Here is a 57671-nt window from a genome sequence, read left to right on the forward strand (position 1 = left end):
TGATCCTTCAGCAACTTCTGATGCCATTTTTCAGTGGATGAACAGCATACCAGCCAATCAGATCGGGGTGAACCAAAGCGGCCAGTGGGGTGTGGGATGGAATGGATTCAATCCCATTTCAGCCGGTAAAGACGGGGGGACCAACCGCACCAATGCGCCTTTTGGCAGCATTAACGCAGCGCTGAATTATAAGCCTGTTGAATGGCTAGAAATGGAAGCCGTTTATTCGCCAAAATATGCCTTGTCTTCGTCTAAAAATTTCCGGAAAGCCATCCAGTCTTATTTACCCAATGGTGCTACCAGTTATCTAACGCCTGCACTCAGTTCATTAACGCAATACAACAGTCAGTCTTTTTTTAACAATATGCGTGCAACGGTAACGGCTTCCAAGACTTTTGGTGATCATAATCTTAAATTACTGGCCGGTGCATCAAGGGAAGACTATTTTAACCAATGGACCAACGCTTACCGCGATACCTACATTTTACCGGATTACCAAGTGTTAAATGCCGGTTCTGCCCAGAACCAGCAAGCTACAGGCAGTGAAGAAGAATGGGCGCTGCAATCGCTATTCAGCAGATTTAACTACGTATATAAAAATAAATATCTCCTGGAGCTGAATGCCCGTTACGATGGTTCTTCCCGTTTTTCGGCTGGTAATAAATACGGGTTTTTCCCTTCTGCTTCTGCAGGCTGGCGCATTTCAGAAGAAAATTTTATGGCCGGCTTAAAAAATGTAATCAGTGAGGCTAAACTTCGTGTGTCGTGGGGTAAACTGGGTAATCAAAACATCGGTACCTATCCATCCATTACCACTATTTTGCTGGAGTCTTATACGCTAGGAAAGCAGATTGTGAATACGGCGGCTTTGAATGCCCTTGCCAACAAGCTCATTTCATGGGAAAGCACTGAAGAAAAAAATATTGGTTTAGACCTTACCCTCTTTAAGAACCTGAACATCACTGCAGATTATTACCGGAGAAGAACGAGCGACATTCTGCTACCACTTGATATCCCCTTAATTGTGGGATTTGAAAAACCTTATCAAAATGCCGGTGTAGTGGATAATATTGGCTGGGAGCTGGGGCTTGCTTACCGGGGTAAACTGAATGAATTTAATTACAATGTGAGTTTTAATATCTCCGATGTAAAAAATAAGATCGTTGACATGCGCGGAATCAATCAGACAGGTTTAACTGTAAACCGAGAGGGTTATCCCATCGCCTCACTTTTTGGTTACCAGGCAGATGGATTGTTTGCTTCTGATGCGGAGGTGGCTGCACATGCCAAACAGTTTGGATCAGTTAAGGCAGGTGATATCCGCTATGTTGACCAAAACGGCGACAATATCATTAACGAATCGGATAAGATTGTGATGGGCAGCACCATTCCACGCTATACTTTTGCCACCAATCTTGGTGGTTCATACAAAGGTTTTGATTTTTCAGTGCTAATCCAGGGGGTGGGCAAGGCCAATGGTTACCTGGCTGGTCCTGGTATTTTACCTTTTAATGTGGGCGGAGTTGTCGGTGGAACCATCCGCGAAGACAATAAAGACCGCTGGACACCTGACAATCCAAATGCCGCTTACCCAAGGCTGGCCTTTGGCGAAACCAATAATGAACAGGTGTCTACCTATTTCCTGAAAGATGCATCCTATGTGAGGATAAAAAATGTTCAGGTAGGTTATACATTTCCGGTAAGCATTGCGCAGAAGGTCGCTTTGAAAAGGCTCAGAGTTTTTGCAAATGGCTCAAACCTGAGCTCATTCGATCGCTTTTGGCAGGGATATGATGTAGAAGCGCCCGTAGGAGCCGGAAACATCTATCCGCAGGTAAAGGTTTACAGTTTTGGTTTAGAAGCATCTTTTTAACTTGATACAAATGAAAAATAAAATATACTGTTCGATTATTGTTTTTTTATTAGTGGGATTATCCTCCTGTCAGAAAAATTATCTGGATAAAACGCCTTTAAGTGGCCCTACTGATGAAACCTATTTCAGCAACCAGGATGAGCTGGTGCTGGCGGTGAATGGTTTATACCGTTATGCCAATTACGCTCCGTTGGATAACATGCCGTTGAACCTGCTCCTGGATAACGGTACAGATATAGGCTGGGACCGCAATAATAGTCCGCTGCAGAGTTTAGGGAAAGGAAACCAAGACAGCAATAATGGCCTCGCGATCAGCGTATGGACAGAAGCCTATAGGGTAATTGCAAAATGTAATTTCATCCTTGATAATATTGATAAGGTTAAGGATAAATCTACTGTTGCCATCTATAACCGTTCAAAGGCTGAAGCACGTTTTGTAAGGGCCTATACGTACCAATATCTTATTGATTATTTTGGCAGTGTGCCGCTCATTACCAATGTGCTCACAATCGAAACTGCCCAGGTAGCCAAAACACCAAAGGCAGACATTGTTGAATTCGTACTAAAAGAGCTAACAGAATCGGCGGTTGATTTACCGGTGAGTTATGCCGCTGCCGATTCAGGGCGGGCCACAAAAGGTACTGCCTTGGCTTTTAAAGCCAGAACGGCATTAAATAACGCCAAATGGGCAGAGGCTGCAGAAGCTGCAAAGGCCGTGATGGATTTGAAAATATATAGTTTACACAACAACTACGGAACATTGTTTTCTTATGCCGGGCAAAATTCTCCTGAAATTATCTGGGCCTTTCAATTCCTGAAGGCATCCAGAACCAAAACACATTCAACTCCAAATAATCTGCTCTCCAGAAACGGACTGGGTTTTACCAACAAAGTTCCATCTCAATCGCTGGTAGATGTATACCCATGCACCGATGGACTCAACATTGATCAGTCGCCGCTTTATGATCCGAAATTACCTTATAAAAACAGAGACCCAAGGCTTACCTTTACCATTGCAGTGCCAGGTTCTATTTTTTATAATTACCAGTTTGAAACCCATCGCGACAGTGTAAAATGCTGGAATTATAATACCACTCCCGCCACGCGCGTTGATAACCAGGATGCCCTGAATGCCTTTGCCACTTTTACGGGCTATTGCTGGAAAAAATATGTGGATCTGGATGATAAGGCCGACCGTAGTAATTCGGAGATAAATATAATCCAGATCAGATATGCTGAAATACTGTTAATTTATGCCGAAGCCAAAAATGAACTCGGCCAGCTTGATCAGTCTGCCTATGATGCCATTAACCAGGTGAGAACCAGGGCCAGCGTAAATATGCCCGTGATTTCTACAGGACAAAGCACCATATCATTCAGGAGCCTGGTGCGTAAGGAACGTTTGTATGAACTTGCTATGGAAGGGCTCAGGTTGTCTGACCTGAGAAGATGGCGCATTGCAGATAAAGCCATGACAGGCAATTTTTATGGCAGGGTACAAAGAGGGTTATTGGCTGGTCCGCCACAGATCGATGAAAACGGCCTGGCCAATTATAACAATGTGGCCAACCGGGCAGATCTAAGGATTATCGAAACGCGGGTATTTGATACCGGCAGAGATTATCTTTGGCCAATTCCAAACATTGAAACCGTGACCAACCCGAAACTGATTCAAAACCCCAAATATTAATGATGAACAGAAAAATTGTATTCACCTTCTTCGTACTACTGATCAATTTGAACAGCCTGAAGGCGCAGCATAAATTATATAAAAGTTATGATGTTTGTGTTTACGGCGCTACTTCAGCAGGGGTGGTGGCCGCCTATACGGCTGCGCAATATGGTAAATCAGTCTTGCTGATTGAGCCTGGAAAACATGTGGGAGGAATGAGTTCCGGCGGATTGGGTTTAACCGATATCGGGAATAAATATGCCATCAGTGGCCTGGCGCTTGATTTTTACAGGCGGATCGGTCAGCATTACGGAAAATTTGAGCAATGGATTTTTGAACCCCATGTGGCTGAAGATATTTTTAATGCATACCTTAAAAAAGCAAAGGTGCCGGTGTTATATCAAAACCGTGTTACATCGGTTAAAAAGCAGGGAAATGTGATTACCGAAATTCTGCTGGAATCACCTGACCAGCATTCGGTTGGCAGTGTAAAAGCCAAAGTGTTTATCGATTGCTCCTATGAAGGCGATTTAATGGCCAGAGCGGGCGTTTCTTACATGGTAGGGAGAGAGGCCAATACCGAATATGGTGAAACTTTTAACGGGGTTCAGCTGACTAACGGTCATCAGCTTCCGGATGGGATTGATCCTTACAAAGTTAAAGGTGATGCGAAAAGCGGTTTGCTCTGGGGCATCTCCAATGGCCAGCTGGCAGCAAAAGGAAGTGGCGATAAGAAGGTTCAGGCATACAATTACAGGATCTGCCTCAGCAAAGATCCCAAGAACCGGATCCCGATCACCAAGCCTGCCAATTATCAGCCCGAGCACTACGAACTGCTGATTCGCCAGATGGAAAAAAGAACCTGGAAATCTTTGCAGGATGTTTTCATCTGGAGCAGGATGCCTAACCAGAAAACGGACATTAATAATAGGAACGGATTTTCAACAGATATGATCGGCATGAACTGGGATTATCCGGATGCAAATTACCGGAAGCGACAGGAAATATGGTCGGCCCACACCGATTATACCAAGGGTTTACTCTACTTTGTGGGCCATGACCCGCGCATTCCGGAACACATCCGGGCAGAGATGAATGAGTGGGGATATCCGAAGGATGAGTACAAGGATAATCAAAATTGGACACACCAGCTTTACATACGCGAAGCCAGAAGAATGAAGGGTGCGCTGGTGATGACCCAGCACCATTGCCAAGGCCAGGAGCTTGTTCAAGATGGCATCGGTATGGCGGCTTATACTATGGATTCTCATAACTGTGAACGGCTGGTGGTAAATGGAATGGTTAAAAATGAAGGCAACGTAGAAGAAGGTGGTTTTGACCCTTACCCGATTGCCTACCGTGCTATTACCCCGAAAGAAGCAGAGGCAGCCAACCTTTTAGTGCCCGTATGTCTTTCTGCCACACATATTGCCTATGGTTCCATTCGCATGGAGCCGGTATTTATGGTATTGGGGCAGTCAGCGGCCCTTGCTGCGGTAAAGGCAATAGATGGAAAATCATCAGTTCAGCAAATTGATGTAGTCAGCCTCCAGCGTCAGTTGAAGGAAAATCCGCTGGCTGATGGTAGTGCTGCAGATATATTGATCGATAACAGTGATTCATCCAGGGTGAAGATGGCTGGGAATTGGTTAGTGCAAAAGAGGGGTGGTTACGGGCCAGACTATTACTTGTCTGACGGAAAAACCGACAGTAGCAGTTTCATCCGCTATTATCCCGATCAGCATATTAAAGGCCGTTATGAAATCTATACCTATTATGCCAAGCTTCCAGAAAGAAATGCTGTGACCAATGTAAAAGTATTTGATGGGAAAAGGCTCCAGGAAGTTACCATAAAGGATAACGAAGTTAACGTAGTAGGGCAAACCTCCGGCGAATGGGTGAAGCTGGGCGATTACACTTTTTCAGGAACCGGAAAGCCATACATGGAGATTACCGGCAAGGGGAAAAAGGTAGCGGCAGATGCGGTGCTGCTTGTTGCGACTTCTAAATAAAGTCCGGTTAAATATGGATAGCAAAGGATGCATTCGTGCGGCTTTTGTTATTCACTATACTACATTATTCAAAAATACTTTATATTGATGGTTGAATGTGAATAAACTTCAAGCAGAAATTATAAACTTTTCTAAAAGCTTGCCATTATATTGGCAAGCCTTTAAGTTTGAAAATTAAAATGAACGCTGCTCACCCTGCCAGCCGGTCGTGCGTAAAAACTGCTCCCAGTTCATACTGTTTTTATTTACCCGTCGGCTCCATAGCCAGTCGCGGTCTTTTTGGAAATAACCATAGTCTACTGCATATTCTGCCATGCCCAGAATTTCCCTGACCAAAAGTTCATTATCGCCGAATTCTGGGAAATGATGCAACATTTCCATACGTGTAAATGCGGAGCGGTAAACCGCTTTCTTTCCTGTCACCCTGGTAAAAGTATCTACCATTTCCTGGGGAGAGAGGAAATCGCCGATCACAGGCAGGGACTTTCCGAAATATTGCTGTGGATGAGAAAAAATCTCCAATACAGCCGGCCCCGTGGCGGTTAGTGGATCTACAAATGGCGCACGGAAGTTTCCGGGCAGATAAATAGGAAACACTAAGGTATCGCCCTCTATACGGGGAAGGTAAAACTCCATCAGGTTGGTGTAGAAAAAGGCCATGTAGATAAAGGAGCTTTTAATAGGAAGCGTACGGATATAAGCTTCAATTTTTGCCTTGTTGGTAAAATGAGGCGCAAATTTCTGCCCTTCCGATATTTTTTCAACATTTTCCAGGCTACTAAAAATAAGGTGTTGCACGCCTGCAGCTACGGCCGCATCGGCAAGCTGTATGCCAAGTTCCATTTCGTGATTTTGCGGAGGAGCAATGCCCGGTGTCATCATGAAAACACCATGCGCCCCCTGGAAGGCTGCTTTAAAATCTTTTTGATGGCCCAGATCAAGGGGCAGTTTAATGAGTTCAGCCCCTAAAGCGGTCAAACGCTGTGCCTCCGGCGAATCCACCCTGCGGGTGATTCCACGCACACGATATTTTCCGCTTTCCAATAGCGTCCGCGCAGCACTCAGTCCTTGTTTCCCCAATACTCCAACGATGGTAATCAGGGGCTTATCCTGATGTTTCATTGCCTCGTTTACATTTAAATATGATTCCATGAGCTGTGATATGATTAACTATAAAAATTATAGTTGCAAAAGTATTTTGAGGAAGGTAGATTTGCAATAACTATCCAAAACGATAGGTTTAAAAATAATCCCATGAAAACAGAATGTATTGCTGATGTGATTAAATTAGAAGGAAAAATTTATCCCTGTACGGTAAGCCTGGCAATGGATTTAATAGGGGGTAAGTGGAAAGCAGTTATTCTTTATCACCTGAAAGATGGTGAAAAACGTTACCACGAACTTCGGAAAGCGGTACCCCACATTACTGAAATGACTTTAAGTTTGCAGTTAAAACAGCTGGAGAAAGATGGCCTGGTATCCAGGCAGGTATACGGCCAAAAACCACCCGTTAAGGTGATTTACAGCCTGACCGATTTTGGAAAAACATTTTTGCCGGTATTAGACAGCATTACAACATGGGGCAATCGGATTGCATCCGAAAAGGGTGAATTTGTTACTTCATTATAGATTTTTAGCGATGGAGTACATATCTAATTTCGGCTTAAGCCATTAGTTTTGCAAATTGGTGGTCAGAAGACTTCGAAAGAATACAAAAGATCCGGATAGCATCCGGGGAATTTATCCTTATGTTTTTTCAAATGGGATAATTTATAAGTATTTTTGCTTGTAGCAAAAAATATTTATGAGCACTCCGCAAAAACTAAAGCACCAGCAAATACAGTACATTGAATTTCTTTCCAGCGACCTTGAAAAAGTTAAAGCCTTTTATACAGCGGCTTTTGGATGGGTTTTTACTGATTACGGGCCTGAATACACCGCTTTTGAAGGTGATTTTGTGGATGGAGGTTTTACCATTGGAGCGCCATTGAAAGGAAGCATTCTTATTGTTCTTTATTCGCAGGATTTAGAAGGGACAAGAACAAATGTGATCAATGCAGGTGGCGTAATTTCAAAAGAAATCTTCGCTTTCCCGGGTGGGCGGAGGTTCCAGTTTCTTGATCCGGACGGTTATGAGCTTGCGGTGTGGTCGCTGTAAGGGTGGGCAGAAAGTTGAAAACCTTACATGGTGTATACCCTCATGCTATTGACCTTGAATAAAACAAAAGATAAAATTATCGTGAAAAAGACACTTTTAGTTATTGCCTTATGCCTGTTTTCAATACTTCTGAACGCACAGAGCCTTTACCCTGAAAAGTTTGAAGACTGCAAACTGTCCGAATTCTGCCTAGATTGCGGAAATCCACAGGCGCAACCTCCTAAGAATGTCTTTCAGAATATCCTGCGTGGTATCGGCGAAAAAAAACTTGCGACGCTTAAAGGTACGCTGGAAATGCAAATCCTGATCAATATGGAAGGCAAACCCTGCCTGTTAAGCATCGATAACAAGACCAACATGAGGTCAGCTGAACTCGGCATTAAGCAATCGGTCAATGCTACTGAAAACTGGACGCCTGCAATAGACGGTACGAAAAAGGAGAACAGCTCTGTATCCCTCATTATGGAATTCGAGGGTGGGAAATTTAGGGCAAAACGCAGGACATTTAACTTTACAAACCAATCCAATATGAAAGCCACCGGTACTCCCGACCGGAAGGGAAGTGAACGGGCAGCGCTTAGTGAGCGCTGGAAAGTGTTTACCCAAGGCAACTCAGAACTGCCCTGGGATATGAGCAGGGCTGTGGCAGCTGATTTAAAGGGCGATATCTGGATCGGAACGGATAACGGGATTGTGAAGATATCAGGTGGTAATTGGCAGCACTTTAATTCTGGAAATACCGTTATTTCTGCTACGCAGTACAATAAGGCTCAGACTGTGTCGGTTCGGAACATGGCGGTTGATCAAAAAGACAATAAGTGGTTTGTGATCGGCTATGATGTTTACCGCTATGATAACCAGGTTTGGACCAAATTCGATTCACTGAACTCACCCATTAACTGGGCAAGAAATATCGTAGTCGACCCTAAGGGAAATATCCTTTTCACCTCTTGGGATGGAGTAGCCAGGTTTGATGGCAGCAAATGGAGCGTGATGAACAAAAAGAACTCTAAGTTGCCATCTGATAGGGTTATGGGCGTGTTTGTGGACAGTAAAGACCGCACATGGATCGGTACTTTCGAGGGAAACGTCGTTATTGAAAAAGGTAAAACTACGGCCTTAAGCGATCAGTCATCACCGCTTTCTAAGGCTTACATTTCCAAGATGTGGGAAGATAAAAAAGGCAATCTCTGGTTTTCGCTATATAATGAAAAAGGCGTTGGAGCAGGAATGTACATCCTATCTCCCGAAGGAAAATGGCAGCGTTTATGGAGCGATGTCCCAACAATGTTTGCCGGAAACAGCATCAATGATTTCTTTTTGGACGAAGAAAAAAATACATTATGGCTCAGCCAGAACAATATAGGCATCATCAGATATGACATAGCAGGCAAAAAGACAGAAGTATATACCACCGAAAATTCTAATATTCCCAGTGTCAATATCGAGCAGATCACAAAGGGCGTAGATGGAACCATCTGGGCGGCAACCTTTGCCGGAATAATCAAAACAGAGTTAAAATAAGTACATTGTATACTGTCCAGATAAAGTTTATGCTTATATGTGGTAATGATTGTGCAAGCTATTAACACAATCATTATAAGTCAGTTAAATTAATGTGTTTTTTCACTAAAAGATTACCTGTCAAGCCATTTTTTAAATTCCGACACCTTGTTTTACTGATCAAGATCACCTCATCGGGCTCTGGCGAGACCACAATTTTCAGCTGGTTTTTGCCATCGTTATAAATGGTTTTGATAGCGTTATGGCTGATGATAAACTGCCTGTTTGCAAGGTAAAAGATCTTTCCGTCAAGATGTTTCATCAGTTCATTTTTCCGGAATATGTAGAAGGAAAAAGAAAAAACTTTAAATGCCCTGACAAACAGTTGTCATGAGCTCCTGATATCTTCGTTGCACATTTAAAATAACTAGCAATGAATTTAATATCCACCCGCATCATTACCACCCAGGTAGAAACACTCATCAATTTTTACGAACAGGTAACAGGTTTAAAGGCCACCAGGTACACGCCTGATTTTGCCGAGTTAAAAACCCCAGGCGCAACCCTGGCCATTGGGAGCATACGCACTTTACAATTTTTTGGTGGTGACAGTGTTGCCCAGCCTGCACAGAACCGTAGCATGATTATCGAATTCAGGGTTGATAATGTGCTGCAGCATTTCGAACAATTAGCAGTTTCTTTAAAAAGCGCAATCGTACAGGAACCTACTATCATGCCCTGGGGCAATCAATCTTTATTATTAAGAGATCCTGATGGTAATCTGGTGAATCTTTTTACTCCGGTAACGCCCGAAGCTATAGAAAAGTTTAAGGGTAATTAAACCCGATATGATCAGCCGACTATTTTCAGGTTAAATGATATGTTTCCAGGAAATAAAAAGGGCTGCCCGATCATTTTCGAACAGCCCTTTGTTTTTTTTAAATTCCTGGCCTTATAATATAATATTAAAACGGATACGAATAGAGTGTGGGGCTACTTTTAGTATCCTTTGCAACACTATAACTACCATATCCATAACCAAGATTGCGGTTTGTTAGGTTATAAACAATAAAATCGAAAGTCATATCCGAAGGCACTCTAAACGATACAAATCCATTAGCGTCTGTTATCCCTTTAAGTGTTGAGGAATTAATCACATCAAAAATATTACCCGAATTAAGTTTAATATCATTAACTGGATAAGCAACCACACCAACGTTTTTTAAGGGAGTTCTGTAATCGATATTGGATATCAGTGTAAGGTTTAGAAAGCCTGAAAAATCAGAAACTTTAGTGTTCTTTTTTTTATCTGTTTCAGCAACAACCTGAACAAATTCATTGGTACGATACCTCAAACTATTAACAATTACAGTATCTGCAGTTATAAGGTAATTTTTAGGTAAAAGGTCAGAGAAATAAGCTACGCCGTCCTGATCTGTAGTTATCGTACCAATTAATGCATTTGGAGCCGGGTAGCTTGTATTTAAACTCATTTGTGCATCATATAAGGAAACTTTAATACCAGCTAAACCTTTCCCTGCATCATCTACAAGTTTATAACTCAATTTGCCTGAGTTTACTCCATCAACTAATTTAACATTGGTAATCTTCTTACAGGAGAGTGCCAAAATAAACAGCCCGAAAAGGACCATAATTTTACATTTCATATGCTATAAAATAAGCGCGGTTAAGATCAAACTATTATTGATAGATAGTCATTAAATAGTTAACCGTAGCATCTTTTTGTACCGATACGCCATTATTATAATTGTAAGAAGCATTGGTAACCGTATTATAAAGGTACACTAAGTACTGCTTATTCGAAGGGATCTTGAAATTGATCAAACCAGCATCGTTGGTAACTCCCGAAAAATCGGCAACTTTTAAATTGGCAGCGGTAGTTGACGCATAATTGAATTTATTTGACGGAATCATAATCACCCCTATATTTTTTAAAGGCTGATTATTATTATAAGATCTAACCGAAAGCGCAAATGTTCCTGAATAGTCAGTTACCTTTGTTTCCTTAGCTTTAACAGCACCAGTACGCACCTGAACATACTCTTGAACCAGATAAGCTACATTGTTAACTTTCGCAGAATCGGCAACAAGCAAGTAATTGTTTGGATTAAGGTCCCCAAAGTCAGCCAAACCGTTTGGGTCTGTTAAACGGGTTTCTAACAGGATGTTGTAGTTTGAATAATAAGTATCCGTGCGGTCAAATAAAGATACTTTTACATTTGCCAATCCTTTTCCGGCATCGTCAGTTAGCCTATAGGTAAGTTTTCCGCTGGTTGAAAGTGTAACATCAACGTTAGTAGTTTTTTTGCAGGCGGCGAAAGCTGCAACAAGAAGAATTAAGAGGGTTAATTTTGATTTCATATACATATTTATTTTGGGCGCAAATATAGAATAATGATTCAGCACTCATTAACTATTTTTATTAAATTAACGACATCATCAATACTGATTTGATAATCAGTGGAGTTAGGAATTATGTATAAAATTAAATGCCTCAATTTAAATGAAATGTATCTCCATTCTTGGATGAAATATAAAATTATCAGTTAAATACTAGGCAATCTGCGGCAACCTTTGTCGGGTTAAATGTATTAATGGGCTTTTTATTTAGAAATTACCTGTCAAGCCATTTTTTAAATTCCGACACCTTGTTTTTACTGATCAATATTATTTCATCGGGCTCTGGCGAGGCCACAATTTTAAGTTGGTTTTTGCCATAGATATAAATGGTTTTGATAGCGTTAAGACTAATAATAAATTGCCTGTTTGCACGGTAAAAGGTATCTCCGTCAAGCTGTTTCATTAACTCATCAAGACTTAATGCGGTGGAGTACTTTTTACCATTGTGCGTAATGATATTAACAGCAGCACCATCGAAAAAGAAAAAGGCGATCTCAGTGATATCAAGGTGGATCAGCTCGTCTTTTAAATACGTAATCATCCTTTTACGGGCAGTTTCCTTATCTGGATTTAATGAAACTACAGCATTTTCCTGTTGCAGTTTGGCCAACTGTTCATTTAAGCTGCCCAAAGTGTTCACTTTTTCATTTAAGGTACTGATCTCTAAGGAAACCGATTTTTCATACCGTCCATAAATCTGCCTGATCAGCATTAAACAGCTGCCGATGATAATGACTGCAGTGGTAAAAAAACAAATGATAAACTGTGTGTAAAGGCTCGATAGTTCTGCCTGTAGTACTTCGATATTGGCATGTGCCGCCACGATCCAGTCGCTGCCCTTAACCGGATAAATATTTACGATCTCTGAGCTCCTGTTTTTCGCTTCGGGGAAACTCCGTGTACCACCCAGGCTTTTCTGTTGCGCAATGGCTTCATTAAAAGGTATTGCTCCATTTCGGGACTGAAGTATAGAATTGCCCTGCGCTATTTTCTGGCCGATGAGTGCCGGATTGGGGTGACAAAGTTCGATTCCGTTTTTATCATACATACAAATAAACTCACCTTGGGTATCGGTATTTTCTATGCTTTGCTGCAGGTTGCGGATCACCTTTTGCTGCGCAAGTCCGCTTTGCAACTGTTGTTCGAGCAAACGTCCGATTTCCCTGCTTTCCCTCGCACCCGATTCCAATTTGCTGGTCCATAACTTTTCGGCAGCACTGTTATAAAGGTAACGGAAAGAAAAGTAACTGATCAGTGTTACCATAATGCTTACGGTAAGAAAAAGTAGCAGGTGTAATCGTCCTTTTAACATAGGGTTGGTTAAAAATCGCCAGACTAATTTAGCTCGATTTTAGGGGTCAAGGTCTTAAAAAGATCGGACTATTCAAAGCGGTTTATTCGCCTTTAAGGCTAAAATTATCCCTCTCATAGGATTGTAATTGTATATTGAGTGCTTTGAAAGCTAATTTTGAGCAGATTAAAAAAATAATCCATGAAACTCAAATTCAAAATCATACTCGGCATCCTCAGCCTGGTATTGCTGGCGCAGCTGATCAGGCCAGAGGAATTATATTCAGCAAAAGCACAGCAAGTTAAAAGGCTGGCAGGTGTACCCGAAGAAGTAGCAAAAGTATTGGAAACTTCCTGTTTCGATTGCCACTCCTCCCAAACCAGCTGGCGTTGGTTTGACCGGCTCACGCCTGTTAATTTTTTGGTGGCGTCGCACATCCGTGATGGCAGGAAAGTGCTCGATTTTTCACAGTGGGATTCGCTCGCTACCCCGCAACGTAATGCCATGTTGTATTTCGCCTTAAACGGGATGCTTTCAAAAGAAATGCCTTTAAGCAGTTATACTGCACTGCATCCTGCGGCAAAGTTAGATCAGAAAGATATAGATCTGCTAAGGGCTTATCTGTTAAATAATGCCGTAAGTAAACCCGCCAGTATAGAAAGCAATTCGAAGGGAGCAGCGCAACCATCTGTTATGGAAGTGAAAAGATCGCCAAACGGCATAACTTACCTACCGAATTACCGAAACTGGAAAGCAATAAGCACTACGGAGCGTTTCGACAATGGCACCATCCGCATCATTTTTGGCAACCCTATAGCGGTTAAAGCCATACATGAGGGAAAAACCAACCCATGGCCGGATGGAACCATTTTTGCCAAAACCGCATGGAAACAGGAGCAAAGCAAGGATGGAAGCGTTTATGCAGGCCAATTTGTTCAGGTGGAGTTTATGATTAAAGATGTTAAGCAGTATGTCGGTACAAAAGGCTGGGGCTGGGCGCGGTGGAAAGGGGAAAACCTTTTGCCTTATGGTAAAACGGTGAAATTTGATTCAGAATGTATCAGTTGCCACAGGCCAGAACGTGATCACGATTATGTATTTACCACACCGCTTGATATCAGGGACTTAAACAAAAAAATAAGATGAGATTAACATTCACCGCAGGGCTATTTCCCCTTATGATATTATTGATGACGGGCTGTAAGCCAAACACAGTTGATCGGATCAATCATGGAGCTTCGATAACAAGTATTTCCAGACTTCCTGAAAATCCTTTAGAAATGATACCAATGGCTGTTAGCCTGCAGCTGCAAGCAAAAACAATGTCGACGCTTTATGGCAACGGCATTGCCGCAAAACGTTTAAAGGATGGTGCAGACTATGCTTCCGGTTCAGTACTTTATCTGGTTACCTGGAAAGGAAAAGCTGATCCGGATTGGTTTGGCGCCCGTATTCCGGATCGCGTAATGGCCATAGAACGTATTTCGTTTGATCAGAACGGACAAAAGAGCTATACTTTTTTTAAAGGACCGGCCTGGAATTCTGGTTTAGCCCTGAAAAAGGAGGATAGGCTGGCCATCATTCTTTCCATACCAGTTGCCAAATCGCCTTAATTATTAAGATTTTCATTGTTCATGTGATGTAATATCATAGTCCTTGTGAATATGATAGTAAAGGTAGAATAATGCACCTTTAACAAGCGATCTTTACTTTTTTAGTCTTTTCCTGATGCTAACCTAACCGACGAACTCCATTGCCAGGTGAAACCTGTTGTAATTGCCAAAACGATTGATTCCAAAGCGAATTGACCTTCACTTGCCAGGTTGGATACAAAAGGGCCTTTGTGCAATACTACATAAAACAAGGGCATTAACAATTGATAATTAACGGTTACTACAAGTAAAGCGAATAGTAATAATCTTAACCATTTAACAGGAGCAAGTTGATTCAATATTAACATTGCCATTGCTATAGAAGCCAAAACAGGCTCGATAAAACTAATGTATGCAGGTATTAAAACATCGGAGCCATAGGGTAATTTACACCATTCGCCAGTTGGTGTCAGGTATGAAATCTTTTCCATTACCGGTTTCCAGGCTGCCACCATGAGTGGATTAATTGCAAACATAAATACAGCTGCCAGGGCGATGGCTGCTAAAAATTTATAGAGCAGGTTATTTAGCTTTGGCGCAGTAAAGACAACCAATCCACATATTATGGCTATTGTGAGTAGTTTGGGGATGTTATTGATCAGCATAAAGCCCAGCGAGTTCGTGCAGTATCCGTCCATAAACGCCCCCCTAAAAAGAGATTCTGTCAACATCGCATCAATCAGAAACAGGATCGCCCATTTTTTCACAAAAGAACCATTAACTTTCTTATCCGCCAGGTGCCAGAAAAACAGTAGCCCAAACACCGAAAATATACGGATAACGAATTTGTATGGCGTGGTAATAACCGACAGTTCGGGAAAGGGAACATTCATCTCCTGAAGCATTATCACATGAACACTTAATGAAAGAATAGTGCTTAGGATTATTCCAATTGTTAACTTTAGCCAGTTAGCATTTGCCTGTGGTAGCATAAGATTTTGAGATATTTTTAAACCAGCCCGTCTATTGTAATTACTGCCTTCCCAATAAATTTACCGTCGGGTACCTCGGTATAAGCTTTTTTAAATGAATGGAAAGGGTATACCTTACTTGCTACAATGGCCATTCCGTTCTCTGCATAACCCGAAAGAGCAGCCAGATATTCGGGAGCTGGTTTAAGCATGAGTAGTTTATATTTCTTATTGGAAAATAAGTTGATAAAAAAGGAGCTGAGAATTTCTTTTGGCCCGGGGGCAGTATGTACATAAGCAGATGAATGCTTCATGATTTTCTTTGCTTTGGTATAAGGCATTTTACCTGAAAGGTCGATAACAACATCATATTGTTTGTTTCCATTCAAAACATCTTCGCTGCGGTAATTGATTACAAAATCCGAACTCCAGTCTTTAACCGCCTTAATCCCGCTATCACTGGCTACGGTGGTAACAATGGCACCCTTTATTTTTGCGATTTGAGTCGCGAACATGCCTATACCGCCTGAAGCGCCATTGATCAGAATTTCGCTGCCTTTTTTCACTTCCACCAAAGTGTTAAATATCTGCAACGCGGCAGAACCTACGACCGGCATGGCCGCAGCCTGTTCAAACGAAATATTTGAGGGCTTTATAGCTATATCTTTCTCGGAGGCAACAATATATTCAGCAAGGGCTTCACCTTTAAACACATCCAATATTCCAAACACTTCATTACCTTTTTGATATTGAGTTACCGATGAGCCAGTCTGTTCCACAATGCCCGAAAAATCAATACCGATGCCTCTTGGGAATTTACTGCCCGACATTAGTTTCATTTCCCCATTGCGTATTTTCCAGTCCAGCGGATTAATGGATACCGCTTTAACTTTGATCAAAACGGTATTTTCCTGCACAGCAGGGATAGGTAAGTCTGCTATTTGCAATACTTCCGGCCCTCCGAATTTCGAATAAATTATTTTTTTCATTTTGTTCTGTTGATGTTACCGCTAAACATCCCTTCTTTAAATACTACGGCATTACGACTTACCACATCTGCGAACTCATGAAACTGTACCCGGGGTTTCAGTCCACCAATTTAAGGGCGAATAAATAGCTGTAAAGCCCAAGCTAAATCTCAATTAAAAGTCGCCCTGAACTTAACCGGTGATTGCCTGGTTTTCGCTTTAAACAACTTACTAAAAGAGGGTGAATGTTCAAAGCCTAATTCATAAGCGATTTCGCTTACCGACAAATTTGTGGTCGACAGCTTCTCTTTGCCTTCCTGATCAGTTTATCATGAATATGTTGCTGCGTGCTCTGCCCGGTTAAAACCTTAAGCAGGCTGCTCAAATACTTCGGCGAAAGGTTAAGTTGTCCGGCAAGATAAGCCACCGTAGGTAAACCTTTTGAGATCAGATCTTCACCGTTAAAATAATCGGTCAGCAACTTCTCCACCCGTTCCAATACCTGGTGGTTCGTCTTTTCACGGGTGATAAACTGGCGGTGATAATACCGGTCCGCATAATTCAGCATAGCTTCGATATGGGAAACAATAATACGCTTGCTGAATTTATCAATATTCGCTTCATATTCCTGCAAAATGTTCTGTATGATTTTGTTGATGATGGTTTCCTCTTTTTCTGACAGAAACAGGGCTTCTTTTAAAGAATAGTCCCAGAAATCATATTGACTGATCGTTTTGGCCAAAGGTGTATTCCAAAAGAAATCAGGATGGACATAGATCACCCATCCTGATTTTTCAATTTTCTTCCCTACATCATAGGCACCAATACTAAACACCTGGTTAGGCGACATAAAAGACATGATGCCGTCATTAAAGTCAAACGGATGCTGCCCGTATTTCAAGGAGACATTACTCATTCTTTTAACGGAAATGGAATAAAAATCCATCACCATGTTTACCGGCTCATGTCGAGCCGATTGAGGAACAGCCCCCACATCAAGCACGCTGATCAGCGGATGATGCGGTGCCGGCAAATTCAAATACCTGTGAAATTCTCCTATCGCTTTAAAATGCTTCATACCAAATTTATTTCCTGATCTCCAATACCAGCTTACCACGCACATGCCAGGTTTCACTCTCCCGATGGGCCTCGGCTGCCTGTTCAAATGGGAATACCTTATCGATGAAAACCTGCACCTTAGCTTCATCGATCAGCGCAGCCATTTCTGTTAACCATTCCTGCCGTGCCTGGTTTGGAGCCAGTTCCGCTTTTACCTTTTTATTGTTAACCACTGCTATCATTTCGTTATTGAACTTAAAGTCGGTATTCACACTAACAAATATCCCCCCTTCACGCAATACGCTCAGCGCTTTGATCCGCTCCACGTTATCGCGGACAGGCGAAGCCTCCAAAACCACATCAATGTCCTGCAACAGCTCTTCAAACTTTTGGGTCTTGTAATCGATCACTTCATCCGCCCCAAGCTGCCTCACATAATCCAAGTTAGCGGTAGATGCCATCCCGATCACATAAGCCCCTTTGGCTTTCGCGAATTGTACAGCGAAACTTCCAACCCCACCTGATGCACCCTGGATTAAGACCCGTTGCCCGGGCTGCAATTTACCATGCTCAAACATCCCCGTCCATCCCGTAAGCGCCGCCAGAGGAACAGCCGATGCCTGGTTAAAGTTAAGGCTTTTAGGTTTAAGCGCGAACCGCGATGCTTTGGCAACACAATATTCCGCATAACTCCCATCTCCCGGAAAATCAGGCACACCATATACCTCGTCACCTTTACCAAAGACCATAACATCGCTACCCACATCCTCAACGATCCCTGCCGCATCCCAACCCAAAGTGATCGGTAATTTAAGGAACGACCGTAAACTCTGGTTCGTACCATTGCGGATCGCCCAATCAACCGGGTTCACACCACTGGCATATACTTTAATTAAAATTTCATCGGCTGCCGGAACCGGACGTTCTGTTTCCTCTATCTTCATGACCTCCGGTCCGCCAGATTCATTGATCCTTATCGCTTTCATTTTATCTGATATTTATACCAAAGTACCACAGAAAGTAACGTCATTATTTAGCCAAAGTACGCTTTGTCTTATCCAGAAGTCAGGATGCAACCGGGGATACCTTAATTTATACCATTTGATCAGCGTGCATTGATCAATGCGCACACGTATATTTTCAATGGCTCCTGCGTTCCCCTTACCAGGAAAATGTATCCCGATGACGAAGCCACCGTTTTTCTTTATAATCTTTGCTGATTTAAAATGGTTTGCAACATGGTTAACTGTTTAACTTATCAAATCCATGCGCTTCTGCATATGCAATTGTTTTCTTTACTTCTTCGGATAGTGCCATTGGATTATTTTCAATGTGTACTATTTAAACTGTCCGAAAGTAGGAATGATATCAGACAGCAGGATTTGCATAAGCTTTCCGCCATCTTCGCTTTCCCATCTGTCCGTCAATTCGGTAATTAACTGGTTGATCACGTTGGTGCGAACACCGTGCTTTTCCCAGGTCGCCCTGGCGACATCATCGGCGATCTCTGTTGGAGAACCTCCGGCGTCTATAACTACCTGCACATCAAAACCTTCTTCTACCATTGAAATCGATGGATACACGATGCAAACATCATTGGTCAGCCCGGCCATAATAACGTTCTTACGTCCATTCGCTGCTATTAAAACCGCGTCTTTGTAATTCTGATCATCCCAGGCATTGGTGATTCCGCTTCTTTTTACTCTGTTCGCATATTCTTCCGGCAATATTTCCTGTAATTCGGGTACTAATTGCCCCTGCATATGGTCTTCCATGCTCGTGGTTAGCACAATAGGCATACCAAGCGCCTTGCCGATCTTAGCCAATGCTTTAGCGCGGCTGATGATCATTTCCTTTGGCCGGTTGGTAGCCATGGTAATCGTTCCTACCTGGTGATCGATCAGTAAAATGATCGTGTCGTCTTTTTTAAAATGCTTCATGGTTCGTTTAGGTTTGAATGGGAAACAAATACGTTACTTTTTGTCGAGGTAGTCTGGCGGGTATACGATTTGCCCATGTTTTTCCGCAATGGCCTGCAATTTTTTTACAGCATCCGGTGTCATTGGCGGCGGTGGAAGAAATTCACCGGCAGCTACCGGTTCACCTATTTCTTCAAAAAACACCTCTAAACCGGCCGGGACAACTGTACAAAGCAGGTGCGCTAACCTATCACTTACGTTTTTAAAGTAGTGCACTACACCGCCTTCAGGTATGACCACAAATGAACCCTTTGTCGCGGTGTAAGATCCGGCTTCAGAATGAACTTCTACCTCGCCATCAACGATATAGAAAGATTCGTAAAAATTGGCATGAGAATGAGGTCCCGGTCCGCTTTGCGGAGGGATCAGCATGTCGATAGTAGCAAATGCACCATTGGTTTGCTTGCCCGAGACTAATACTCGATAGTTATCGCCTACGATCGATAATATTTCCCCACCTTTAGGATCAACGGTTATCGGCAAAGGATGTGAATTGTCCATAGTTATACTGTTTAAATATTCGTGATGTATCTATTTTCAAATTTAGCTAAAGCACAAAGCATAGCCTATAAAAAACAATAGTCGAAAAAGTCGCTATAGGCTGCATTTTTAAAAAAATAGTCCGATCAATCGCAAATCGATACTTTGATTTAGTATATTTAATGGAGTCATTTTTCCTGCTACCAAAACGACACTATTTATTTTATAATGGTAAAACCTGAAAGTTTTAAATCCGTAGAATTTGAATTTCAAGTCATAAAAAATTATCATTTTCTGACTGCTTTCGCCAAACATTTCGGTACGATTGTGGAAGGAGACAAAGTACATCTGCCCCAATGGTTGGGAGAGGGGTACATCCAACATATCAGCCTGGATGGCATGGCCCTGTTTATTCATAACTATAAATTAAATTATGATCTTGTACTCAAGCGGCAGGCTATTGCAAACACCGAAAGTATAACGCTAAAATTTGACCGGTCTAAATTCTTATCAAAATACAGTCAACAACAACACGATCCTTTCTTTCTTGAATTGACAGGATTTGAAGTGGAGATTGGAACGTGTAACTTCAATACTGAACTAAAGATGCCTGCAGACAAACAAATCAACTTTCTGATTATAGGCACTTCGCGTAGCTACCTGACTGGCTTACTCAACAGCGAAAGTCGCGCTACAATTTCGGATCTGGTTAAAACCCAACCGTCATTTGTTATTTATGATGTTATTCTTCCCGAAATGGATCATGTTATAAAGGAGATCATCAGGATCAATAGCGCTACGGAACTGCCGATGTTACTTTATAAGACAAGAGCACAGGAATTGATTTATCATCTCTTTAAAAACTTATCTAAACGCCCCGTCATGGCCCCGGTAAATGTTAAACAGGGAGACGCCGAAAAGATTTATCTAGTCCGTTTGGCAATACTTAAGAATTTGAATAGTTGTCCGCTGCTTCCCGAACTTGCTAATCTGTCAGGTTTAGGTTTAACAAAATTGCAAAAGCTTTTCGTGCAGATCTTTGGACAAAGCATTCATCAATACTATCAGGCCATGAGAATGATCCAGGCAGCGAGCCTTCTTAGCAGCCTGTCTGTATCTGAAACTGCTTATAAACTGGGTTTTACCAACCTTAGCCATTTTACCAGGGTATTTGAACATCATCATCAACTAAAGCCTAAACAGTTTAAAAGCCGTTTGCTAAGCGAATCTGTTTCATAATTGTAGTTCTTGTGATCTGTTCAATGGGCTTCATTTAATGGGCATGATGACATTGGGCAAAAAAAAGAATTGCTCTGATAGGTCATCAATATTTACCGACTGCGTAACCGCAGACAACAAGGGCAGGAGCAGGGAATTGGTGCACTCCACTACCAAAGTAGGGTAGAATCAATTCATTAAAATACATCATTCATGCACGCTACAATTTTGGAATTATTTGCTGAAAAATCCTTTTGCAAAAAACTGATTAACAAAATCATCAAATTGCTTTTTGTAACTCCTGCCTACGGGAACCATAAATTGACCCAGGAGTATTTCGTTGTGATTCGCAGCAGTGACAGCATTTGGGTTGATCAGGAAAGAACGGTGGATCCTAACAAATCCATTATGTCTTAAAGTTGTTTCCAGGTCAGAAATGGAGGTTTTCAAAACCGTCAGGTTGTCATTGGCAAGAATAACCTTCACATCATTTCCACTGCTCTCAAAATAAAGAATTTCATCTATTTTTATCTTCCTGTTAAATCCCTCTGTCTTGAAGACAATAAAATCTTCAGGGATTTTTTCCATACTTCTTAATATTCGTTGAACCGATCTAAAGAATCTTTCAAAAGTGATGGGCTTCAGTAAATAATCTACGGCTTCAAGTTCGAATCCGTCTATGGCATATTCGCGAAATGCGGTAGTAAATATTGTTGCGGGTCTTTTATGGAGGGATTTTAGAAATTCTATCCCGTTGAGGTCAGGCATCTGGATGTCAAGGAACATCAGGTCTACTTCGTGATTCTGTAACAGCTTATAGGCTTCAAGCGCATTTTTTCCCTTGGCAACAAGCTTCAGGTCCTCAATTTTAGAAATGTGATTTTCTAAAAGGTTAACGGCTAAAGGTTCATCGTCTATGATAATACAATTAATCATGATTTCCAGGGATTATTATTTCGATTGCAAACCAATTGCTTTTATCGGTTATTTTCATTGAATATTGATCAGGATAATAGGACTGGAGCTGTTTCTCTATGTTTTTCAGTCCTATGCCTGTTTTTTCTCTCTTACCAAAATCTTTTTTAAATGCTGAATTTTCAACTTTAAAAACAGAATGGTCGTGTCCGGTTACTACCGAAATACGAATATCGATATTTCCGCTTGTTTTTTCTGCCCCATGTTTAAAGGCGTTTTCAACTAGCGACAAATACAACAGGGGAGGAACGAAGTTAGGAAATTTAATATTTTCAAATTGGGTAATATGTAAACGTTCATCATATCGCAGCTTTTCCAGTTCAATGTAGGCATCAATTATGCTAAGTTCATCTGAGATCATCACCAGCCGCTGCTGTCCTTTGTACAAAACATAGTCCAGGATGTCGGAAAGCCGGCTGATCGATTCTGAAGTATAGCTGGAATTTACGATAGACAAGGAGTAAATGTTGTTCAGTGTGTTGAAGAGGACGTGGGGATTTAGCTGTGATTTCAAGGCTTTCAATTCGAGTTCAGCTTTCTCTTTTTGAAGTTGTACCGTATTTTGTTTCTCGCTGTTGTAACGTAAAATATACATCACCGAGATAAATATAAATGCGCCTGATAAGAACGGAATAATATAACAGATCAGGAGGTATTCTATGTCCGTCAGGATCTCTATGATACTATTCTTTGGATAATTGGCGAAAAAAGGTTCAGCTAAATGTACAATGAAGATGCGGTTTAATACCCCTAATACATAGGTAGCCGACAGTAGATAAACCGAAAACAGAATGTATTTTTTATGGTCGAAATATTTCCGTATCAGAACGTAATATATAAAATTGGAACCGGCTATTTGAAATATGAGGTGGCAAAGGCCGTAATAAAAAAACTCTCTAAATTCAGACTCTCCAGATTCACTGTAGTTCCTGGCGGTGCCAAATATGAATAAAGCCAACCAAAATATAGTTTGATAGCCTATTTCTTTTTCTATTCTCGCGTTCAGCAGCTTATTCACAATACCCCAAAAATAGAAATTAAGTAGTTCTTATCGGGAAACATATTTAAACTACAGGTATCGGGTGGCCAACACCATGTTCTGGTATTTAAATAACGATAGGAACAGTGTAAATGATAATCCCTGCATTCTGCATAACAGCCCGTAAAACAATTGAAAATAGAATGAATTTTACAGAAAAAAACAAATGAGTAAAGAAAGATTTAACGGACTGGACCACCTGCGGGCCATCGCAATTGTACTCGTACTTCTGTATCACTACAGGATGTTTGAGCATCCGAAATGGGTGGAAACGATCGGCTGGGTCGGTTGGACCGGGGTTGACCTTTTTTTCGTATTAAGTGGTTTTTTAATTTCCAGTCAACTGTTCAGGGAGATCAGAGTGCATCAAAAAATTCAATTGGGGATATTTATGACTAAACGGTTTTTCCGGATTATCCCACCTTATGCATTTACTTTATTCCTGTACTTCAGTATATCCTTTTTCAGGGAAAGAGAAAATTTACCACCATTGTGGAAGTTCATCTCATTTACTCAAAATTATGGCCTGGACGTTTTTAATTATGGTACTTTTTCTCACGCCTGGTCCCTGTGCATTGAAGAGCAATTCTATCTGTTTTTACCCTTGTTGCTGTTATTTCTGCTAAGAGTAAAGGCAATTAGCCATATCCAATTTATCATCCCGTTACTGATCCTAATTTCCATTACTTTGCGCTATTTCTCCTGGACCAAATATGTTTTTCCAGATATCAATACCGCGGATTTTTGGAGAACGTGGTATATGAAGATCTATTATCCGACCCATACCAGGCTTGATGGATTGGCAATTGGCGTATTGATTGGTTATCTGTTCAGTTTTTCCCAGAAGTTTAGGGCTGCGGTTGACAGTTACGGAAATCCCCTGCTACTCATCGGAATGTTGGCGGTAGGTTTGTCGCTGTGGTTTTGCAAAGACCAGGTCTCAGAAAATACCTCGTTTTTTGGTTTTACATTCGTAGCTATCAGCTATGGCATTCTGGTGCTGGGTTCAATTTCGAAATCATCTGTTTTAAGCAAGCGGAAATATCGTATCACTTCTCAACTGGCAGCACTTTCTTATTCCATTTATCTTTCACACAAGGGGATCATCCACATGGTACAGTGGTTACTTAAAAAAGGGGATATTTCTACATCAGGAAATGTTGCTCTTTTTATCTGTTTTACGGCATGTATCATCACAGGATTATTTTACCGTTTGGTCATCGAAAAACCATCTGATCAAGTTAAAAATCTAGTATTAAACAACAAAAAATAACTCCAATGAAAACAATTATGATCACTTTATTCATCATGTTATCCCATTTCGTAAATGCCCAGGATACAACCCGGGAAAAGGTAAGGATCGAAAAGGTCGTCCAACATTTCAGACAAAGCATCATCGAAAAAGATTCTGTACTATTTAATCAGTTGTTCCACGAGAATCCTGTGGTCTGAATAGGGTCAATGTCATTAAGTTAAGGGTTATTAGCCACAGATGAGCACAGATAAACACGGATTTTCATATCTGTGTGCATCCTTCCTATCTGTGGTTAAATTATTTTCTTATGCCTAATGGCTTAACTTAATAACATTGTGGATAGGGGAAAAGGGCAATGGAAGATCGTAGGCATCATTTATTCTTATGAGCTTACTGAATTTATCCTAAGCGTTAATTTTGATCATTCCATTCCGGACAGCCATAATTTTAGTATATTAGAATAATCAAAAAGTGATGATGACCCAAATCAATCCACCTGATTAAAAATCTCCAAAAAGAATATTCCAAAAGTCCACCTTCACGCCACATTTACCCCACCTTTAGGCCACCTTTAGGCCACCTTCCAGCCAGGTCAGCGTATGGCTTGCTTGCACACTACTTTACCCTTGCTTCGGTTGAGTTGTAGTCCTAGTGTAGGTCGGGTAGGTTAATTTGCGTCGTTTTAGATTGGTAGGTTAACAATAGCTAAATAACAGGTAAAGGGAAAGTTATCTCGGGGTATTGTTGGTGTATGGCTGTGTCGGAGCAGTCGGGGTTAAGCGGAAAATAAACTGCTGTTAGGATTTTAGCATAGCGGAATCATTTTTAAATGAAAAAAACCTCACATTTCTGTGAAGTTTTCTGTGGATCTCTTGGTACAAAATCCGAACCATTTTGATTTCGGTAATTTTCCTAGGTTCTTGCTTTCCATTTTTTGAGGATAGTCTTTTAAACACTTTTAAAGAATGTTTATAGCCATAAGAAAACAAAAAAAGCTATGGTGTTTATGAACCGTGAGAATGCGACTACAGACAATTCATTACACGTATTTGTGGAAAATCCCAATTTTGAATTGAGCAATGTCTTCATTGTTGGTTCTGACAATAACTGTTTCTTTGTGTAACGTCTGAGTAAAGCATCAGTATAAAAAGGTTGTTTTGAGTTACTAAAAATCTTACTGCTTCACCGCTGCAAGGTGGAAAGTCCCGTTATCCTAAACTTTAAAGCGAAATAGGGTGACAGCTTAAATAAGGAACGGGTGGCCATTTTCGCCGAAATGCGCACCTCACCCCTTAAAATCAGTTTGGGCCATATCGAACATGGAGCTGATACAGGAAAGCCGATGAACTCTATTTCATCATAGGGTGTTCTACAATAAAAATGCATGAATCAAGTCATAAGTTAGTTGTATTCTTTTCTAACATTTAGCTATGTTAACTGTTAGTAGGTAACATTCAATGTTACAGCTTCGATTTGCCGCCTTATGCAATAAAGTTGATCTAATATTTAGAACCAAGAATACAATGAAAAACTTCCACCTATTTACGAGTTGAAAAAAAGTATTAAAAATGAAAAATGTAATAACAATAACAATATCCTTATTGATGTTTATGAGTTGTCAAGGAAAACAAAATTCATCAAAAACGCATCAAAGCCCTTCATCCGAAACTGGAAAATTATCGCCAGAAACTAAAATTACGGATTCTGTTAATGCGATAGAAATTCTTCAAAAACCAACCTACAGGTATCAAACTTCCCTAAATGGTTATAACTTTAATTTGCCTTTTAATTACAGAATAAGATTCATTCCTACAGAAAAAAGCCCAGATAGTTATTACAAATTCCAATGGAAAATTAATGACAATTTTACGATAGACAGTGACGCTAAGGGATTTAAACGTTTTTCGGTATTTAATTTCATCAACTTTCTTCCTTCCGGAACCGGGGAAGGCGATTTTTTTATTGTAAAGAGTAATGGTTCACTTCGTTTAAAGATTTCTGATTTCCTGGAGACAGCTGATGAGGTTTTTTACAAAAATGAAAACAGTACCATTTTCAAACACAGAGGGAAAATAAGGGCTTTATATTTTGAGTATCTCCCAAAAACACAGGAATATTTGGTTTATCTGAGTGACACACCTTTTTGGAACAAAAGTCCAGAACCAAATATTAATGAAGAAATTAATCAATTGCTGAATCAAATCAGAATGGCTAAAAATATTTTTAAACCCATTAAAAATCAAGATAAAAGCTGGGATTCTTATAAGAATCAACTTTCAATTTTAGAAAAAGAGTTTTTTAAGGGCCTAAATATCCAAGTAAAAACCACTTTAGGTTCAAATATAAATACAGAATCTTACTCACCTTCCGATCAAGGAAACAACAAGTATTATACTGTTTTTAAAATAAATCCAGCAGCAGATGCGATATGGAAAAAATTACATTCTGTACAAAAGAACGGAGTATTAGCTATTACTGAAGTTGATAAAGTGTTTAAATATTTGTCTGAAAATAATTTCAGATTTTTTTATAATGCCAACTACAGGCAACTTGATAAAAGCAATCTAAGTATTGTTTACCAAAGAGGTTCCGAAGAATCCTTTTGTTTAATAACCAAAACAAAAAATAATAAGTTTATAATTTTTAAAGAATTTCCAGCTTTAACAACCGTGAGCAAAGACTATTATAAAAATGAAATTGAATTTTACAGGGAATTATTTGAAAATTATGATTGCTAACCTTAGTTTTAAATAACTTACACAGGAATTGCCCGAACCTTCAGGAGTTTTCAGACGCGGAGTTTGTGATAAAAAACATGGGACCTTCCATCTTAAGCCAAATGGAAAAGTTTTCTATTACAGAACCATGCAAATGGATAGATGACCAGGTTGGTTGCTGCCGTGAGCTTTCGATAATGCGTGCCTTCCTAAATAATAAAGGCCTATAAGCTATTTGATTATGGTTCATAAATAAAAGAAGCCCATAACAAATATGAACCTAACTATCAGCACTTTTGGTAAAGAAAACTGAAAGCAGCGTAAAGTTATATCAAATCTGAATAGGAGATCAGCAACGCAAGTTTACTTATGCAGATTACTTTATTCGGTAAACAAAACGCAAATAACTTTGTTTTGCGTATGTGAAATACGCTAACCTTTAATAAACCAACAAAAGCAATGCCCATCCACCACAAAAAAATATCCAGTTCAATCATCCTTATCTTACTAACTGCATTGCTGATATCGGCCTGCGGTAACCATTCCAATAGTAAAGATACTCAACCACCAGCGAAAGACATTTCAGCCCCCTGCCTTTCTTGCATAAAAGACATTTTAGCTATCCCCAATTTATACCACACCGTAAGTCTTGATGGTACCAAGCTAAATATTGACCTGCCTTATAATTATGAGCTGGAAAGTAATGGTGGTACCTACGAATTTAAGTGGAAGTTATGCGACCTAAATATCGACAGTAATGATCCAGGCTATTACTATGCGGGGTTCAAAGACATGTTACCGTATAAGCATTTTCAGGGCTTTGATGGGCGATTGCATATTGTAAAATCAAAAGACCCGAATGCTGTTACTACCGATAAGTTCAAAGCAATGCATAAGGATGGCGACGTTGAAATACTGTATTCAGATAGTAATAGCGTTGTTTATATAGAGGGTAATATGTATTACACGCTATATTTTCAATACCTGGAAGCGCAACATGCCTTCGCCATCTATCTGAACGAAGAAAAGACTGTTACCTATGAGGCTTCACCAAAACAACTGACAGATCTTGCAGCCGTGAAACTGCGGATGGCTAAAAACTTATTTGTCACCCACAAAAATCCGGAAGCATTTAGTTGGGCGGCCTATAAAAAAACACTTTCTCTGCTGGAATCTGGACTTTTTGATAGCATCAGCGACCAACTCTACCGCAATATTAATTTTCCAGCCAAAGAAGAAATGTTCTCTACAACCCTTGAAGGGAATTATCAATTGGTTAGCATGATCAAGAGCCCTGCAATATTAACCTCTTTACGGAGTGGTCTTGATAAAATCCCCCAAAACGGCTTTGTAACGACAAAGGCTACTTTTGATCAGGAGGCTGTTTCATCAATAGCCTTTCTACGTGGTGATGACGATAAGATACGGGTGGCCTATAAAGATAGCCAGGCTTATATATTGGAGTTCAAAGGTTACAATGGTTATATCAGTTACTTTGTCTGTTGTTTCACTTCTATACAGGCAAAGCCCGTGCTGCTACTAACAGGGAATTATGCCAATACCCAGGAATTACCCAACCTTGCAGCAGCTCGCTTATACTTAAATTTCTTTAAGGAAGGTATCCGTAAGTAAGCTCTTATAAATTGGATAACAGCCTAGGGAAAGGGGGATAAGGAATTGATTAAAGTCCCTGTTATGTAAAATAATATTTTATAAACATGGAAAAAAAACAACCTTTTTGCATTGCCTTAGGGCAAGGGTTTATCATAACAATTTTAAACGATGAAATTGCAGCTTTACAGGATTATGCCATGGATGCAGGCGATGCATTGTGGTATATTATGGGGACAGATGCCTGGCTGGAATTGCAAACAAAAGGTGCTAAGCCCGCAATGGTGCTTAGAAGCTACGATAAAATTTATTTCACTTGCTTTATAAATAATGATATCGCTGAAAAAATAGCTGGCTTCGAGGAGAGCGGTATTATTGTTCTTTCGTCAAATGAAGCATTGACATCGGAACAACTATTGAAAGATTTCGATGAAGATTCAAGTCTCGATGATATTGGTCATTGGATTGAGAATAAGAACAAAAAGGAAGGTGTAGTTATAGAAGGATTCCTAGTTTGTTATTATTCAAAAGAGACAAGAAAAAGGCTACATGGAGGCGATTATATTGACTGACCCAGCAATATAACAGATAGCTTAATTGATAAGTTATGCAGATATATTCCGTTTTGTCTTATAATTAATATTATGTTAAGTTTAGCTTTCTAATACCTCCCTAGCTCTTTATAATATAACAAATAAATTATAGTTCCTGAAGTTTGCGGCTAAGTTCCTGTACCTTGTTTGTTGCGCCTTTTTTGTTGTAGATATCAATCAGCAACTGTACAGTTTTCTTGTCGTTTGGATTAATTTCGTTGGCACGTTGTAAAGCAAATTGTGCGCGGTTAATTAGACCTTTATATTTTTCAGTTTTGTCTGCATCGCTTGCGCGTAAAGTTTCATTCGCGGTATTGATGTAAGCTAAACTCAATTGGTACAAGGCATCGAAATAATTCTGATCCGTGGTTAAAGCTTTATCGTAAGCTAAAATTGCGGTAGCATTATTTCCGCCAACCTGTTGCAGGTAACCGTATAGAAAATAAAGCAATTTATTTCCTTTTTCTACTTTTAAATTATTTTCGATTAATCCCTGTGCTTTACTGTAATTCTCTGTGTCAAGCAAAAGATTGATATAATCGTTCGTTAAAAAACGGTTAAATGGATTTAAAACCAATCCATCTTCTAAAGTTTTGATGGCTGTTTCGTTTTCTGATTTCACTACATACATCTGGGCCATTTTCTGAAAAACAGATGGATTTTTAATCCCATTTTCTTTTGCACGTTTAAAATACGCTAAAGATTCATCGTAAGATTGAATATTTAATGCGCAAATCGCGGTATTTAAGGCCAGAGTAGTATCTGCAGGAAAATTATCTGAAACTTCTTTCAGGTCAGCGAATGCCTCTTTAAATTCATTGTTAAAATAGGCTTCATTCCCTTTATCCTGCTTTTTGATCAAAATGTTGTGGTCAGATGCTTTAATAAGTCCCCCATTATCATTGTAACGGTCTAATGCTTTTGCTTTGGCAACCGCCTCTACTGCGCTGTCATAAAATTTATTCGCATTGTTAGGGTCGGTATCAATCAGCGATGCAAATGAGGTAAGGTAAGATTTTATAGACCAGGTTTCCGTCCAGTTTTTAGTTTTGATGTCTTTTTCGGCAGATTCTATCGATTTTAAACCCTCTGTAATAATGCTTAACTGCTTTTTCTCATCTTCTTTGTTGGCTATAGATGCCTGAAGTTTGCCGACTGAATTTCTGGCAATCAGGATTTGACTTTTTTGGGCTACAGCATTAAAAGAGACGAAAATTAAGGCGGTTAAAGATATTTTAAGGCAATTCTGCATAATGTATTGATGTGATAAAACCGTAATAAACCATAAAAATAAACATAAAAAAAAGAGCCCCGAAATTTCAGGGCTCTTTTTTTAAATCGTATCAGAATTATTGTTTAGGCAATGCGTCTAAACGTTTCTTGACATCTTCGTAATTTTTAGTGTCATTTCTGAAAGCATAGATCGTTTTCAATGTTTCTAATGCACCTTGGTTTTTGGCATCAACTTCTAAAGCTTTTTTGTAAAAAGGAAGCGATTTATCTAACAAAGCATTCATTTTACCGGTTACTTCGTTAAATTCTTTTACTTTTTTAGGATCTATTTTATTTCTGTCGGCCTGTAATTTTAAAGCCTGGCTGAAATAAATGTTGCCTAATAAAACCTGATAGCTAGGGTTATTTGGCTCTTTTGCAGCTAAAGCAACTAACATTTGCTCCGATTTTGCTGCATCACCCCTATCAATATAAATCTGGGTTTCAGTTTTAATCCAATCTGTATTTTCAGGGAATTTAGCAGAAGCTTCTTTAATAACGGCCAAAGCAGCTGTAGTATCTTTCTGCTTGCTTAAAACAGCATTGATAATTTCAGAATATAATTCTTTAGATTGTGGTGAGTTTAAAGAGATCACTTTTTTAAACTGAGTAATCATACCTGGATAGTCTTCAATATTTCTTGCTGCAATACCAGCATTTAAATACATCGCAGTATCTTGTGGATTAATTACCGTTGCAGCAACAAATTTCTCGTAAGCTGTTTTGTAATCTTTTTTGTTGTAAGCGATTACACCAGCGTTTCTAACGGCATTGCTTACATTCGTTTCAGCTGAACTGATGTTATCCTTTTCAGCACCTTTAGTATCCAGTTTTTTTGCTTCAGCAATAGCTTCCTGTGCAATTTTAAGATTAGCATCAGCGTTTGCAGTACTGGTTGAATCTAAAATCGCTGCAGAAGAGGCAAATAGCGCACGGTAAGACCATGCTTCAGGCATTACTTTAGATTTTTCATCAGCAATGGCTTTATCAGTATGGGCCAAGCCTTTAGCTAACGCTTCAAGTTTTTTTGCCAATGGAGTTGTGGCGCTCGAAGAGGTTAGCTGGAATAAACCCCAGTCGTTTTTTGCCGCGTTTACTTCACTTTTCTGAGCAAAAGCAGCGCTTACCGCACCTGCTAGAAATATACTTAGAAATACTCTTTTCATAATTTTTATTCTAATCTTAATTTAGTTAATTTTCTTTTTCCGTTTCGTTATCTGATTCGCCCTCTTCTTCTTCAGTATCATCCGCTTCCGGAGTAGTATCAGCTTCTATTTCTTCACCGTCTGTAACTACAACATCTGTTAAATCTACTGTTTCTTCTTCGTCTTCCTCGTGGTCAATTTTAGTAACCGATGCAATCTCGTCATCACCTTTTAACGATATTAAGCGAACCCCTTGTGTGGCACGTCCCATTACCCTTAATGCTGATACCGGAATTCTGATTACAATGCCTGAACGGTTAATGATCATCAAATCTTCGCTATCAGTAACGTCTTTTATAGAAACTAATTGCCCGGTTTTTTCAGTAACGTTTATTGTTTTTACACCTTTACCACCTCGGTTGGTTACACGGTAATCTTCAATATCGGTACGTTTACCGTAACCTTTTTCTGATACTACTAACACCGTAACTTCAGGATTGTTTACAGCAATCATGCCAACAACTTCATCCTGGTCATGCGCAAGCCTCACACCACGTACACCAGTAGCTGTTCTACCCATCGGACGAACGGTTTTTTCATTGAAACGGATGGCTCTTCCTGAGCGTAAAGCCATTACAATTTCGCTTTCTCCGTTGGTTAAACAAGCTTCTAATAAGATATCGCCTTCGTTAATGTTAATGGCATTGATACCATTTACACGTGGACGTGAATACGCTTCAAGAGAAGTTTTCTTAATGGTACCTTTTTTAGTACACATAATGATGAAATTGTTCTCTAAATATTCCTGGTCTTTAAGGTTTTTAACTTTGATATACGCCTTAATTTTCTCTTCTTTCGGAATGTTGATGATGTTCTGTATCGCTCTTCCTTTGCTGGTTCTTGAACCTTCCGGAATTTCGTACACCCTCAACCAGAAACACCTTCCGGCTTCGGTAAAGAATAACATGTAATTGTGGTTGGTGGCAACCAGCATGTGCTCAATAAAATCTTCATTCCTTGAGTTACTGCCTTTAGATCCTTTACCACCCCTTCCCTGTGCTTTAAATTCGCTTGCAGGAGTACGTTTAACATAACCTTCGTGAGAAATGGTGATCACAACTTCTTCATCGTCGATGAAATCTTCCATACTCATGTCTTCGGCTGAGTGAACGATTGTAGTTCTGCGTTCATCGCCAAATTTCTGTTTCACTTCTTCCAGTTCATCCTTGATAATCTGCATACGCAAACCTTCATCTGCTAAAATAGATTTCAAGTATTCGATGGTTTTCATTAATTCAGCATATTCTTCTTTGATCTTATCACGCTCTAGTCCTGTTAAACGACGCAATGTCATATCCAGGATCGCTCGTGCCTGAAGGTCGCTCAGCCCGAATTTTTCCATTAAGCCTAAACGGGCTTCCTCTGGCGTTTCTGATGCACGAATCAATTTAATTACTTCATCTAAATGATCTAAAGCAATTAAATAACCTTCTAAAATGTGTGCACGTTTTTCAGCCTCGGCCAATTCATATTTGGTACGGCGAACAATTACATCGTGACGGTGATCCACAAAGTGAACAATCAAATCTTTAAGATTCAACATCTGTGGACGGCCTTTTACCAATGCAATGTTATTTACACTGAAAGAGGTTTGTAAAGCTGTATACTTATATAGGTTGTTTAAAACGATAGAAGCATTTGCATCACGTTTGATTTCGTAAACGATGCGGATACCATCTTTGTTCGATTCATCTTTGATGTTCGATATACCTTCCAGTTTTTTCTCGCCAACCAATTCAGCAGTACGCTCAATCATTTGTGCTTTATTTACCTGGTACGGAATTTCGGTAACAATAATTACCTCACGGTCTTTAATGTTTTCGATTTCGGCTTTTGCACGCATTACAATACGTCCGCGGCCAGTTTCGAATGCTTCTTTTACACCGGTATAACCATAAATAATGCCACCTGTAGGGAAATCCGGAGCTTTTACAAACTTCATCAATTCCTCTATCGTAATATCTCTATTGTCGATATAGTTTATCACACCATCAATTGCTTCAGTTAAGTTGTGTGGTGCCATGTTGGTGGCCATACCTACCGCAATACCAGAAGAACCATTAACTAAAAGATTAGGTATCTTTGCAGGTAAAACCGTTGGCTCCTGCTCTGTATCATCAAAGTTTAATTGAAAATCTACTGTATCTTTATTGATATCGGCAACCATTTCTTCGGCAAGTTTGCTAAAACGAGCCTCAGTATAACGCATTGCAGCCGGAGAGTCACCATCAATGTGGCCAAAGTTACCCTGACCATCTACCATTGGATAACGTAAACTCCAATCCTGAGCCATACGAACCATGGTAAAATATACCGATGCATCACCGTGTGGGTGATACTTACCTAAAACCTCCCCCACAATACGGGCAGATTTTTTATAAGGTTTTCCACTAGTTACACCTAAACCCAACATGCCGTAGAGCACACGGCGGTGTACTGGTTTCAATCCATCGCGTACATCAGGCAAAGCCCTTGATACGATAACCGACATTGAATAATCAATGTAAGCCGATTTCATCTGCTCTTCTATGTTAATTTGAATGATTTTGTCGTTCTGCTGATTTTCTAAATCTTCTGCCATAAATTATTATTCTCGCTACTTAAAACGATATTAAAAAAGGGTATTACTATAACCTTGCGAATTTAACAAAATTATGCCGAATTAAGGCATTGTGGAAAATTTTTGACCTTTGTTATAGGTTTTTCACTCCCGATGTAATTTTAAGTTATTGAAGGCTAGTTTAAGAGTTTTTGATTTAGACCTGTTTAGCTTTTTGAAAACTGCAGGGTTTGTCAGATTGGATTGATATTTTTTTTGGAAATGTAGGGTACCGTGTAGGTGGCGGTTTGCAGTCCTGCTACCGCTGCAAGTCCTCGCTCGTACCTCGCTGTGGGCTTTTCGCTATATCAGGTTTATAAACGAGGGTTCTTTATCAAACATTTCGGCTAAACCTGATAGGTTTGTAGAACTAAAATTTACATTCTTAGGTAATTCTAATACTTTTGCTTTTAAACCTTTTATAAGATGGCAAACGAGAAAAAATCTGCAATGAGTTTTATTATGGTAACCCTCCTGATCGATTTTACAGGTTTTGGGATCATTATTCCGGTTTTACCTAAACTTATACAGGATTTTACCGGTGGCGGTTTTGGGTTGGCAGCAGAATATGGGGGCTGGCTTACGCTTGCTTATGCATCAGTACAATTCATTTTTTCGCCGATTATTGGCGCTTTAAGCGACCGTTACGGTCGGCGGCCGGTATTACTGAGTTCGTTATTCGGGTTGGGTATCGATTATATATTTCTGGCTTTCGCCCCTTCAATTGTTTGGTTATTTGTAGGAAGAATTATAGCTGGGATTACCGGAGCAAGTTTTACCACTGCCCAGGCCTATATTGCTGATGTTTCGCCTCCTGAGAAAAGAGCGCAGAATTTCGGTCTGGTTGGTGCTGCTTTTGGTGTAGGTTTTATTTTAGGTCCGGTTTTAGGTGGTGCATTCAGTCATTTTGGTACACGTGTTCCTTTCATGATTGCTGCAGGTTTGTCTTTGATTAACTGGCTTTATGGCTATTTTATATTACCGGAGTCATTACCGGTTGAAAAACGCAGGGCTTTTGAATGGAAAAGGGCAAACCCAATAGGCTCATTGGTTAGTATCGGTAAATACCCTGCCTTAATTGGGCTGATGATTACTTTATTCTTATTGTATTTCGCAAGTCACTCGGTTCAATCGAACTGGACGTTTTATACCATGGAAAAATTCGACTGGGATGCCGCATGGGTGGGTTACTCATTGGGTTTTGTGGGCTTGGTGATCGGAATTGTACAGGGAGGTTTAATTAGGGTAATCTTGCCAAAAATTGGAGAAAAGAAATCGGTTTACTTTGGCTTGATTTTATATGTAATCGGCTTTACAGCCTTTGCTTTTGCGTCAAAAGGCTGGATGATGTTTGCCTTTATGCTCCCTTACGGTTTGGCCGGAATCGGTGGCCCGCAATGCAGGGTTTAATCTCTAATCAGATTCCATCTAATGCACAAGGCGAGATGCAGGGTGTTTTAACAGGTTTGCAAAGTTTGGCAGCCATATTTGCGCCCTGGGCGATGACACATATTTTTGCTTATTTTATAGAAGGTAAGGCACCAGTTTATTTTCCGGGGGCACCGTTTATATTGAGTGCCGTGTTAACGTTAATTGGGTTGTTTATTTGTTTAAGGAGTTTGAAGAAATATCATTAATGAGTTCCCCGCAGATTTGAGAAGATAAAAAACGCAGATCATACAGATTTGGCAGCTAAAAGTTCCACACTAATATTTATAAAAATCCTCTTAAATCTGCGCACCTTTTCTGCGGAATTTGCGGAAAACAAATCACTATAAACAGTTCACTCGCTAAATTAGCCAATTGCTGCACTCCCCTTTTTGGAGCATAATATGAATACCGTTTATATTGAGTGCCATGTTAACGTTAATTGGGTTGTTTATTTGTTTAAGGAGTTTGAAGAAATATCATTAATTAGTTCCCCGCAGATTTGAGAAGATAAAAAACGCAGATCATACAGATTTGGTAGCTAAAAGGTCCACACTAACATTTATAAAAATCCTCTTAAATCTGCGAACCTTTTCTGGGGAATTTGCGGGAAACAAATCACTATAAACAGTTCATTCGTTAAATTAGCCAATTGCTGCACTCCCCTTTTTGGAGCATAATATGAATACCGTTTATATTGAGTGCCATGTTAACGTTAATTGGGTTGTTTATTTGTTTAAGGAGTTTGAAGAAATATCATTAATGAGTTCCCCGCAGATTTGAGAAGATAAAAAACGCAGATCATACAGATTTGGTAGCTAAAAGGTCCACACTAACATTTATAAAAATCCTCTTAAATCTGCGCACCTTTTCTGGGGAATTTGCGGGAAACAAATCACTATAAACAGGTCATTCGCTAAATTAGCCAATTGCTGCACTCCCCTTTTTGGAGCATAATATGAATACCGTTTATATTGAGTGCCGTGTTAACGTTGATTGGGTTGTTTATTTGTTTAAGGAGTTTGAAGAAATATCATTAATGAGTTCCCGCAGATTTGAGAAGATAAAAAACGCAGATCATACAGATTTGGCAGCTAAAAGTTCCACGTTACATTTATAAAAATCCTCTTAAATCTGCGCACCTGTTCTGGGGAATTTGCGGGAAACAAATCACTATTACAGTTCATTCGCTAAATTAGCAGAAGGCAAAACACCTGTTTACTTTCTTGCAGCACCGTTTATATTGAGTGCCGTGTTAACGTTGATTGGGTTGTTTATAGCACTTAGGTCGTTAAGAAAATACCATTAAGCTAAGCATTCAATACCCTGTATTCGTTATAAGCCATAACCACATTGTAAACCAAAAGAATAATCCCCTGGATATTTACCAGCTTATCAATATCTAATTTAAGGATTGTAGCAGCTAAAAAAATGACCAGGATTGATACTGCCGATATAAAAAAGGAAAGCTTAAATGAGCGATAAAGCATTGATAACCTGAACAGGGTTTTTCTTTTAAAAAGTACCGGATCTTTAATGAGTTGAATGAGATTTCCGAATACAAAAAACAAAATTAAAAAGATTGCAATTCCTGATAACACTCCTTGGTTCAGGTTTGGAATAACCAGATAACCTTTATAAATAAAATAAGCAACTATAACAATACAAAAAAATGCTTTCAATAACTGCCGGTTCTTATTTGCTAAAAGCCATTTCATCCATTCAAAATCAGCTTCAGATGCTTTCTGTTCGAGCTTTGATCTTGTTTCAGGTGAAAAAGATATAAAAGGGTTTATCAATCCAATGATCACAATCAGCATTGTACTTACAAACTGAAAAACACCATCAGCTATCAGGATTTTGATTCTTTCTGCATTTAAAATTCCTGGTGTAAAACATGAAATTAAAATCAATGCAATGATAACTAAATGAAAAACCAGAGGACTAAAATTCTCAATATTATTAGTTCCGTTATTTGGGTTATCCATTACAGTTAATTTACCAGAATCCTTATCCAGGTATTTATTCATTACCCGAATTGCAATAATGATGAAGAACAAAGAGAACATGGAGCCCAATAGAATAGAATTTTAGTGGTAAAGAAATATAAGTTTTGTATTCAGAAATAAACTAAAGTAAGGCATTTGCCAAATTGGCCAATTCACTCCTTTCGCCTTTTTGCAAAGTGATATGGGCATAAAGGGGATGATTTTTCGCGTTTTCGATTAAATAAGACAGGCCATTACTTTCTGAATCGAGGTATGGCGTATCAATCTGGTAAATATCGCCCGTAAAAACAATTTTAGTATGCTCGCCTGCCCTTGAAATGATTGTTTTAACCTCATGAGGGGTAAGATTCTGTGCTTCATCAATGATGAAGAAGATTTTGGTCAGGGTTCTGCCTCTTATAAATGCCAAAGGGGCTATGGCTATTTTCTCGGTCGTAATCAGCTCATCAATTTTTTCTGACATTTTATCATCGCCAATAAACTGTTCCTTAATAAAACGCAGGTTATCCCATATCGGTGCCATAAAAGGATCTGTTTTTGATTTTGCGTCGCCTGGCAAAAAGCCAATGTCCTTATTACTCAGGGAGACAATCGGCCGAGTAACATAAATTTGTCTGAAATTTTTACGCTGTTCTAAAGCGCTGGCCAGCGCCAATAAGGTTTTTCCGGTTCCTGCATTACCCTGAATACTCACCAGCCTGATTTCGGGATCTAAAAGGGCATGAATGGCAAATGCCTGCTCTATATTTTTTGGTTTGATCTTAAAAATGGCATCAGTAGAAACGGTCGAGATGGTTTTTAAGCTATTATTGTAAAATACGTTGGCTGTTTTTCTTTTATTTTTAAGGATATAAAAGTGATTGGCATTTTTTGGCGGTAATCCCAATTCAACTGCATCTATAAAAGCATGTTTTTTTACCTCTTCGATCACTTCGATCGGAAAATCAACCAGCTCTGTTTTACCCGCATAAAGCTCGTCTACATTTTTGATTTTACCCGTTTCGTAATCTTCTGCATTTAAATCCAAGGCTTTTGCTTTTAACCTCAGGCAGATATCTTTCGATACCAGGATTACTTTTTTATCAGGATGCTCCTCTTTTAAGCTTAATGCAGCATTTAAAATTTTATGGTCTGTTTTGCCTTTTCCATAAATGTTCTCTGCATCTACAATTAAAGGTTTCTCGTTCAGCACTACCCTAAATTTACCGGAACCGGGACTTTTTAACGAAATCCAGTCGCTGATCAGTTTTTGTTTTGAAGTTTCATCTATCAAACGGATAAAACTTCTGGCCTCGAAGTTCCGGGTGTCATTACCACTTTTGAAATTATCCAGCTCTTCTAAAACCTGGATGGGAATGGCTACATCATGCTCATGGAAGTTATTTATCGCATCGTGATCGTATAAAATAACCGAGGTATCTAAAACGAATATTTTTTTTGATGGATGGGAGATCGATTTACCTTTTTTGGCCATTTGGTAAATTTAATATTTTAAGGATAATTAGCAGAAAAATTGGCTATTCTTTTTTGGCCATTATCCAAAATCAGTGGCAAAATAAAAACGGGGAAGTCTTCTTTCGATTCATTTCCCCGTTTTAACTCTAAAAACAACCGTAGTCGCATTTTAAAGCATCTAATTCTTGTTACTTTGATTTTTCCGTTATCGTTAGGTTTTGCAACTTTTGCGATCCGTGAAAATTTATTTCCAACTCCTCTGTCCGTAAACTTTGTAGTCTTCCATAAGCTCTGTTTGGGCCTGTTCGATTTTCTCATTCTCTAACCTTGCGGTGGTCATGTATATTCTTACTCGGTTTAACCCTTTCTGAAATTAATCGTTTTCCCTGTAAACTATCCGAAACAATTCCCCTTTCGGTTCCTTATCTCTTTTGGATTGTTTTATCAGAATTCAAAGTACTTCGTATTTGATATGATCTAATTTAGTAGGAAAACACACTTTTGTCAAGAGAAAAATAAAGGTTTTTATAAACAAAGTTATTAACTTAAATATATTGGTTATCAACAGCTTAATTTTTAAAAATCTTTGTTTTTACCACGAAATCACAGTACCTTATAAGGTTATTAACAATGATAGCAATTGAACTTATAAACATTGCTTATCAATTTATCAATCAGACAGTTACTATTTTTCTGCTTAAAAATAAAAAAAAAGCAAGAAAAACTTAATTTTAATCACAACAAAAAACTTCGCTATTATGTTATTTTTGTAACATGCAGATTAGGCAACCCATTAGAAATATACAAGACTTTTTACTGAGTACATATTTTGCCGACGGTCTCCGAATTACCATTGGTGTTCTGCTTCCCTCTTTAATTTTTGCCCAGTTTGGCATGTTAAAGTACGGCATGACTTTATCTTTAGGAGCTTTGTGTGTAAGCGTAGTTGATAGTCCGGGGCCTATGGTACACCGAAGAAATGCCATGCTGATTACCACTGCACTCATTTTTACCTTCTCCATCATAACCGGGTTAACCAATAAGAACCATTATTTTATTGGCTTTTTACTGGCGGTATCGAGTTTTGTATTTTCAATGTTTTACATCTACGGCTTAAGGGCAGCAGCAGTGGGTACCGCGGTTTTACTGATTATGGTATTAAGCATTGATGACGTCCGCCCATGGCAAGAAGTATTGCTGCATGCTGTTTTGGTTCTGGCCGGTGGACTTTGGTATACCGGTTTAAGTTATTTTGTGTACCGCTTGCGCCCTTTCCGTTTGGTACAGCAATCGTTAAGTGATTCTATTTTAGAAGTTGCAGATTTTTTAAGGGAGAAGGCCAAGTTTTATCATCAGAACAATAATTACGATAAAACCTATTCAGACTTGTTACAACTTCAGGTTTCTGTTCATGAAAAACAAGATGCCGTAAGAGAATTACTATTTAGAACCCGCGAAATTGTAAGAGATTCTACTCCTGAGGGCAGATTTTTATTATTGGTATTTGTAGATATGGTCGATCTGTTCGAGCAGGTAATGTCTACCTATTATAATTACCAGCAGTTGCATGATCAGTTTGATAAAGCAGGTATATTATCAGATTACGAGATGGCCATTAAACGGATTTCGTATGCGCTTGATGATATTTCATTTGCACTAAAAAGTGGTGGAACACCTGTTGTCTCCAAACGTTTATTAATTGAGATTGAAAGGTTAAAGATCAAAATTAACGATCTGGAAAAGAACAATCAGAATCAGGAGTACAATACTTTGGGTATTATTGCCTTAAAAAATATTGAGGTGAACATTGAGAATATCCTTTCGAGGGTTAAAACTATTTTCAGCTATTTTAAAATCAGAAACAGTAAAGATATTCGGCAGGCTGATGTAGATACAGAGAAATTTATCACCAGACAAAAATTCGATTTTAAACTGTTTACAGAGAATCTAACCTATACTTCTTCTACTTTCAGGCATTCGCTACGGGTTACTGTAGTGATGCTTTTGGGTTTTATAGTAGCTCAAATTCTTGATTTCTCGCATAGCTACTGGATTCTGCTTACCATTCTGGTAATTTCTAAACCGGGTTTTAGCTTAACAAAAGAACGTAACTATCAACGTTTAATCGGCACCACCATTGGGGCTTTTATTGGCATGGCGGTAATAACTTACATCCACGATCGGAATACTTTATTCGTGATCCTGTTAATCTGCATGATTGGCTGTTATAGTTTCCAAAGGAAAAATTATGTAGTGAGTGTTCTCTTTATGACACCCTATATCTTAATCCTCTTTGATTTCCTGGGTATGGGATCGATAGCACTGGCTCGTGAACGGATTTATGATACTTTTATAGGCTCTGGTATTGCGTTATTGGCCAGTTATTCTTTATTTCCAACCTGGGAGTATGAAAAGCTCAAAGAGGCAATGATCAACATCTTAAAAGCAAATAAGGCTTATTATGAACAGGTAATTAAGTTGTATTTTGAGAAAAATTATAACAGAACGGAATATAAACTGGCACGGAAAGAAGTGTATGTAAGTACCGCAAATTTGGCTTCCCTTTTTCAAAGAATGTTTTCTGAACCCAAAAGCAAACAATTGTTTATAAAAGAGGTGCATCAGTTTACAGCATTAAGTCATTTATTGTCTTCTTATGTTGCCACACTTTCGCTCTACAATAAGGAGCATCAATTTATCTTCGAGAGTTTCGATAACCTAAAACCTCTTGCCAATAACACCAATTATTTATTGGATACATCTATAGATAATCTGGAAAAAGGTGCCGATACCATTGATAATGTACCATTAATCAGGTTAAACGAAAATGGTTTGGGGGTAAAAAAAGGTGAAGATTTAATTCCGGAGCAATTCGATCTGATCCAGAAGGTTGCTTACGACATCTACAAACTATCGGTAAAAATAAAACTTTAGTTAAAAAGAACTTCTCGCTAAGTGGTCACCCAGGCACCTGCTAAAATGGAAAGCTGCAAAACAAATTATTAAGATCTTACTAACATTCCTGATAGCCGCCCGAATCGGCTTACATTTAAATTTTAATACATCCCTCGGCGGTATGATTAGGCAATCTTTGCGGCTACTAAAAACAAAGACAGGTATAATTTGTTAAACTTAATCAATTAAGAAATTATTATGGAAAAGCTATATACAGCTGAAGTTACAGCTACTGGAGGAAGAGACGGACACATTAAATCAAGTGATGGAATTTTAGATTTAGAGCTAAGAAAACCAAAAGAACTTGGAGGGCAAGGAGGTGCTACAAACCCGGAAGAATTATTTGCAGCAGCTTGGGGACCTTGTTATTTGGGAGCATTAGGCTCAGTTGCGGAACGTGAAGGTGTTGATATTAGCGAAGCAAATGTGAAAGTATTAGTTTCTTTTAATAAAGACGGAAACTCTTTTGTACTTTCTGCTGATCTGGATGTGCATATTCCAGGGATTTCTCATGAGGAAGCACAAGCTTTAGCTGATAAGGCACATCGAGCCTGTCCATATTCGAAAGCAACTAAAGGAAATATTGAAGTAAGGGTAACTGCAGTCTAGTAAAGCATTTGGTTTGAAATTACCGATGACCCAGAAAACAAAAAAAAGTCCCGAGCAATCGGGACTTTTTTTGGATTATATTTTCTAGTTAAACAGCTTCTTGTTCAATCCTTATATTTGCAGGTCTGCCATTTTTAAAGGCATCACGGGTCTTTAGGCCTAACAATTCAAACATGGCCATGTCATCTACAAAAGCAGGATTTGGTGTAGTTAATAATTTATCGCCTGCAAAAATAGAACTTGCACCTGCCATAAAGCAGAAAGCCTGTTCCAGCGTACTCATTTCATTTCTACCAGCTGATAAGCGCACTACCGAATTTGGCATTACGATCCGTGCAGTAGCAATCATCCTCACCATATCCCAGATTGGAACACGCGGTTGATTTTCTAATGGCGTTCCTTTTACCGGAACCAAAGCATTAACGGGGACCGATTCAGGATGTTTTTCCATGTTGGATAAGGTCTGCAACATCGAAACACGGTCTTCTACCGTTTCACCTAAGCCGATAATACCTCCGCTACAAACTGTTAATTTCGCTTTACGTACGTTTTTGATAGTATTTAAACGGTCGTCGTAAGTTCTGGTTGAAATAATACGTTTATAATCATCTTCCGAAGTATCAATATTATGGTTATAAGCATACAAACCGGCATCTGCTAATCGCTGCGCCTGGTTTTCAGTAAGCATACCCAAGGTACAGCAAACTTCCATATCCATATCATTAACCGCTTTAACCATTTCAATTACGCGGTCGAAATCACGGTTATCGCGCACTTCGCGCCATGCAGCACCCATGCACAAACGTGATGCGCCACCTTCTTTAGCTTTAACAGCAGCGCTAACTACCTGTCCAACCTGCATTAAAGGTTGTACTTCTAACTCGGTGTGGTAACGGGCAGCTTGTGGGCAATATGAACAATCTTCGGCACAACCTCCGGTTTTGATCGAGATTAATGAACTTACCTGAACTTCATTGTAATCTTTATTCTCTCTATGGATACTTGCAGCTTCGTAAACCAGATCTAAAAATGGCCTGTTATAAATGTCGTATATTTCTTCTTTTGTCCAATCGTGTCTTGTTGTTTGCATGTGGATCAGATTTTACAGATTTAATTTTATTCGTCTTAGTTAATTAACAGGCAGCCAATTCAGTCTTTCGGATAAAGATACCGAACTCCTAAAATCAAGCATATCCTGCTTATAGTAAAAGTTTACTGGCCAATCCTAAAATTAACAGGAAGCCAAAAACATCGGTAAAAGTAGTAATAATTATAGATGATGCAATGGCAGGATCGATACCTACACGTTTTAAAATAAGTGGAATACCTGCACCAGTGATACCCGCAATAACCAAATTACCCGTCATAGCCAGGAAGATAACCAAACCGAGCATTGGGTTCCCATCAAAAAAGAATGCAAAAATAAATACAATTATTCCGTTTGATGCCCCATTGATCAAGCCTACGGTAAACTCTTTTAAAACGGTTCTATATGCTTGCTTATCTGTTAAATCATATAGCGAAATACGCCTCACCGTTACAGCAAGCGCTTGGGTGGCTGCATTTCCGCCCATCCCGGCAATAATGGTCATATAAGCTGCTAAGGAAGGGATCAATTTAATGGTTGGGTCGAAATATCGAACTACTGATGATGCCAGGAAGGCCGTGCCCAAGTTGATGATTAACCATGGCAAACGCGATTTCACCGCCTCTACCCAGTTACCACTTAATTCCTCATCTTCCGATACCCCTGAAATTTTTAAGATATCTTCTGTACTTTCCGCCTCCATTACATCGATCACGTCATCGAAAGTTACCCTTCCCAATAATTTCTGATGATCATCTATTACCGGGATACTGGTTAAATTATATTGAGAAATGAGGTTGGCTACTTCTTCCTGGTCGGTATCAGGATGTACATAAACCGCATCTATTTTAACCAATTCAGTTATTTTGGCATTATGTTTTGCCTTGATAATATCTTTTAACGAAACAATGCCTTTAAAAATCTCCTCGTCATCTACCACATATATGGTATAAAACTCCTCCATTTCTTCGCTCTGGCGGATAATCTCGTCAATTGCATCTTTTTTGGTAAGGTTAATGTTCACACAGATCAGTTCTGTGTTCATCAAACCACCAGCGGTTTTTTCGTCGTAAGTTAAAAGGTTCCTGATTTCTGAAGCATGATCTTCGGTAAGATCTTCCAGAATTTCTTTCTGCTCGTGGTCTTCCAGTTGCGAAATAATGTCCGTTGCATCATCATAATCAAGCTCCTCAACAATTTCGGTACGTTTATCGGGGTGAAGCTCAAAGAGTAAATCCTCCGGATGGGATTCTTCATCCATTTCCGAAATAATTTCAGAAGCGATCTCTGCTGGAAGGAGGTTTATAATATGCCGTTGTTCGGATTTATCCAAACGCTCGAATAAAATCGCAATTTCTGAGGCATGATATTCCTCTAAAACTACTTTTAAAGTTTCATCACCAGCTAAAATTGCATTTTTAACCTTGAGTACGTCGCTTTTATCTATCTCGAATGACTGCATCTATAACCTAACCAAAACGCCCTAAAGCTACAAATATTAAAAATTGATTTTTACAATAAGTGACTTTTAATGTTAGTCATTTGATGTAAAATCCTGATTATTTCCACTAAGCCATCCTTTCCCAGCTTATAGAATATTAGGTGAGATTTAACTGCCGAACATCTGTATCCCATTAATATATGATCCATTACTTTTCCATGTTCAAAATGATTTGATATATATTCACACTCACTAAGTAATAAACTATAATATCTATCTGCCTGATCTTTATACCAATTCTTAAATGTATATGACCAAATATCTTCAAGATCTATCTGTGCAGGCTTACTAATATGGTAGGTAACCATTATAAATGCTTGCGGTGTAACTCTTGCAAGTGTTTAACGGGGTCGAAATCTTTTACAAACCCACCTTCCTCGCCAACTTTTAAAGCTTCACGCAACAATTCGATCTGCTTTTCTTCTTCTTCTAAAAGTCTTAAGCTTGTTCTAATCACCTCGCTTGCAGAATTAAATTTACCAGAGGCAATTTTTTCGTTGATAAAATTATCGAAATGATCGCCTAGCAGGATTGATGTATTTCGTCCCATAATTATATTATTTAATTAAATATACCAATAATTGGTATTATTTAACAAAGTTTATTTAAACCAACCCTTACGCCAGAAATAAATCACCTGCAAAACTGCAATCACTGCCATCACAATCCAGGTGTACAAATAGCCATGCTCTGCATATAATTCAGGCATGTTATCTTTCAGTATTTTTCCTGTTGCCGGATCTTCCCTGCTGAAATTCATTCCATATATCCCTGCAATAAAGGTTAATGGAATAAATATGGACGAAATAATGGTCAATACCTTCATAATTTCGTTCATCCGGTTACTGATGATCGATAAATTCATATCAATATTGGCAGATGCAATCTCTTTTAAAGATTCAATAAAATCAATAATCTGGATGCAGTGATCGTAAGCATCTTTCATATAGGTTTTGGTCAGGTCGGATATCAACGGACTATCCGTACGGATAATATCATTCAATTTATCTCTTTCCGGCCAGGTTACTTTCCTAATGGTGATTAAAGATCTTTTAATGGCCTGTGTATCGTACATGATCCTTTTATCAGGATGATCGTACAGGCGGTCTTCAATTGCATCTAATTCTTCACCCCAAAAATTTAAAAGGCTAAAATAATTATCTACAATTACATCCATAATGGCGTACATTAAGTAGCTGCTGCCACCAATGCGGATGTTGCCCTTCCCTATTTCCAAACGTTTCCTTACCGGTTCAAAACAATCTGCATAAGTTTCCTGGAAGGTAATCAGTGTCCGTTCTGATAAAATAAAGGAAATCTGATCATTGCAGAGCACATTATCCTCGCCTAAATATAAATGCCTGCTTACCGAAAAAATATACTTATCATTATCATATTCATCCAGTTTAGGCCGCTGATAAGAGCTCGTGATATCTTCAAGCACGAGCCTGCTAATGTCTAGTTTATCGTAGAGGGTTTCAAATATATTGGGATCAGCCAAACCTTTGATATCAAACCAGTAATAAAAATCTTTGTTCTCGATTAGTTTATCAATGTTATTGATGTTTTCCAGTTCGGTTTTTTTATAACTTTTATCATTATAAGTATGCAATACAATGTGTGGTTTTAACGCCTCTTCGTCAATGGCGTACAAACCCGGACTGGTACCCGGAGTTGGAACTTTATAGTGTTTATGACGGTTACGTGGCTTGTTTTTTCCCATATATTACAAATATAGCCGGGCTTGGGGCCCCTGGTTAAATAACAGATCAACAATACTTAAGTTGGGTAAAAATTGATGTTTATCTTCAAAAACCTGATAATAGGACTTATTGTTTACAATATCTTCCTGTTTTTTAGGGTTCATGGCTGAACGGAAATCCAATTCTGGTTTAATATCATCAAAATATTCGCCCGTTACCCCAAAACTCTTATTCAATTTTAGCTTTTTGTTCAGCCACTCTAAAAGTTCGAAGTTATAATCAAACAAAAATTCAAATTTGTTGGTATAAAAACGCGAGAGTTCATCTTCATAAAACTCGAAATAAGCAGAACTCCGGTAGCAACTTTCTAAACTCAACCAATGCAAACGCTGCCAGTTAAAATCGTAACTGATCCGTACATCCTTCATTTTTGTGTGCGTTTTAGCACCTTTAACCACCGGAACGGTAATATCAAGTTTGCCATTTGGCGAATAAATACTGGCCCTGTTACGGTAAGTTTGCTTGGCTAAATGCTCATGTTTTTCAATTAAAAAATCCTCTCCCAGCTTTTGCAATAAACTAAAATAACCTACTGGCGGAAGATAAAATAATGGAAGTATAGCTGTATTCTGCATTTGAAAATTTATGTTTGTAGCTGAAACGTTTTAAAAATAATGATTAAAAGAGGGATTGCGCATATTGGCGTATTTTTTTTATACCTGTTATCACTGCTTCCCCTGCCTTTGCTGTTTTTTTTTGCAAGATTACTATATTATCTGCTTTATTACGTAATAGGCTATCGAAAAAAAGTTGTCAGACAGAATTTAACCCAATCTTTTCCCGAAAAATCTGCTGCTGAAATAAAGGTTATAGAGAAAAAATTTTTCCTGTACCTGGCCGAACTTATTTTTGAAATCATCAAAATGACCAGTATTTCTAAAGCAGAAACCTTAAAAAGGGTAAAGTTTACCGGTTTGGAGCAATTGGAGGTTCATTTTAAAGCAGGAGAAAGTGTATTGGCCTGTACCGGGCATTATGGCAACTGGGAATTAGGCACCTTAGCGCTTGGGTTGAGCATATCAGCCAAAACCATGGTTATTTTTAAACCCATCAAAAATAAAATTTTCGAAACCTGGTTTGATCGCATGCGCACCAAGTATGGCAATGTTTTCATTGCTATGCGACAAACGCTACGTGGCATGGCCGCCTATAAAAATGAGCCTACACTTTTGTGTTTTGCAAGCGATCAATCGCCTACCAGAGAAGAAACCAAATATTTTGTAGATTTTTTAAATCAGCCTACTGCTGCACTTTTAGGTGTAGAAAAAATTGCAAAATCGACCAAAAGACCGATATATTACTTTAAGGTAAGTGTGGTTAAAAAAGGTTATTACCATGTAGAAGTGTTGCCCATGTGCCTCGAACCTGAAAAAATGAAAGAATTTGAGATTACTGACCTGCACTTTAAATTTTTAGAGAACATTATAAAAGAACAGCCTCAATACTGGCTCTGGAGCCATAAGCGCTGGAAATTTAAACCCGAATAAAAAGAATGAACCCATCAGTAGCCGTTGTAATTTTAAACTGGAATGGAAAAGCATATTTAAAGCAGTTTTTACCAGGAATTTTGCTTTCCGAATATGATAACCTGCAAATTGTTGTGGGCGATAATGCCTCAACAGATGATTCAGTTTTATTTTTACAAGAAAACTTCCCAACTGTTAAAATTATCCAAAATGATCAGAACTATGGATTTGCAGGAGGCTACAATAAAGTTTTAGAACGTGTAGAAGCCGATTATTTTATTTTGCTCAATTCGGATGTAGAAGTTGTTCCAAACTGGATCAAACCTATCATCAGCCTAATGGAAAGTGATACTCAGATTGCAGCAGCACAGCCCAAAATTAAATGGCAGTTAAACAAGAAACAGTTTGAGTATGCAGGTGCTGCCGGAGGCTACCTGGATATTTATGCCTTTCCTTTCTGCCGCGGAAGGCTTTTTAATGTTTATGAGTTTGATAACGGTCAATATAACGAACAAAAAGAGGTTTTTTGGGCTAGTGGGGCAGCCTTTTTTATCAAAAGTAAATGCTGGATAGAGACTGGTGGATTGGACGCCGATCTTTTCGCCCACATGGAGGAAATAGATCTTTGCTGGCGCTTGAAAAACCTGAACTATAAAATTATGTATTGTCCGGATGCTGAAGTGTACCATGTTGGTGGCGGAACTTTACAGACAGAAAATCCATTTAAAACTTACCTCAATTTCAGGAATAACCTCATCATCATGCAGAAAAACCTTCCTGCAGGTGATGCCATTTTCAGGATTACTATCAGAATGTTTATTGATTTTATTGCATGGTGGCATTTTCTGCTAACGGGAAAACCTAAATTCACCATGGCAGTGACCAAAGGCCATTGGCATTTTCTTAAATCTTTATCAAAAACCAATAAAAAACGTAAAGCCGTTCAAAAAGAATACACAAAACATACTGGGGTGTACAATAACAGTATTGTTTGGGCATTTTTTATCAAAAAAATTAAATATTTCTCGAAGTTAAAATAGATCAATAATCATCATGTGGCTGTATCTCACTTGAATTTGTCACGTTGAGCTCAGCCTGTACTGAGCTTGACGAAGTATCGAAACGCCTTGTAAGACATTTGAAACAGGTCCTTCAACAAGATCAAGATGAAAATATTTATAAGACAGCCTGTGGAAAAATTAGGATCCTTTTAAGATTTCTTGACTACTTTATATACTGCTCGAATCAGGCCATTAGGGCAAACTACTTCAAAGATTCATTGATTGATTTTTCTACCCAGTATATGGTATTGGAAGCCAAACCCAATGTACTAAAGGCGATATAACCTTTTTTATCAACCACAACATGGGTTGGATAACCTTTTACACCATATTTATTGGCTATATAACTCCCACCATCCACAATGTTATAATCAAAGGCGGTCGATTTAAGAAAACTTTTCAGATCATATTTTTCATCCAAAGCAATGGCCAGGAAAACCACATCTTTATTGTCTTTATATTTAGCTACCAGTTCATTTAACTGTGGAATTTCTCTTTTACATGGAGGACAATTGATAAACCAGAAATTAAGCACGAAAATTTTTCCTGTACTATCTCTTAAATCGTATTTATTACCATTCATATCGGTAATTTTTAAGCCATTAAACAAATCGCCTTCCCTAAAAGAATCGCTAGCTCTTGGTTTTGGGATCTTATCCATATAAGCCGATTTCTGCTCAGCCGATAACTCATAAATCAAATATTCTGGCTGACCGCTCTCGGTAACAGTCTTCCGGTTTTTAATGCCATATTTACCCGTTTGCATCAATTTTTTCCAGGCATTAAACGGATACACCAGACCGTCTTCTCCCCTTACAACCGATTGTTCGTTCAATACATTTTTCTTGATGGGATTTTCTTGCGCATAACCAAAAAGAGCAGTAAATAAAAGAGCGATAAAGATTAGATTTTTGAACATTTTAAGATAATTTAAACCAACAAACTTTCGATCGCCAGACGGTAACCTTTCATTCCAAACCCGGTTAAAACACCCTGACAGTTTTTCCCAGTCAACGAAACATGGCGGTATTCTTCCCGGGCATATATATTTGAAATATGTACCTCAACAACTGGCGTTTTAATAGCAGCTATAGCATCTGCAATGGCTACAGAAGTATGCGTATAACCACCAGCATTAAGCACTACCCCATCATAACTGAAACCTACTTCATGCAATTTATTAATAATTTCACCTTCCACATTACTTTGGTAGTATTCAATTTCGATCTCCGGATAAACTGATTTTAATTCTTTAATGTAATCTTCAATGCTGGTATTTCCGTAGATAGATGGCTCACGAACGCCCAATAGATTTAAGTTTGGGCCATTAATAATTTGTATTTTCATAATATAATGTTGTAACGTTGCAATGTTATAAAAAATATCAAATAAAAGCATGCTTTGGTCATCATATATTAAAGGATTTAAGTCGTACCTGAAGTTAGAGCGGTCGCTATCTGGCAATTCTATAGCAGCTTACCTCAATGATATTGATAAGTTGATCCAGTATTTCCAATCTTTAAATGAAGAACCCAAATTAACCAACATTACCATAATCGACCTAAAAGCCTTTATTTCATGGCTAAATGAGCTAGGCATGCTTGCAAGTACGCAGGCAAGGGTTATATCGGGACTGAAAGCTTTTTTCTCGTACTTAACGCTAGAAGATGTGATCAGCAATGATCCTACTGCATTATTAGAAGCGCCCAAATTAAGCCGAAAATTACCCGACACGCTTAATATCCACGAAATTAATGAGCTGATCGCTGCAATAGATGCTTCAAAACCCGAAGGCATGCGGAACAAGGCCATTATGGAAGTATTATACGGCTGTGGCTTACGTGTTACTGAACTAACAGAACTTAGAATCTCCAGTCTTTTTCCACAGATCGAATTTATCAAAGTAATTGGAAAAGGAAATAAAGAGCGTTTGGTACCCATCGGAAGCGTCGCGCTAAAACTACTCGACATTTACATTAACGAAGTTCGGGTACATGCAAATATTAAGAAAGGGCATGAAGATTTTATCTTTTTAAACCGTTCTGGCGCTAAGCTTTCTCGTATTTCTATTTTTAACCTGATTAAAAGTCTCGCCGTTGCCACAGGATTAAAGAAAACGATCAGTCCACATACTTTAAGGCATTCATTTGCGACACATTTAATTGAAGGTGGTGCTGATTTGCGTGCGGTTCAGGAGATGCTGGGGCATTCGAGCATTACCACCACAGAAATTTATACACACATTGATAGAGATTACTTAAGAGAGGTAATTACGCAGTTTCATCCGAGATCTTAATTATAAACAAATTAAAACATGATTAATATTACCGTTCCATTTGATAAACACATGTTTATTAAAAGTAACAAACTCAAATTTAGATTAGAATATAAGCAGAGTTATATAAAATTGCTCATTTATATTATGCTAACAATAGGATTAATAATTTTAATTATCACAAACAAAGGACCATCCTCATCTTTTTATGGAGTAGTTGGAGTGATACTTTTCATATTGACTTTTAATTATATCTTAAGAATTATAAATGTACGAACACTTTTTTTTAGAGAAATGGATGTCCTGAGTGAGAAACATGAGAAACAGAATTTCATTTATACTTACGAATTTACTGATGATGAGTTTAGTTATTCTGATAATGAAAAAAGATTTCATTTTAATTGGGGAGCCTTCTCAAATTATTCAGTTATCAATGATTTCTTTATATTGTTGATTGACAAACGAATATTTCTCATGCTGCACAAATCTGAAACAAGCGAGTCACAATTTAATGATATCATTGAATTAACTAATTCAAAGCTGAGTTTTAAGAAAGTTTAATCATCATATCCTTACCCAAAACGGCTAATTTTTAGTGCATCCGTAAATTATTTTTAACCACAAAGACACAAAGTTTGGCCGAAATAGTTTTTTCCTGCTCTATATTTCCAGGCGTCTGACATCTGACTCCTAACGTAGTAATATTTTCCTCACCATTAAGAAGTTAAGGATATTAAGCATTCATCGATAAGTCCTATAGTGGTAGAAATTGATCATTGAAAATTGATTATTGGCTTCGATTCCATCATCCATTTTCCATTACACCTCTTCCATCAAACCCCTGCTTTCACCATCCTATCCTTTCCCTGCATATCCTTTCTTAACTCAATATTATTAAACCCTTTACCAGATAACATTTCTACTGTTTCTTTACCTAGGTATTCATTAATTTCAAAGAAAAGTTGTCCATTAGGTTTTAAATTGGTTTTTGCAAAATCAGCGATGGCTCTATAAAAAATTAAGGGATTTTCGTCGCTTACAAACAAGGCCAAATGAGGCTCGTGCATGAGTACATTGTTATGCATTTCAATTTTTTCTAAATCCCTGATGTAAGGTGGGTTACTTATAATGACATCAAATTTTTCTTCAGATTGAAATGTTAAAATATCTGCTGTAATAAAATTGATTTCAACACCAATTTGCCTGGCATTCTGTTTTGCAACTTCGATAGCATCAGCAGATACATCCAATGTGGTTACCTGAGTGTTTGGTAAGTGTTTTTTAAGGGTTATTGGTATACAACCAGATCCAGTTCCAATATCAAGTATACTTAACTTTTTCGGTGACTCAAAACTGTTAACTGAGGACTGTGTGCTGCAAACTGAAATGATCCATTCTACCAATTCCTCTGTTTCAGGTCTTGGTATCAATACATTTTCGTTTACTTTAAAAACCAAACCATAAAAATGGGCTTCCTCTAAAATATGCTGAATTGGTTTTCCGATCTGCAGGTCGTTAAGGATGCTCAATAGTTTTTGCATGTTGATAAAACTGATAGCTGCATCTTTCTGCATCATTAACCTACTGGAAGACATGGCTAAAACCTGCTCAGCAGCCAGGCTAAATAATGTTTTCGCCTCATCGCTTTCGTATAAGGGGGCAAGTTCCAATTTATAATGCTCTTCGAGTGCTCCAATGTTCATGAACAGCAAAATTACTTATTTGAGATGATAACAAATCTGTTTTGATAAACCCATGACTCTTTTTTTACTACTTTTGCGCTAATGAGCGATGAATTCTATATTAAACGCTGTTTGGATTTAGCTATTTTAGGTATTGGAAATGTAAGCCCAAATCCAATGGTAGGCTGTGTTATCGTTTTAAACGATAAAATCATTGGCGAAGGTTATCATCAACAATACGGAGAAGCACATGCAGAGCCCAATGCGGTTAAAGCTGCATTTGATCAATATGGAGATGAGGCTGAAGTCATGTTAAAACAGGCAACAGCTTACGTGAGTCTTGAGCCCTGTGCACATTTCGGTAAAACCCCTCCCTGCGCCGATCTTTTTGTGAAACACCAAATCAAAAAAGTGGTTATAGGTAATAGGGATCCTTTTTCAAGCGTTGATGGCAAAGGAATCGAAAAACTTAAAAATGCCGGAATTGAAGTATTAAGTGGAGTTTTAGATGATGAATGCCGTTACCTTAATAGAAGATTTTTTACCAGGATACAACAGCAAAGGCCTTATATCATTTTAAAATGGGCTGAAACGGCCAATGGTTATTTTGCAACTAAAGATGGCCACCAAAAGTGGATCAGCGGTGCTCTAGCCAAACGATTGGCACACCAGTGGCGTACTGAAGAAGATGCCATTTTGATCGGCAAACAAACTGCTATTATGGACAATCCGCAGTTAACGTCACGAGAATGGCCGGGTAAAAGCCCCATTCGTTTGGTAATCGATAAAAACCTTCAGGTGCCGTTATCCAATCACATTTTCAATGCAGAAGCCAAAACCATCATATTTAACGAAATTAAAACTGATGTGGTCGACAATATCCATTATATCCAAATGGAAGACATGCATTTTTACCTGGCACAAAAGATTGCGTTTCAGCTTTATTTAATGGACATACAATCGGTAATTATTGAGGGTGGCGCAAATATCCTAACTCAGTTTTTATCCACTAACCTTTGGGATGAAGCACGTATCTTCACCTCATCAAGCAGCTGGACGGACGGTGTTCCTTCGCCTAACATAAACGGAAATTTGAAAGAACAGATCGAAGTTGGAAACGATAAACTCGCTATCTATATAAACGACATAAATAAATGATCTACATTATTTTAAGCATTTGCTGTAGCGTTACGGTAGCAATATTATTAAAGTTAGCCAAGAGGTACCAGATCAGTATCATTCAGGTCGTTACAATTAATTATCTGGTTGCATTAAGTTTATGTTTTCTTTTTTTTAAGCCTGATGTTAAACTGATTAATTCTACCGCACCATGGCCTATTTATATTGCGCTGGCTATTTTATTGCCGTCGATATTTTTATTCCTTGCTGCATCAGTAAAGAACCTTGGCATCGTTAAAACCGACATAGCCCAACGTTTATCGCTATTTATTCCGATACTAGCGGCTTATTTCGTCTTTAAAGAGGATTTTAACAACTTAAAAATTATTGGCCTTGCGATAGGATTTGTGGCTATTTTCTTAACCTTTCTTCGGAAGTCTGATTATCAGGAAGCCGGGAAGGAAAGCCTCCTCTATCCCATTATGGTTTTTGTGGGCTTTGGCGTAATCGATGTCCTTTTTAAACAGATTGCCTTATACAAAGAATTACCTTATACAACCTCACTTTTCGCTGTTTTTTGCCTTTCATTCATCGTATCGCTGCTCATTGTGATCACTATGGTGATTTCGGGAAAAATAAAATTACAATTGGTTAATGTTGTTTGTGGACTGATTCTGGGCTTTTTTAACTTCGGGAACATTCTTTTTTACATGAAAGCACACAAAGCACTGGCAGAGAATCCCTCAACAGTTTTTGCAGCCATGAATTTAGGCGTTATCATTGTCGGAACATTAATTGGTATAATTGCTTTTAAAGAAAAATTGAGTAAGCTGAATTATGTGGGGATAGTTTTAGCTATCGCTGCTGTTATCTTTATAACCCTATCGCAGAATGCTGTTCGATGATTCCTATAAAACCATCGAAAGTGCCTCAGAAGGCATATTTCGTGATAAAGGCAGCAAATTTATTGCTCATGCCTACCCAATCCGTAGTGAAGAAGAAGTAAAGCCAATCATTATGAACCTGCGGGCTGCAAATGCAAAGGCCAATCATTTCTGTTATGCATACCGTTTAACGCCGAATCGGTCTGTTTTTAGGGTAAATGATGATGGCGAACCTTCTGGCACCGCAGGCAGGCCAATCCTCAATTGTTTATTATCAGAAGATATTACCAATATATTAATTGTAGTCGTAAGGTATTTTGGTGGCACCTTACTCGGAGTCCCAGGTTTAATTAACGCCTACAAAAACGCTAGTATAGAAGCGATTAAAGCTTCAAACATTATTGCGAAAACGGTTAATGATGTGTATGAAGTTCATTTCGAATACCTACAGATGAATGATGTAATGAAATTGAGCAAAGAGGAAAATTTACAGATTTTAGCACAACAGTTTGATACCAATTGTATCTTAAAATTTGAGGTAAGAAAGGCGCAACTCAATCAGGTTTTGAGTAAATTTGATAAAATTGAAGGTGTTAAACTAAAATATCTCCACACAATTTAATAACCACAGATATTAGTTCTGCGTTGATCAGCAAAATCTGCAGGAACAAAAAAAATTATAAAGGATTAGATCAATTAGTAACCACAGATAAAAAGGATCAACACAGATAAATCTGTTTCCATGAGTGAGATCTGCGGGCAAAAACAAACCAAATATGAAAATATCCGAAAGCGACTTAATCATCAATCCTGATGGTAGCATATACCACTTAAATCTTTTACCTGGAGATATTGCCGATACCGTAATTACCGTTGGCGATCCAGACCGTGTTGGAGAAGTGAGCAAGTATTTCGATCAGATAGAATTTAAAAAGGGGAAGCGGGAATTTATCACCCATACCGGTTTTATAGGTAAAAAAAGGGTAACCGTACTTTCAACAGGTATTGGTACAGATAACATTGATATCGTTTTTAATGAACTGGATGCGCTGGTAAACGTCGATTTCGAAACCCGCGAAGTGAAAAAAGAACTGACCTCGCTGAATATTATCCGTGTAGGCACATCAGGAGCCGTGCAGCCGGATATTCCCATGGGAACCATTTTAGCCTCCTCCTATGGTTTGGGCATGGATGCTTTAATGAATTATTACCTGCAGCAACTATCTGGCGATGAGCAACTTTTAATGGATGACATCAAGATACATTTTGGTCATTTAAAAAATATCAACCCCTACTTAACAGCTGCGGATGAAGGTCTTTTAAATACCATTGGCAAAGATATGGTTCATGGCATTACCATTACTGCTCCGGGTTTTTACGCTCCACAAGGCAGGATAGTACGGGCAAAAAATGCAGTTCCTGATTTCATCGGACTTATCAATAGTTTCCAGAGCAACCAGTACCGCATTACCAATTTAGAAATGGAAACAGCAGGGATTTATGCTTTAGCAAAAGTTTTGGGACATAAAGCACTTTCTGTAAATGCTATTTTGGCTAGCCGTGTAAAATTTGAATTCAGTAATGAGCCTAATAAAATTGTAGAACAGGCCATTAAAACGGTGTTGGAAAGGATTTAATTAATTTACAATATCTATACTATTGGTCCTTGGAGAACATAAACGGAGGCTGAAATATCAATAGTATAAACTAAGATGTCTCAGGTGGTTAAAATAAACCATTAATATCCATAAAGCACTAAATTAACAACTTATGCAAACAACTGAAAAGTCAGATGGTAACATCTAACTCCACTTAAATAAATCTTTTAAAAAGATCTCTCCACTATGTTATACTTCGGTCGAGATGATTTTGGAGAAATAAAAAGGCCCGAAATTTCGGGCCTCCATGTTTATA

The 57671-nt window shown here is 38.8% G+C and carries 56 protein-coding genes (2 of these 56 cut by a window edge); 27 read left to right on the top strand and 29 right to left on the bottom strand.

The window, feature by feature from the left end:
- The 3 genes in view from ACUN24_RS17225 to ACUN24_RS17235 are tightly spaced (at most 10 nt apart) and all read left to right on the top strand, a layout consistent with a single transcriptional unit that may run on beyond the window.
- A protein-coding gene (locus tag ACUN24_RS17225; RefSeq protein ID WP_445563620.1) for a TonB-dependent receptor crosses the window boundary here: on the top strand, positions 1 to 1873 show its 3' portion. The gene continues 1436 nt to the left of window position 1, outside the view; the window shows 1873 of its 3309 coding nt (coding positions 1437-3309); its start codon lies beyond the left edge, outside the window; it ends in the stop codon at positions 1871 to 1873.
- A 10-nt stretch (positions 1874 to 1883) separates the two neighbouring features.
- Positions 1884 to 3563 (top strand): RagB/SusD family nutrient uptake outer membrane protein, encoded by a 1680-nt coding sequence (locus ACUN24_RS17230; RefSeq protein WP_445563621.1) that lies wholly within the window; start codon positions 1884 to 1886, stop codon positions 3561 to 3563.
- A complete protein-coding gene (locus ACUN24_RS17235) occupies positions 3563 to 5557 on the top strand; it encodes an FAD-dependent oxidoreductase (protein ID WP_445563622.1) in 1995 nt (664 codons plus the stop codon). Before ACUN24_RS17230 ends, ACUN24_RS17235 begins: the two co-directional genes overlap by 1 nt.
- A 174-nt stretch (positions 5558 to 5731) precedes the next feature.
- Here ACUN24_RS17235 and ACUN24_RS17240 read toward each other — a convergent pair whose 3' ends face one another.
- Positions 5732 to 6709, bottom strand: a complete 978-nt coding sequence (locus tag ACUN24_RS17240) for an NmrA/HSCARG family protein (protein WP_445563623.1) — start codon at positions 6707 to 6709, stop codon at positions 5732 to 5734.
- A gap of 102 nt (positions 6710 to 6811) precedes the next feature.
- Here ACUN24_RS17240 and ACUN24_RS17245 point away from each other — a divergent pair, with 102 nt between their 5' ends.
- From ACUN24_RS17245 to ACUN24_RS17255, 3 genes are all read left to right on the top strand, one after another.
- Entirely contained in the window at positions 6812 to 7186 is a 375-nt protein-coding gene (locus ACUN24_RS17245; RefSeq protein ID WP_445563624.1) for a winged helix-turn-helix transcriptional regulator, read from the top strand.
- Between the two features lie 175 nt (positions 7187 to 7361).
- Entirely contained in the window at positions 7362 to 7715 is a 354-nt protein-coding gene (locus tag ACUN24_RS17250) for a VOC family protein (RefSeq protein ID WP_445563625.1), read from the top strand.
- A gap of 81 nt (positions 7716 to 7796) precedes the next feature.
- Complete coding sequence (locus tag ACUN24_RS17255; RefSeq protein ID WP_445563626.1) at positions 7797 to 9239, top strand: ligand-binding sensor domain-containing protein; 1443 nt, start codon at positions 7797 to 7799, stop codon at positions 9237 to 9239.
- Positions 9240 to 9312: 73 nt separating this feature from the next.
- Here ACUN24_RS17255 and ACUN24_RS17260 read toward each other — a convergent pair whose 3' ends face one another.
- Complete coding sequence (locus tag ACUN24_RS17260; protein WP_445563627.1) at positions 9313 to 9540, bottom strand: LytTR family transcriptional regulator DNA-binding domain-containing protein; 228 nt, start codon at positions 9538 to 9540, stop codon at positions 9313 to 9315.
- Positions 9541 to 9651: 111 nt separating this feature from the next.
- On the opposite strand from ACUN24_RS17260, the gene ACUN24_RS17265 reads away from it, so the two are divergent.
- Positions 9652 to 10059 (top strand): VOC family protein, encoded by a 408-nt coding sequence (locus tag ACUN24_RS17265; RefSeq protein WP_445563628.1) that lies wholly within the window; start codon positions 9652 to 9654, stop codon positions 10057 to 10059.
- A gap of 124 nt (positions 10060 to 10183) precedes the next feature.
- On the opposite strand, the gene ACUN24_RS17270 is transcribed toward ACUN24_RS17265, so the two are convergent.
- The 3 genes from ACUN24_RS17270 to ACUN24_RS17280 all read right to left on the bottom strand — a co-directional run bounded on the left by ACUN24_RS17270 (position 10184) and on the right by ACUN24_RS17280 (position 12951).
- Positions 10184 to 10885: a hypothetical protein gene (locus ACUN24_RS17270; protein ID WP_445563629.1), complete on the bottom strand. Its 702-nt coding sequence runs from the start codon at positions 10883 to 10885 to the stop codon at positions 10184 to 10186.
- 34 nt (positions 10886 to 10919) lie between these two features.
- Positions 10920 to 11600, bottom strand: coding sequence for a hypothetical protein (locus ACUN24_RS17275; protein WP_445563630.1), 681 nt, complete (start codon positions 11598 to 11600; stop codon positions 10920 to 10922).
- Between the two features lie 253 nt (positions 11601 to 11853).
- A complete protein-coding gene (locus tag ACUN24_RS17280; protein WP_445563631.1) occupies positions 11854 to 12951 on the bottom strand; it encodes a LytTR family transcriptional regulator DNA-binding domain-containing protein in 1098 nt (365 codons plus the stop codon).
- Positions 12952 to 13131: 180 nt separating this feature from the next.
- Between ACUN24_RS17280 and ACUN24_RS17285 the strand changes: the two genes are divergently transcribed.
- Both ACUN24_RS17285 and ACUN24_RS17290 read left to right on the top strand, forming a co-directional pair.
- Positions 13132 to 14076, top strand: coding sequence for a cytochrome P460 family protein (locus ACUN24_RS17285; RefSeq protein WP_445563632.1), 945 nt, complete (start codon positions 13132 to 13134; stop codon positions 14074 to 14076).
- Positions 14073 to 14543 (top strand): hypothetical protein, encoded by a 471-nt coding sequence (locus ACUN24_RS17290; RefSeq protein ID WP_445563633.1) that lies wholly within the window; start codon positions 14073 to 14075, stop codon positions 14541 to 14543. The genes ACUN24_RS17285 and ACUN24_RS17290 overlap by 4 nt, the downstream gene beginning before the upstream one ends.
- 101 nt (positions 14544 to 14644) lie before the next feature.
- On the opposite strand, the gene ACUN24_RS17295 is transcribed toward ACUN24_RS17290, so the two are convergent.
- From ACUN24_RS17295 to ACUN24_RS17325, 7 genes are all read right to left on the bottom strand, one after another.
- The gene (locus ACUN24_RS17295) at positions 14645 to 15514 is read right to left on the bottom strand and encodes a hypothetical protein (protein WP_445563634.1); all 870 of its coding nucleotides are present in this window, start codon (positions 15512 to 15514) and stop codon (positions 14645 to 14647) included.
- A 17-nt stretch (positions 15515 to 15531) separates the two neighbouring features.
- Entirely contained in the window at positions 15532 to 16482 is a 951-nt protein-coding gene (locus tag ACUN24_RS17300) for an NAD(P)-dependent alcohol dehydrogenase (protein ID WP_445563635.1), read from the bottom strand.
- Between the two features lie 149 nt (positions 16483 to 16631).
- Positions 16632 to 16748, bottom strand: coding sequence for a helix-turn-helix domain-containing protein (locus ACUN24_RS17305; RefSeq protein WP_445563636.1), 117 nt, complete (start codon positions 16746 to 16748; stop codon positions 16632 to 16634).
- Positions 16739 to 17539, bottom strand: coding sequence for a helix-turn-helix domain-containing protein (locus tag ACUN24_RS17310; RefSeq protein ID WP_445563637.1), 801 nt, complete (start codon positions 17537 to 17539; stop codon positions 16739 to 16741). The genes ACUN24_RS17305 and ACUN24_RS17310 overlap by 10 nt, the downstream gene beginning before the upstream one ends.
- Before the next feature lie 7 nt (positions 17540 to 17546).
- Complete coding sequence (locus ACUN24_RS17315; protein WP_445563638.1) at positions 17547 to 18506, bottom strand: NADP-dependent oxidoreductase; 960 nt, start codon at positions 18504 to 18506, stop codon at positions 17547 to 17549.
- 351 nt (positions 18507 to 18857) lie between these two features.
- Positions 18858 to 19460: an isochorismatase family protein gene (locus ACUN24_RS17320; protein ID WP_445563639.1), complete on the bottom strand. Its 603-nt coding sequence runs from the start codon at positions 19458 to 19460 to the stop codon at positions 18858 to 18860.
- Positions 19461 to 19493: 33 nt separating this feature from the next.
- Positions 19494 to 20000 carry a cupin domain-containing protein gene (locus ACUN24_RS17325; RefSeq protein WP_445563640.1) on the bottom strand — a complete coding sequence of 169 codons (507 nt, stop codon included), beginning with the start codon at positions 19998 to 20000 and terminating at the stop codon, positions 19494 to 19496.
- Positions 20001 to 20306: 306 nt separating this feature from the next.
- On the opposite strand from ACUN24_RS17325, the gene ACUN24_RS17330 reads away from it, so the two are divergent.
- On the top strand, positions 20307 to 21218 hold the full coding sequence (locus tag ACUN24_RS17330) for a helix-turn-helix domain-containing protein (protein WP_445563641.1): 912 nt from the start codon (positions 20307 to 20309) through the stop codon (positions 21216 to 21218).
- A 213-nt stretch (positions 21219 to 21431) separates the two neighbouring features.
- Here the strand turns inward: ACUN24_RS17330 and ACUN24_RS17335 are convergent, their stop codons facing one another.
- Entirely contained in the window at positions 21432 to 22133 is a 702-nt protein-coding gene (locus ACUN24_RS17335) for a LytR/AlgR family response regulator transcription factor (protein ID WP_445563642.1), read from the bottom strand.
- Positions 22126 to 23130, bottom strand: a complete 1005-nt coding sequence (locus ACUN24_RS17340; RefSeq protein WP_445563643.1) for a sensor histidine kinase — start codon at positions 23128 to 23130, stop codon at positions 22126 to 22128. The genes ACUN24_RS17335 and ACUN24_RS17340 overlap by 8 nt, the downstream gene beginning before the upstream one ends.
- Positions 23131 to 23377: 247 nt before the next feature.
- Between ACUN24_RS17340 and ACUN24_RS17345 the strand changes: the two genes are divergently transcribed.
- The 5 genes from ACUN24_RS17345 (at position 23378) to ACUN24_RS17365 (ending at position 29366) form a co-directional block, all read left to right on the top strand.
- Positions 23378 to 24484 carry an acyltransferase family protein gene (locus ACUN24_RS17345; RefSeq protein ID WP_445563644.1) on the top strand — a complete coding sequence of 369 codons (1107 nt, stop codon included), beginning with the start codon at positions 23378 to 23380 and terminating at the stop codon, positions 24482 to 24484.
- Positions 24485 to 24489: 5 nt separating this feature from the next.
- A complete protein-coding gene (locus ACUN24_RS17350; protein WP_445563645.1) occupies positions 24490 to 24663 on the top strand; it encodes a hypothetical protein in 174 nt (57 codons plus the stop codon).
- Positions 24664 to 26034: 1371 nt separating this feature from the next.
- Positions 26035 to 27204: a hypothetical protein gene (locus ACUN24_RS17355; RefSeq protein ID WP_445563646.1), complete on the top strand. Its 1170-nt coding sequence runs from the start codon at positions 26035 to 26037 to the stop codon at positions 27202 to 27204.
- Between the two features lie 438 nt (positions 27205 to 27642).
- Complete coding sequence (locus ACUN24_RS17360; protein ID WP_445563647.1) at positions 27643 to 28815, top strand: hypothetical protein; 1173 nt, start codon at positions 27643 to 27645, stop codon at positions 28813 to 28815.
- A gap of 86 nt (positions 28816 to 28901) precedes the next feature.
- On the top strand, positions 28902 to 29366 hold the full coding sequence (locus tag ACUN24_RS17365) for a hypothetical protein (RefSeq protein ID WP_445563648.1): 465 nt from the start codon (positions 28902 to 28904) through the stop codon (positions 29364 to 29366).
- Positions 29367 to 29493: 127 nt separating this feature from the next.
- Here the strand turns inward: ACUN24_RS17365 and ACUN24_RS17370 are convergent, their stop codons facing one another.
- The 3 genes from ACUN24_RS17370 to gyrA all read right to left on the bottom strand — a co-directional run bounded on the left by ACUN24_RS17370 (position 29494) and on the right by gyrA (position 34445).
- Positions 29494 to 30639, bottom strand: a complete 1146-nt coding sequence (locus tag ACUN24_RS17370) for a tetratricopeptide repeat protein (protein ID WP_445563649.1) — start codon at positions 30637 to 30639, stop codon at positions 29494 to 29496.
- A 97-nt stretch (positions 30640 to 30736) separates the two neighbouring features.
- Positions 30737 to 31825 carry a tetratricopeptide repeat protein gene (locus ACUN24_RS17375; RefSeq protein WP_445563650.1) on the bottom strand — a complete coding sequence of 363 codons (1089 nt, stop codon included), beginning with the start codon at positions 31823 to 31825 and terminating at the stop codon, positions 30737 to 30739.
- A gap of 25 nt (positions 31826 to 31850) precedes the next feature.
- Complete coding sequence (gene gyrA / locus ACUN24_RS17380) at positions 31851 to 34445, bottom strand: DNA gyrase subunit A (protein WP_445563651.1); 2595 nt, start codon at positions 34443 to 34445, stop codon at positions 31851 to 31853.
- Between the two features lie 444 nt (positions 34446 to 34889).
- Here gyrA and ACUN24_RS17385 point away from each other — a divergent pair, with 444 nt between their 5' ends.
- Together ACUN24_RS17385 and ACUN24_RS17390 are read left to right on the top strand one after the other, a co-directional pair.
- Positions 34890 to 35873, top strand: coding sequence for a TCR/Tet family MFS transporter (locus ACUN24_RS17385; protein ID WP_445563652.1), 984 nt, complete (start codon positions 34890 to 34892; stop codon positions 35871 to 35873).
- Positions 35861 to 36100, top strand: a complete 240-nt coding sequence (locus tag ACUN24_RS17390; RefSeq protein WP_445563653.1) for a hypothetical protein — start codon at positions 35861 to 35863, stop codon at positions 36098 to 36100. The genes ACUN24_RS17385 and ACUN24_RS17390 overlap by 13 nt, the downstream gene beginning before the upstream one ends.
- A 1101-nt stretch (positions 36101 to 37201) precedes the next feature.
- On the opposite strand, the gene ACUN24_RS17395 is transcribed toward ACUN24_RS17390, so the two are convergent.
- Together ACUN24_RS17395 and ACUN24_RS17400 are read right to left on the bottom strand one after the other, a co-directional pair.
- Positions 37202 to 37921: a hypothetical protein gene (locus tag ACUN24_RS17395; protein ID WP_445563654.1), complete on the bottom strand. Its 720-nt coding sequence runs from the start codon at positions 37919 to 37921 to the stop codon at positions 37202 to 37204.
- 100 nt (positions 37922 to 38021) lie between these two features.
- Positions 38022 to 39374 carry a PhoH family protein gene (locus ACUN24_RS17400; RefSeq protein WP_445563655.1) on the bottom strand — a complete coding sequence of 451 codons (1353 nt, stop codon included), beginning with the start codon at positions 39372 to 39374 and terminating at the stop codon, positions 38022 to 38024.
- Between the two features lie 755 nt (positions 39375 to 40129).
- Between ACUN24_RS17400 and ACUN24_RS17405 the strand changes: the two genes are divergently transcribed.
- Both ACUN24_RS17405 and ACUN24_RS17410 read left to right on the top strand, forming a co-directional pair.
- Entirely contained in the window at positions 40130 to 42289 is a 2160-nt protein-coding gene (locus ACUN24_RS17405; RefSeq protein WP_445563656.1) for an FUSC family membrane protein, read from the top strand.
- Positions 42290 to 42508: 219 nt separating this feature from the next.
- Positions 42509 to 42919 (top strand): organic hydroperoxide resistance protein, encoded by a 411-nt coding sequence (locus tag ACUN24_RS17410; protein WP_132397738.1) that lies wholly within the window; start codon positions 42509 to 42511, stop codon positions 42917 to 42919.
- 88 nt (positions 42920 to 43007) lie between these two features.
- Here ACUN24_RS17410 and bioB read toward each other — a convergent pair whose 3' ends face one another.
- The 6 genes from bioB to ACUN24_RS17440 all read right to left on the bottom strand — a co-directional run bounded on the left by bioB (position 43008) and on the right by ACUN24_RS17440 (position 47845).
- Positions 43008 to 44009, bottom strand: a complete 1002-nt coding sequence (gene bioB / locus ACUN24_RS17415) for a biotin synthase BioB (protein WP_445563657.1) — start codon at positions 44007 to 44009, stop codon at positions 43008 to 43010.
- Positions 44010 to 44118: 109 nt separating this feature from the next.
- Positions 44119 to 45468, bottom strand: coding sequence for a magnesium transporter (mgtE, locus tag ACUN24_RS17420; protein ID WP_445563658.1), 1350 nt, complete (start codon positions 45466 to 45468; stop codon positions 44119 to 44121).
- Between the two features lie 50 nt (positions 45469 to 45518).
- Positions 45519 to 45815 (bottom strand): type II toxin-antitoxin system RelE/ParE family toxin, encoded by a 297-nt coding sequence (locus ACUN24_RS17425; protein WP_445563659.1) that lies wholly within the window; start codon positions 45813 to 45815, stop codon positions 45519 to 45521.
- Positions 45815 to 46057, bottom strand: coding sequence for a type II toxin-antitoxin system ParD family antitoxin (locus tag ACUN24_RS17430; protein WP_193420728.1), 243 nt, complete (start codon positions 46055 to 46057; stop codon positions 45815 to 45817). Before ACUN24_RS17430 ends, ACUN24_RS17425 begins: the two co-directional genes overlap by 1 nt.
- A 51-nt stretch (positions 46058 to 46108) precedes the next feature.
- Entirely contained in the window at positions 46109 to 47230 is a 1122-nt protein-coding gene (gene corA, locus ACUN24_RS17435; protein ID WP_445563660.1) for a magnesium/cobalt transporter CorA, read from the bottom strand.
- A 3-nt stretch (positions 47231 to 47233) separates the two neighbouring features.
- Positions 47234 to 47845, bottom strand: coding sequence for a WbqC family protein (locus ACUN24_RS17440; protein WP_315424393.1), 612 nt, complete (start codon positions 47843 to 47845; stop codon positions 47234 to 47236).
- Positions 47846 to 47884: 39 nt separating this feature from the next.
- On the opposite strand from ACUN24_RS17440, the gene ACUN24_RS17445 reads away from it, so the two are divergent.
- Together ACUN24_RS17445 and ACUN24_RS17450 are read left to right on the top strand one after the other, a co-directional pair.
- On the top strand, positions 47885 to 48757 hold the full coding sequence (locus tag ACUN24_RS17445; RefSeq protein WP_445563661.1) for a lysophospholipid acyltransferase family protein: 873 nt from the start codon (positions 47885 to 47887) through the stop codon (positions 48755 to 48757).
- Between the two features lie 5 nt (positions 48758 to 48762).
- On the top strand, positions 48763 to 49776 hold the full coding sequence (locus ACUN24_RS17450; RefSeq protein WP_445563662.1) for a glycosyltransferase family 2 protein: 1014 nt from the start codon (positions 48763 to 48765) through the stop codon (positions 49774 to 49776).
- 223 nt (positions 49777 to 49999) lie between these two features.
- Here ACUN24_RS17450 and ACUN24_RS17455 read toward each other — a convergent pair whose 3' ends face one another.
- On the bottom strand, positions 50000 to 50716 hold the full coding sequence (locus tag ACUN24_RS17455) for a TlpA family protein disulfide reductase (protein WP_445563663.1): 717 nt from the start codon (positions 50714 to 50716) through the stop codon (positions 50000 to 50002).
- 11 nt (positions 50717 to 50727) lie between these two features.
- Positions 50728 to 51144 carry a type II 3-dehydroquinate dehydratase gene (gene aroQ, locus ACUN24_RS17460; RefSeq protein WP_025144771.1) on the bottom strand — a complete coding sequence of 139 codons (417 nt, stop codon included), beginning with the start codon at positions 51142 to 51144 and terminating at the stop codon, positions 50728 to 50730.
- A gap of 49 nt (positions 51145 to 51193) precedes the next feature.
- On the opposite strand from aroQ, the gene xerD reads away from it, so the two are divergent.
- On the top strand, positions 51194 to 52093 hold the full coding sequence (xerD, locus tag ACUN24_RS17465) for a site-specific tyrosine recombinase XerD (RefSeq protein WP_445563664.1): 900 nt from the start codon (positions 51194 to 51196) through the stop codon (positions 52091 to 52093).
- An 18-nt stretch (positions 52094 to 52111) separates the two neighbouring features.
- Positions 52112 to 52633 (top strand): hypothetical protein, encoded by a 522-nt coding sequence (locus ACUN24_RS17470; protein WP_445563665.1) that lies wholly within the window; start codon positions 52112 to 52114, stop codon positions 52631 to 52633.
- A 272-nt stretch (positions 52634 to 52905) separates the two neighbouring features.
- On the opposite strand, the gene prmC is transcribed toward ACUN24_RS17470, so the two are convergent.
- A complete protein-coding gene (prmC, locus tag ACUN24_RS17475; protein WP_445563666.1) occupies positions 52906 to 53775 on the bottom strand; it encodes a peptide chain release factor N(5)-glutamine methyltransferase in 870 nt (289 codons plus the stop codon).
- Positions 53776 to 53856: 81 nt separating this feature from the next.
- On the opposite strand from prmC, the gene ribD reads away from it, so the two are divergent.
- The 4 genes from ribD (at position 53857) to ACUN24_RS17495 (ending at position 57394) form a co-directional block, all read left to right on the top strand.
- A complete protein-coding gene (gene ribD, locus ACUN24_RS17480) occupies positions 53857 to 54912 on the top strand; it encodes a bifunctional diaminohydroxyphosphoribosylaminopyrimidine deaminase/5-amino-6-(5-phosphoribosylamino)uracil reductase RibD (RefSeq protein ID WP_445563667.1) in 1056 nt (351 codons plus the stop codon).
- Positions 54909 to 55778, top strand: coding sequence for an EamA family transporter (locus ACUN24_RS17485; protein ID WP_445563668.1), 870 nt, complete (start codon positions 54909 to 54911; stop codon positions 55776 to 55778). The genes ribD and ACUN24_RS17485 overlap by 4 nt, the downstream gene beginning before the upstream one ends.
- Positions 55765 to 56379 carry an IMPACT family protein gene (locus ACUN24_RS17490; protein ID WP_445563669.1) on the top strand — a complete coding sequence of 205 codons (615 nt, stop codon included), beginning with the start codon at positions 55765 to 55767 and terminating at the stop codon, positions 56377 to 56379. Before ACUN24_RS17485 ends, ACUN24_RS17490 begins: the two co-directional genes overlap by 14 nt.
- Before the next feature lie 154 nt (positions 56380 to 56533).
- Complete coding sequence (locus tag ACUN24_RS17495; RefSeq protein ID WP_445563670.1) at positions 56534 to 57394, top strand: nucleoside phosphorylase; 861 nt, start codon at positions 56534 to 56536, stop codon at positions 57392 to 57394.
- 272 nt (positions 57395 to 57666) lie between these two features.
- Here the strand turns inward: ACUN24_RS17495 and ACUN24_RS17500 are convergent, their stop codons facing one another.
- A protein-coding gene (locus ACUN24_RS17500) for a DUF1398 domain-containing protein (RefSeq protein WP_445563671.1) crosses the window boundary here: on the bottom strand, positions 57667 to 57671 show its final stretch. It continues 391 nt past the right edge of the window; the window shows 5 of its 396 coding nt (coding positions 392-396); its start codon lies off the right edge, out of view; the stop codon is at positions 57667 to 57669.

It is taken from the genome of Pedobacter sp. WC2501 (assembly GCF_052682415.1).

Excerpts from the sequence above, each read along its gene's own strand:
- ACUN24_RS17360 (WP_445563647.1), top strand. The coding sequence starts at position 27,643 with ATGCCCATCCACCACAAAAAAATATCCAGTTCAATCATCCTTATCTTA.
- ACUN24_RS17470 (WP_445563665.1), top strand. The coding sequence starts at position 52,112 with ATGATTAATATTACCGTTCCATTTGATAAACACATGTTTATTAAAAGT.
- ACUN24_RS17365 (WP_445563648.1), top strand. The coding sequence starts at position 28,902 with ATGGAAAAAAAACAACCTTTTTGCATTGCCTTAGGGCAAGGGTTTATC.
- ACUN24_RS17400 (WP_445563655.1), bottom strand. The coding sequence starts at position 39,374 with ATGGCCAAAAAAGGTAAATCGATCTCCCATCCATCAAAAAAAATATTC.
- ACUN24_RS17425 (WP_445563659.1), bottom strand. The coding sequence starts at position 45,815 with ATGGTTACCTACCATATTAGTAAGCCTGCACAGATAGATCTTGAAGAT.
- ACUN24_RS17385 (WP_445563652.1), top strand. The coding sequence starts at position 34,890 with ATGGCAAACGAGAAAAAATCTGCAATGAGTTTTATTATGGTAACCCTC.
- ACUN24_RS17310 (WP_445563637.1), bottom strand. The coding sequence starts at position 17,539 with ATGAAGCATTTTAAAGCGATAGGAGAATTTCACAGGTATTTGAATTTG.
- ACUN24_RS17280 (WP_445563631.1), bottom strand. The coding sequence starts at position 12,951 with ATGTTAAAAGGACGATTACACCTGCTACTTTTTCTTACCGTAAGCATT.
- gyrA (WP_445563651.1), bottom strand. The coding sequence starts at position 34,445 with ATGGCAGAAGATTTAGAAAATCAGCAGAACGACAAAATCATTCAAATT.
- corA (WP_445563660.1), bottom strand. The coding sequence starts at position 47,230 with ATGGGAAAAAACAAGCCACGTAACCGTCATAAACACTATAAAGTTCCA.
- ACUN24_RS17240 (WP_445563623.1), bottom strand. The coding sequence starts at position 6,709 with ATGGAATCATATTTAAATGTAAACGAGGCAATGAAACATCAGGATAAG.
- ACUN24_RS17490 (WP_445563669.1), top strand. The coding sequence starts at position 55,765 with ATGCTGTTCGATGATTCCTATAAAACCATCGAAAGTGCCTCAGAAGGC.
- ACUN24_RS17430 (WP_193420728.1), bottom strand. The coding sequence starts at position 46,057 with ATGGGACGAAATACATCAATCCTGCTAGGCGATCATTTCGATAATTTT.
- ACUN24_RS17235 (WP_445563622.1), top strand. The coding sequence starts at position 3,563 with ATGATGAACAGAAAAATTGTATTCACCTTCTTCGTACTACTGATCAAT.
- ACUN24_RS17275 (WP_445563630.1), bottom strand. The coding sequence starts at position 11,600 with ATGAAATCAAAATTAACCCTCTTAATTCTTCTTGTTGCAGCTTTCGCC.
- ACUN24_RS17355 (WP_445563646.1), top strand. The coding sequence starts at position 26,035 with ATGAAAAATGTAATAACAATAACAATATCCTTATTGATGTTTATGAGT.
- ACUN24_RS17325 (WP_445563640.1), bottom strand. The coding sequence starts at position 20,000 with ATGGACAATTCACATCCTTTGCCGATAACCGTTGATCCTAAAGGTGGG.
- ACUN24_RS17410 (WP_132397738.1), top strand. The coding sequence starts at position 42,509 with ATGGAAAAGCTATATACAGCTGAAGTTACAGCTACTGGAGGAAGAGAC.
- ACUN24_RS17315 (WP_445563638.1), bottom strand. The coding sequence starts at position 18,506 with ATGAAAGCGATAAGGATCAATGAATCTGGCGGACCGGAGGTCATGAAG.
- ACUN24_RS17270 (WP_445563629.1), bottom strand. The coding sequence starts at position 10,885 with ATGAAATGTAAAATTATGGTCCTTTTCGGGCTGTTTATTTTGGCACTC.
- ACUN24_RS17350 (WP_445563645.1), top strand. The coding sequence starts at position 24,490 with ATGAAAACAATTATGATCACTTTATTCATCATGTTATCCCATTTCGTA.
- ACUN24_RS17345 (WP_445563644.1), top strand. The coding sequence starts at position 23,378 with ATGAGTAAAGAAAGATTTAACGGACTGGACCACCTGCGGGCCATCGCA.
- ACUN24_RS17405 (WP_445563656.1), top strand. The coding sequence starts at position 40,130 with ATGCAGATTAGGCAACCCATTAGAAATATACAAGACTTTTTACTGAGT.
- ACUN24_RS17455 (WP_445563663.1), bottom strand. The coding sequence starts at position 50,716 with ATGTTCAAAAATCTAATCTTTATCGCTCTTTTATTTACTGCTCTTTTT.
- ACUN24_RS17495 (WP_445563670.1), top strand. The coding sequence starts at position 56,534 with ATGAAAATATCCGAAAGCGACTTAATCATCAATCCTGATGGTAGCATA.
- ACUN24_RS17450 (WP_445563662.1), top strand. The coding sequence starts at position 48,763 with ATGAACCCATCAGTAGCCGTTGTAATTTTAAACTGGAATGGAAAAGCA.
- ACUN24_RS17250 (WP_445563625.1), top strand. The coding sequence starts at position 7,362 with ATGAGCACTCCGCAAAAACTAAAGCACCAGCAAATACAGTACATTGAA.
- ACUN24_RS17285 (WP_445563632.1), top strand. The coding sequence starts at position 13,132 with ATGAAACTCAAATTCAAAATCATACTCGGCATCCTCAGCCTGGTATTG.
- ACUN24_RS17375 (WP_445563650.1), bottom strand. The coding sequence starts at position 31,825 with ATGAAAAGAGTATTTCTAAGTATATTTCTAGCAGGTGCGGTAAGCGCT.
- ACUN24_RS17245 (WP_445563624.1), top strand. The coding sequence starts at position 6,812 with ATGAAAACAGAATGTATTGCTGATGTGATTAAATTAGAAGGAAAAATT.
- bioB (WP_445563657.1), bottom strand. The coding sequence starts at position 44,009 with ATGCAAACAACAAGACACGATTGGACAAAAGAAGAAATATACGACATT.
- mgtE (WP_445563658.1), bottom strand. The coding sequence starts at position 45,468 with ATGCAGTCATTCGAGATAGATAAAAGCGACGTACTCAAGGTTAAAAAT.
- ACUN24_RS17370 (WP_445563649.1), bottom strand. The coding sequence starts at position 30,639 with ATGCAGAATTGCCTTAAAATATCTTTAACCGCCTTAATTTTCGTCTCT.
- ribD (WP_445563667.1), top strand. The coding sequence starts at position 53,857 with ATGAGCGATGAATTCTATATTAAACGCTGTTTGGATTTAGCTATTTTA.
- ACUN24_RS17395 (WP_445563654.1), bottom strand. The coding sequence starts at position 37,921 with ATGAATAAATACCTGGATAAGGATTCTGGTAAATTAACTGTAATGGAT.
- ACUN24_RS17265 (WP_445563628.1), top strand. The coding sequence starts at position 9,652 with ATGAATTTAATATCCACCCGCATCATTACCACCCAGGTAGAAACACTC.
- ACUN24_RS17260 (WP_445563627.1), bottom strand. The coding sequence starts at position 9,540 with ATGAAACATCTTGACGGAAAGATCTTTTACCTTGCAAACAGGCAGTTT.
- aroQ (WP_025144771.1), bottom strand. The coding sequence starts at position 51,144 with ATGAAAATACAAATTATTAATGGCCCAAACTTAAATCTATTGGGCGTT.
- ACUN24_RS17485 (WP_445563668.1), top strand. The coding sequence starts at position 54,909 with ATGATCTACATTATTTTAAGCATTTGCTGTAGCGTTACGGTAGCAATA.
- ACUN24_RS17335 (WP_445563642.1), bottom strand. The coding sequence starts at position 22,133 with ATGATTAATTGTATTATCATAGACGATGAACCTTTAGCCGTTAACCTT.
- ACUN24_RS17445 (WP_445563661.1), top strand. The coding sequence starts at position 47,885 with ATGATTAAAAGAGGGATTGCGCATATTGGCGTATTTTTTTTATACCTG.
- ACUN24_RS17390 (WP_445563653.1), top strand. The coding sequence starts at position 35,861 with ATGCAGGGTTTAATCTCTAATCAGATTCCATCTAATGCACAAGGCGAG.
- prmC (WP_445563666.1), bottom strand. The coding sequence starts at position 53,775 with ATGAACATTGGAGCACTCGAAGAGCATTATAAATTGGAACTTGCCCCC.
- ACUN24_RS17440 (WP_315424393.1), bottom strand. The coding sequence starts at position 47,845 with ATGCAGAATACAGCTATACTTCCATTATTTTATCTTCCGCCAGTAGGT.
- ACUN24_RS17300 (WP_445563635.1), bottom strand. The coding sequence starts at position 16,482 with ATGAAAAAAATAATTTATTCGAAATTCGGAGGGCCGGAAGTATTGCAA.
- ACUN24_RS17295 (WP_445563634.1), bottom strand. The coding sequence starts at position 15,514 with ATGCTACCACAGGCAAATGCTAACTGGCTAAAGTTAACAATTGGAATA.
- xerD (WP_445563664.1), top strand. The coding sequence starts at position 51,194 with ATGCTTTGGTCATCATATATTAAAGGATTTAAGTCGTACCTGAAGTTA.
- ACUN24_RS17320 (WP_445563639.1), bottom strand. The coding sequence starts at position 19,460 with ATGAAGCATTTTAAAAAAGACGACACGATCATTTTACTGATCGATCAC.
- ACUN24_RS17290 (WP_445563633.1), top strand. The coding sequence starts at position 14,073 with ATGAGATTAACATTCACCGCAGGGCTATTTCCCCTTATGATATTATTG.
- ACUN24_RS17230 (WP_445563621.1), top strand. The coding sequence starts at position 1,884 with ATGAAAAATAAAATATACTGTTCGATTATTGTTTTTTTATTAGTGGGA.